Here is a 56,615-nt window from a genome sequence, read left to right as displayed (position 1 = left end):
GGTATAGGATTAACAGCAATTGCTTTTTATCGCTTTAGAGCAAACAGCATCACGTGCTTCTGGGTCGCCTATATTCTTACACGCCCATTCGGGGCTTCCTGTGGTGATTTACTTTCTCAATCGGAAGAGAATGGAGGTTTTGGATTGGGCACAACCGGCACCAGCGTTATCTTTTTATTGATCATTATAAGCTTGATCGGCTACCTGACCTTTCGTCACAAGATGGATGCGCTGGAAAAATAATCGTAGATTCCCCGGATTAAGCATCCGGGGTTTATGATTCTTTTAGCTCTTGAACGGGTTGCAGCTAATTTTCTCCCTACGTCTCTACTGCCGGAGCGCTAGCGATGAAGTTATTACTAATACTACAAATGGTGTTAGCACTGTTTGTTCTCTTTATTAATCCGGACCTTTGCTATGACATTGTGCATTATTTAAAACAAATAGTGGCTTAACTCTTTCATTTGAAATGTGCCCCAGAAGCGCCGAATTTCACTGCTACGTTTTGAAAACGCTCAAAACCCTAAAATTTAATAGGGAAAGTGACTATTCTTCGTCCGTGAACGTATCGGCTTCAGGAGAATAATGCTGGAAAACGCATGCCAGCTTATGCCCGTCAGGATCGCGCAGATAGGCAACATAAAAATCGGGGCCGTACGCGGTTCGTGTCCCTGGCGCGCCTTCATTCTTTCCTCCCGCAAGTAGGCCTGCGGCATGGAACCGTCTGACAAGGTCCGCGCTATCTGCACGGAATGCGAACATGGTTCCGTTTCCCGCCGTTGCGGGATGCCCGTCAAAAGGAGGGCAAATACAGAAGCTGAAGCCCTCATCCGGATTATTTTCATCTCCCCACATTGCCCAGTCCTCGGTCCAGGCAGGCAAACGTGAATAGCCAAGCACGCTAAAAATAGCGTCATAAAACGCCACGGCGCGCTGAAGGTCATTTGTACCTATAGTGATATAAGTCAGCATCTTGTCACATCCTCTTTGCCGTTTATCTGAAAAGCGATTATACCTCAGAGGCTATGATTCAAGGGGCCATAAAAAGGCTGCTTTTGACCATTGCAGAACCTGTTCTGTAAGGTCATCTCCCCCCCAACCCGTGACGTGAAGACCTCAAGTTTCCGTATGTATGCTAAAATTTATCCAGCTGAAGACCGAAGAACAGTCCTTATATTTTCAGTACGTTAGCCAAAGTGAGCGAATATGGATAATATTCCACATAAGCAGACAGTTCGGAAAAGATGCCCCACATGGCTGTGGTGCGGAAGTTTTTATCTTTTTACGTTGCATTGCTCTGCAGACGAAATAAATCTGTATTCAATAAACACTGGATCATACGTTTATCATCTGACGCATAATCACGGACAATACACGGAGAACTTTGAAAATAAGTTTGTTTCCGTGGAGAGAAAATTCTCGGATACGTCGAAATACAGTCTTGTGCTAGGCACAATGAAAAACAGCTTTAATGACAGATGCCTGGCTGCTGGGGTTAGAAGAGACTGGGCTGGATGGGATAACGGTTGGGTTTTTAAAGGAATCTATGGATATGTAGGTGAATTTTTCTTTGATACTTTCGATGATTGTGGCGACCATGGTTCATACCATGATTTTAAAAAAGTAACAGGGATAGGGTTCTCTCCTTACATATATCATGGATTCCAGTATAATTTTACGTCTTATTTTGGAATGGATGTGGGTATTATCATACCTTCCGTGTTTGTCATTACGGCACAATGGAGCTTTAGATAAATCCGTCAACCACCTGTGCAGTGCTGTAACTGTCTGCAAAGGGAACCGCCCCGCCATCTCAACCGGAGCGGCTTAAATTACCGCTGGTGCGCGCTCACAACGTTAAGCCACCGCAGCCAACGATCAGAAACTGTACGTCACCTTCAAACTTCCCGTGGGTGATGTTTTGCGTTGCACAATGGGGCTATCCCCCGCATCCCCCGTGAGCTGCGTAACGCCCGCTGAGGCAAGCACGCTCCAGCGCGAGGTGAGCTTGTGGGTCCAGTCCAGATTCATTGAATATGCATAAATCCCCGCCCCGGCGTCATGTCGGGCAAATCCCGATGCGCTCGACTGAGCGGCGCTGACCCCGTAGTAGGTCTGCATATACTTGTCGGATCCCCAACTGCCGGTCAGCGACAGCGCCACCTCATTTTTTGGTGAGGTATAGAACGGGCTGGAAATGCCGAAATGCACCGCTTCACCGTTGTCCCTCTCAGAAACCGATACCTCTGCCTGCAGCTGCAGATGAAGCCAGTCGGTCACCTTGTACTCCAGCCCGGGCACAACGATTGCCGAGCCTTTTATCTCGCCCATCCCCCGCAGCTCGTCGCTGCCGGAGCTGATCGAATCGCTGCTCACGTCTTTATCTTTACGGCCAATTCGATAGCTCAGCGCGGCGCTGTAGTCCAGGTTGCCGATGTTGTTGCCGTAACCGATACCCCGCGTGGTGCCGATAAAAAAACCATTGGCCATGGCGTAATCCACCACCTGAGCCGCGCTGACGCGGGTTTTATCTGAACCCGAGTAGCGTGGCGCGACGTCCACGCCGCCCCCCAGGGTTATGACGTTACCCTGGCTCTGTTCTGCCGCCAGTACGGGTGTGGCCAGTAACGCCAGAACGACGCCCGGCACGATGTTTTTCAGGCTGCGGCCCGAGAGTAAATGGGGGAACGTATGACGCAGTTCGATGTTTCTCATTACAGAAGCCCTTTTGGATTCAAATGATGACGATGCATGCGGTTAACCGCCAGAACGCCCATTCTGAATACCGACCCTAAGGTTCTGATGAGCCGAAAATGAAGAAATACTGAAGCGCGAGCAGGTGCTGTAAACCGGACAGGTTTCCTGATACCGTTTTTTTCTTAAGATGTTCTTCATTCACGGTTGATACAGTTACCAGTGTGAAAATACTACTAATCGAAGACGACCTGGATCTCGGCAATGGCGTACGTATTGCCCTCTCAGATCAAGGTTTTGACGTCATATGGGTTCGCCGTAAAGAGGATGCGCTGCATCAGCTGGACGTCTGCGTGCCGGAACTTATTTTGCTCGACCTGGGGCTGCCCGACGGCGACGGCATGAGCCTGATGACGCGTTTGCGTCAGCAGCTCAAGGGGATCCCGGTCATCATCCTGACGGCGCGAGGCACGCTGCAGGATCGGCTTTGCGGGCTGGATGCCGGTGCGGACGACTATCTCGTCAAACCTTTTATTCTCGCCGAGCTGCTTGCGCGAGTCAGAGCCCTGGCGCGGCGCAGCTACGGTTTCGAGAATGAGGCGATAGAAATTCGAGGCCTATCGCTTCATGTCCCGACGCGTCGCGTAACGGTGAGCGCGCGCCACGTAGACCTGACGGCGAGTGAATATGCGCTGCTAGAAACGCTGATGATGCGCGCGGACCGCGTAATTACGCGACGGTTTCTGGAAGAACGGATATTCGGCAACAAAGAGAATCTCAGCAACGCGCTCGACGTGCATATGGGAAATTTGCGGCGAAAGATCGGCGACGGCTATGTGCGAACGGTGCGGGGCGTCGGGTATGTCATTGATACCGTCTCAGTCCAGAAGGTGACCGGTTAATGCGAAACATCTGGTATCACCTGAGGCGACCAACGCTGGTACGGCGAATTATCATCGCCCAGATGCTGCTGCTTACCCTGCTGTGGTGTCTTTTTGTAACCTTCATTCTTTGGGAGGACCTGCGCAGTCCTCCCATCCTCACGGGCAGTAATACCTACGACACCCTTTTTACCCTGGTCGAGCGGATGGACGAACACCCGCAGGATCGCACCGCAGTGCTGGAATCCTTCAGCAAGGCGCTGCGTGAGGGCTATGGCGGCGGGGAAGATCCCGTGCTGTCGATTAACCTCATCGTTCGCAAGAATAATGCCGTTATATTTTCATCACAGGGAGCGCCCGCAGGGGTAACAAACACCCGGCTGGGGGAAATGGAACATGTGCAGAGTGAAGGCCGCGTCTGGACCAGCCGCACCCTCAAATCCCCTCACTCCGACGTGGAGGTTACCCTTTTCACCCCTGCCAGCGGCTGGAACTTCTTTATCTACCTGAACTCGCGCGGCTACTACATCCTGCCGCTGCTGGTCTGCTTCCCTTTTCTGCTGTTTCCCGCGTGGCTGTCAATCCGCATTGCGATGCGCCCCTGGAACAAGGTGGTCAATGAAATTACGTTACGCACGCCTGACGATCTCTCTCCCTTAAAAGCCGTTCCCAGGCACAGGGAGCTTCGCCAGATGGTGGACGCGATCAACGACTTCCTTGCCAGGGTGCGTGAAAGCGCGGAAAGGGAACGGGTTTTCATTGCGGATGCCGCACACGAGCTGCGTACTCCCCTCGCAGCGATGCGCATCAACGTGGAAGCGCTGCAGTCCTGGGTCATCAGCGAGAGCCAGCAGGAGCTGCTGGCGGGGGTGATTCGCAGCAACAGCCGCGCTGCGCGCCTCGTCAACCAGCTGCTGCTGATGATGCACAGTGAAGCGCGCCTTGATACGGACCTGGAGCCCGTGCCGCTAACGACGCTCATTCAGGAGCGAATGGCCGAGCTGGAGCCGCTGGCGTCTGCACGCAGGATTGAACTGGAATTTTTCGCCGAGGATGAAATCTGGGTCCCAGGCGTCAGGGAACGCCTGGTGTCGCTCATTGATAACCTCATTGAGAACGCCGTGAAGTACAGTCCCGAGGGCGGGCGGATTCAGGTTGATGTCCGCACGTTAGAGAACTTCGCGCGGCTTCGCGTTTCAGATGCAGGGCCCGGTATTCCGGCTGAGCTGCGGGAGCGCGTGTTCGACCGGTTTTTCCGCGATCCTAATCAGGTGCAAAGCGGCAGCGGGCTGGGGCTTGCCATCGTCAAAGCGGTGGCGCAGCAGCACAGCAGCAGCGTAAACCTGAGTACTTCTGCAGAAGGTGGCCTGATGGTGACGGTTGACTTCCCGGACCGCACGTTTAGCTAAACCAGAACGGGGTGTTTGATCGCAAATGCCGCAGATTGCTTCAAAATAATTACCGTATTTGTTATATTGTTGTTTATTGCTTATTCACCTCTGCGGTGCCAAAAAGAACAAGATTCACCGCAACCCAGGATACAAAAATGTTAGATTACCGCTTCCCGACAGCTTTGCAGATGGTTCTCAGCGTAGCGATGGCGGAGCAATTGGGTGAACGTTCGACGAGTGCGATTCTGGCCTACGGTCTGGAAGCGAACCCGAGCTTCATCCGCAAATTGATGGTTCCGCTGACGCGTGACGGCATTATCGTCTCAACGCTTGGCCGTAACGGCTCAATTCATCTTGGTCGCCCGCCGGAAGAGATCACCCTGCGCGACATCTACCTTTCGGTCATCGAAGATAAAAAGCTGTGGGCGTCGCGCCCTGACGTACCGGCCCGCTGCGTGGTCAGCGCTAACGCCTGCTGGTACTTCAAGTCTATCTCCGAAGAAGCTGAGCAGGCGTCGTTAGCGGTGCTGGCTCGCCATACCGTGGCAAGCGCCCTGGAGGCGGTTAAAAACGCCGACAGCAGCGGATGGGATCCGCTCCCCGACCTTATTGCCCAGTATCAAAAAACGTCGTAACGTTTTCCCTGATGCGAAAAAAAACCGCCTTCACTGTGAAGGCGGTTTTTTATTATCGGCAACGTCCCTATGCGGGCAGAACGTCCCTTTCCTCTTTTTTCCCGCGCGTCACGAACTTACGCAGCGTCACGTAAAACACCGGCGTCAGGAACAGACCAAACAGCGTTACGCCCAGCATCCCGGAAAAGACCGTGATCCCGGTAACGCCGCGCACTTCTGCGCCCGCGCCGTGGCCGAGGATCAGCGGAATGGTCCCGGCAATAAAGGCGATGGAGGTCATTACAATCGGGCGTAAACGCAGGCGGCACGCCTCCAGCGCGGCTTCCATAATGCCTTTGCCCTGAATTTCCAGCTCGCGGGCAAACTCCACGATAAGAATCGCGTTTTTACACGCCAGCCCCATCAGTACCACCAGCCCTACCTGCACGAACACGTTATTATCGCCACCGGTCAGCCAGACGCCAAACAGCGCGGAGAGCATGGTCATCGGCACGATGAGGATCACCGCCAGCGGCAGCGTCCAGCTTTCATACAGCGCCGCCAGCACCAGGAACGCCAGCAGCACCGCAACCGGGAAGACGATCAGCGCCGTGTTGCCCTGCGTGGCCTGCTGGAAGCTTAGGTCCGTCCATTCAATGTTCATCCCGTTCGGCAGGATCTGCTTCGACATTCCGTCCAGCTGCGCCATCGCCTGCGAGGACGAGAGCACGCGCGGGTCGGCATCGCCAATCAGATCCGCTGCCGGGTAGCCGTTGTAGCGAATCACCGGATCCGGCCCGTAGGTGGTCGTGATTTTCACCATGCTGCCAATCGGCACCATTTCGCCCTGGCTGTTACGGGTGCGCAGATTCGCAATGTCTTCCACGCTGTCGCGGAACTGACCGTCGGCCTGCGCCATCACGCGCCAGGTACGCCCGAACTGGTTGAAGTCGTTCACGTACGACGAGCCCAGATAGGTTTGCAGCGTACCGAAAAGATCGGTCAGCAATACGCCCTGCGCTTTCGCCTTATCACGGTCTACCTGCACGTCCAGCTGCGGAACGTTAGCCTGGTAGGTTGAGATCGGGAAGTGCATTCCCGGCGTCTGCATAATCGCCCCGGACATGGTGTTTACCGCATTTTGCAGCGCGCCATACCCCAGACCGCCGCGATCCTGAATGTACAGGGAATAGCCCGACCCCTGACCCAGCCCTAAAATCGGCGGCGGCAGAATGGAGAAGCCAAAACCTTCCTGAATTTGCGCGATCTTCGCGTTAATCTCAGCGTTTATTTCCGCCGCAGTATGTTTACGCTGGTCGAACGGCTTCAGGCCGAAGAACACCGTCCCGGTATTCGGCGTGTTGGTGAACTGCAGCGCGTTCAGCCCCGGGAACGCAACCGCGTAGTCCACGCCTTCGGTATTCATCCCGATTTCGCTCATTTTGCGGATCACCGCATCGGTGCGCGCCAGCGACGAACCTTCCGGCATTTTCACGCCGCCAATCAGGTACAGCTTATCCTGCGTCGGAATAAACCCGCCGGGCACCGCTTTAAACATGACGCCTGCGGCACAGAGCAGCAGCAGATACACCACAAATACCGAGCCGCGTCGTCCCAGCGTTTTGCCCACCAGCCCCTGATAACCGTTCGAGCTGCGGTGGAAAAAGCGGTTAAACGGACGGAAAATCCAGCCGAACAGACGATCGATAAGCCGGGTCGGGAAATCTTTCGGCGCGCCGTGCGGTTTTAACAGCAGTGCCGCCAGCGCCGGAGAGAGCGTCAGCGAGTTAATGGCGGAGATGACCGTGGAAATCGCGATCGTCACCGCAAACTGCTTGTAGAACTGCCCGGTAACGCCCGAGAGAAACGCCATCGGCACAAACACCGCGCACAGCACCAGCGCAATCGCGATGATCGGCCCGGACACTTCGCGCATCGCCTGATGCGCCGCCGCAAGCGGAGCAAGCCCCTCTTCTATGTTTCGCTCGACGTTTTCCACCACCACGATGGCGTCGTCCACCACGATACCGATGGCCAGCACCAGTCCGAACAAGCTCAGGGTATTCAGCGAGAAGCCCAGCAGGTAGAGAATGCTGAAGGTACCTACCACCGACACCGGCACCGCGATCAGCGGAATGATCGACGCGCGCCAGGTTTGCAGGAACAGGATCACCACCAGCACCACCAGCACCACCGCTTCCAGCAGCGTCTGCACCACCGCACGGATGGAGTCGCGCACGAAAACGGTCGGATCGTAAGGTGCCGCCCACTTCATGTCCGCCGGGAAGCGCGTGGACAGTTCGTCCATTTTCGCGCGCACCGCGTTAGACAAATCGATGGCGTTTGCCCCAGGAGACTGGAAGATACCAATCCCGACCGCGTCTTTATTGTTCAGCTGCGAACGCAGCGCATAGCTGCCGGACCCCATTTCGATGCGCGCCACGTCGCGCAGGCGGACGACCGTACCGTCCTGCGTCGTTTTCAGGACAATATTGCCAAACTCTTCTTCGGTATGCAGACGCCCCTGGGCGTTAATGGAGATCAGGAAATCGCTCTCTTTCGGCAGCGGCTCGGCGCCAAGCTGCCCGGCGGACACCTGTACGTTCTGCTCCTGCATCGCCGTGACCACATCCGACGCGGTCAGCCTGCGGGCCGCCACCTTGTTGGGATCCAGCCAGACGCGCATCGCGTATTCACCCGAGCCGAAAATCTGGATCTGGCCGACGCCGGGCAGGCGCGCCAGCTCGTCCTTCACCTTCAGCGTGGCGTAGTTACGCATATACAGGGAGTCGTACTTGCCGTTAGGCGAAAACAGATGCACCACTAGCGTCAGCGTCGGGGACTGCTTCTGGGTGGTAATGCCCAAACGCCGCACGTCTTCCGGCAGACGCGCTTCGGCCTGCGCGACGCGGTTTTGCACCTGAACCTGCGCCTGATCCGGGTCGGTTCCCGGACGGAAGGTGACGGTGGTCACCAGCACGCCATCGGAACCCGCGACGGACTTCATGTACATCATGTTCTCAACGCCGTTGATCGCCTCTTCCAGCGGCGTCGCCACGGTCTCGGCAATCACTTTCGGGTTGGCGCCCGGGTACTCCGCGCGCACCTGCACGCTTGGCGGCACGACGTCAGGGTATTCGCTCACCGGCAGCAGCGGGATGGCGATTAACCCTGTGATAAAAATCAGAATCGACAGGACCGCGGCAAAAATCGGCCTGTCGATGAAAAAGCGGGAAAAGTCCATGGGTTGGATTCTCAGGTCAAGGGATCAGTTGAGGGCGCTGGCGGCGGTCATGGCAACGGTTTTCGCGTTAACCGGCATACCCGGCATAAACACTTTTTGTAAACCCTCGACGATGACTTTATCGCCAGGGTTCAGCCCCTGCCGCACGATGCGTAAACCGTCTGCCAGACGGCCCGGCGTGATGTCGCGACGCTGCGCTTTCCCCTCTTTATCGACGATATAGACGTATTTACGATCCTGATCGGTCAGCACCGCTTTGTCGTCGATAAGCGTGGCTTTGAACTCCGCGCTTCCCGGCAGGCGCACGCGGGCAAAAAGTCCCGGCGTGAACTGACGCTGTGCGTTATCCAGCAGCGCGCGCATGCGGATGGTGCCGGTACCTGGCGACAGCTGGTTATCCAGGAAATCCACTTTGCCCTGATGGGGATAGCCCTCCTCGCCCGTCAGGCCAATCTCAACCGGAAGCGCCGTGTGATTGCTGGACGCCCCCTGCCCGCTGCGGGCCAGATTTTGGTAGTGAAGGTAGGTCGACTCGTCCACGTCAAAGTAGACGTAAACGGTTTTCTGCGAGACCAGCGTGGTGAGGACGCTGGCGGTGTCGCCCGCAGTCACCAGGTTCCCGCTGGTGATCAGCGCCCGGCTGGCACGACCGTCGATAGGCGCGGTGACTTTGGTGAAGTCCAGGTTGAGCTGCGCGGCGTCCACTGCCGCCTGCGCGGCGCGAATATCGGCCTGCGCCTGAGTGGCGGCCGAACGACGCTGCTCCCACTCTTCACGGGAGACAACGTTGGTATTGACCAGCTTATCGGTACGGTTAGCCTCACTTTGTGCCAGGCTGGCCTGCGTTTTGGCTCTCGCAAGGTTCGCCTGCGCCTGTTCCAGCGCCGCACGATAGGTTCGGTCATCAATCGTGAACAGCACCTCGCCCTTCTTCACTTCCTGGCCGTCGGTGTAATTCACTTTATCAATGTAGCCGGAAACGCGCGGACGGAGCTGAACGCTCTCCACGGCTTCAATCCGGCCGTTAAAGCTATCCCACTGGCTAATGGATTTCACCACCACGTCAGCAGCGCTGACGGCGGGCGCAGGCGGCGCGGCATTTTGCGCGACGCTGTTATCGCATCCGACGAGCAGCACGGAGAGCAACATGACCCCCAGCGCGTTCAGATGATAGTTACCCCAGGTTTTTTGCAGGCTCATTATTTTTATTCCGGTAATTGTCGCCGCCGGGCAAGACGCAGCAGGAGGCACCGCGCCACTTCCTTTGTCCGGTGGCTGTCTTAAGGCCATTTGTGTCGTTCATCGCCACAAAACTGTAACAGTTGCGAATACACTATCGCGGCGATTGTAGGAAGGTGCCTAACTAAGTGCAAGAATAATTGTTGCACTTTATGTGCTATTTGAGCAGATGTGAAAAGACTCGTTTCGGTCAAGGTTTAAAATGCAACAATAAAACTTGCAATTAATGCAAAAACGCGCCACCTTTTAATGCAACAGACAAAGATACTTTTAAACAGGTAGCGTGGGGGTAACCAGATGAACACTGGCGCATTTATGCATGATTTACTCGACTGGATCGACAACAACCTGGATAGCCGTCTGGACATTGAGTCCGTCGCCCGGCGATCCGGCTACTCAAAATGGCACCTCCAGCGCCTGTTCAAAGAGCATACGGGCTATCCCCTCGCCGGGTATATTCGCGCGCAAAAGCTGCAAAAATCGGTTGAGCGCTTAACCCGCAGCGATGAACCGATTCTGAACGTAGCGATCGCGCTGGGCTTTGACTCCCAGCAGTCCTTCAACCGCAGCTTTAAGCGTCAGTATGGTCAGGCGCCTGGGGCATGGCGGCGGAGCATGGCTGGCCCGGAAACGCAGCAGCTACGCTAGCAATGAAATTGTCACGGATGACATCCTCCCTGCCTGCGTCCCAGGCGATGCCCACCTTCCAGCTGATTGACTCCCCCGTTAGCGGAATCATCACCAGCTCCGGCGGCGCGATATGGGTCACGCTGGTGGGCAGAATAGCCACACCGATACCCGCAACCACCATCGCGACGATAGTTTGGATATCGTCAGTCAACTGAGTCGATGAGACGAAAAGACCGTTATCGTGCAGGAAGCGGTCAATCTGCGCGTTTAAACCCCGCCCTCGCTCATCATACAGCCGCAACAGAGGGCGTTTCGTGAGCCACTCTCCGACAGTCATCGTCGGCGACGCGGCGGGTGCAACCAGGACCAGCCGATCGGTAAATAACGGCAGGTATTCAAGCGCCACGGGGGGAGGAACCCTGACAAAACCGACCTGTAGCTCATCGTTTTGCAATCGCTCGTACTGCTGGAAGGAAGGCAGATCCGTCAATGACATTTCTACTTCCGGGTAGTCTCGACGAAAGTCAGCGATACAGCGTGGTGCCAGATAAAAGCTTGAAAGTCCGAACCCGACGGAAATATGCCCTTCAACCCCTTTCGATACCCGCTCAGCATGCTGCATAAATTGCTGGGTCTGCCTGACCACCTTCTCAGCCTCTGGCAGCAAACGCCTGCCGCTGGCCGTCAGTATTGCGCCGTGACGACCTCGTGAAAAAAGAGACATATTCACCAGGGATTCGAGGAGATTAATCTGTTTGGTCAATGCCGGCTGCGAGATAAACAGCGCCCGCGCCGCATCGGCATAATTTCCTTTTTCAGCCAGTATCAAAAAGGCCTTTAGCAACCGGGTGTTCATTTTTTCATTCCAGATGGTTATCGGATTCGGAAATCATTTGATTATACAGTTATCGGCAATCGTTATGTAATTCAGTCTCGATGATAACCGGAGACGCAACATGAACGAACTGACATCCTTAAAGGCGGCCACCGTACAGTTTCAGCATCAGGCCAGTAACAAAAAATACAATCTCCTGATAATGGAGAAATTTATTGAACGGGCGGCGCTTGAGCAGGTGAACATTCTCACTTTCCCTGAAATGTGCATCACCGGCTACTGGCATGTCCCTAAGCTCACCGCAGCGGAGGTGTCTGCGCTGGCAGAGCCGATTGCAGACAGCCCTTCTCTGACGCTCATTCGTTCCCTGGCGATAAAACATCAAATGCTGATCGGCGCCGGTCTTATTGAACGCGCCGACGACGGCCGACTCTACAATGCGTATGTTGCCTGCATGCCGGACGGCTCGATGCATACGCATCGTAAACTCCATGCTTTTGAACATCCGGCCATCAGCAGCGGGGACGGCTTTACCGTTTTTGATACGCCGTGGGGCGTGAAGGTCGGTATCCTGATTTGCTGGGACAATAATCTGGTCGAAAACGTGCGCGCGACGGCGCTGCTGGGTGCCGATATTCTTCTCGCGCCGCATCAAACAGGTGGTACCGATTCCCGCAGCCCTCACGGGATGAAGCCTGTTCCGCTGGCGCTCTGGGAGGAGCGGGAAACGCGCAAGGAAGAAATTACCGCGGCTTTCAAAGGGCCAAGCGGTCGGGAATGGCTCATGCGCTGGCTGCCTGCCCGCGCGCATGACAACGGGTTATTTCTTCTTTTCAGCAACGGTGTCGGTGCCGATGATGACGAAGTGCGCACGGGCAATGCGATGATCCTCGACCCGTATGGCAGGATCGTGAACGAAACCTGGGCGGCTGAAGATGCGATGGTAAGCGCTGAGCTCGATTTAAGCCTGCTTGCTATGAGCACCGGACGCCGCTGGATCCACGGTCGCCGTCCTGATTTATACCAGATCCTGACGCAGCCGCAGGGCTATGAACGTGATGCGATCAGCGCACGATTTTCGACTGTGCCCCCTGCTCGCTAAAATGTGAGCAATTTTTAGCTGCAAGATAAACCCGGAACTGTTATACTGTATATAATTACAGTATGAGGTGCGCATAATGGCTGTTGAAACAAAATTTGTTGTCGTAAGAAAAGGTGAAGAGAAAATGACATTTGCCAGTAAGAAAGAGGCTGACGCTCACGACAAGCTGCTCGATATGGCAGACGCGTTCACCGACTGGCTGTTGCAAAGCGGAATGCAGATGGATGAAACGCAGGCTGAAAATCTTGGCCTGTATCTCGCCGAGCAGAAAGAGACCGTGCAGCATATTCTTCGTACCAGCAAGCTTCCCGATTTCAATGCCCCAGCTGCAACGGATACAACTGAATCCGACGCGGCTGACACAAAAAAAATCAGGGCTGTGAAAGCGGCCTGATTGTCATAAAAATCATCACTGACCCTGGAGCCGTAAGCAGCCATCTGCTTGCGGCTTTTTTTAGCCCGAACATGAAAAGAGTAAAGGAGATGACGTGCGGCAAGGAATGAAGGAAAAAATCATCAGGATTTGTGATTCAAAAATTGCCTCTAAGGGAAGCGATGTTGGGCTTTCTTTTTATGCTTTTTTTGCTAATAAAAATGACGATCCTGAACTGCTTATGGAAGTGGCGCACTGGTGGATTATGGAGATGAAGCTGGACCATTTTGAAAAGGCTGAAAAGGTGAGAAACCTCGTCTCAGCCCTTTAATACGCTAAAGCGGGATGGCCGGTAACAGTGCGGGATTTCATCGCTCTGGCCATCGCATAACTCCTCAGAGACCAGTCTGCCAATCGTCGCTGCGCACGTAACGGCTGGGTGCATCGAGGCGACGTAAACCGTCCTGCTCTCATCAGCAAAACCAAGAACGGGATACCCATCCTGAATAACAGGACGCTCTCCTGTTGAGTACTGGATGAGAGCAGCCGACTCTGCGCCCGTGAGCCTGCTTCTTACCGCGCGTTGTGCAGCCTCCGCCGTTTCCCTGACGTTGCCGCTTGCCGGGTAATCTTCTGCGGCTAATAAATCCCCGTTGTGCGCTTGCCGAACCTCAATATCATCACCGGAGAGGATCGTGTTAACCACGTTCCGGGAGGCCGCAAAGCGCAACAATATGGCCGGTGATGACAGAACCGGAACATGGATACCCATCCGATCAGTCAGCGCTGGAATACCTGTACCACAGGCCAATACGACACAATCTGCATCCAGTTTCCCCCGAGAGGTCAGGACGCCTGTCACCTTCCCCTCCGTCATGCAAAGCCCCGTAACGGTTGTTTGGGTATTCAGCACGACGCCCTTCTCACAGGCTTTGTCGAGCAATAGCCGCGTTGCGCTGGCGGCGTCAATAGCACCATCTTTTGCAGCATAGCGGGCCTCTGAGGGAGGATTGTTCAAAGCCGGTTCAAGGCGGGCAATCTCCGCCTTGTGGAGGAGACGTTCGTCCTGCAGGCAGGCCCCGGATGCCGCGCCGTAGGTTAACGAACCGCTCCATTTAATGTGAAGTTCCGGTATGTGTTCTTCCAGCCTGTGCCAGTCCGCAAGTGCGATGCGCCGGATAAACACGTCGGCCGCATCATCCTTCACCACACCGGTCAGCCAGCCAAACGCGCTACCGGTTGCACCTGACGCAGGCATATTCTGTTCAACGAGGGTGACGTCAAATTCACGCTGGGCGAGATGCCATGCGATGGATACGCCAGTGATCCCAGCACCTACGACGACAATCCTTTTTTTATAGGTCACGGTGCCCTTCTCCTAAGTGGGGAACATGTTCATGCCAAGATGCGAAAGTAATCTCTTACAGGTTATTTTGTAGGATTGCAAAATTCGTGGGTACGGCAGTTCAGAACGTCTGATTCTCGCTTAAAGCAGACATTTTGTTCCTGCCGCTGTCCGCTTTGTGCCAGGAGCGGACGTTACTAAAGCGGCTTGCGATATTCGGGGTCAGAGTTAGTCAAAACATTACTGACATTACCGTGTATTGATCAACCGAGAGCAAAGTCAAGGCGTGGTTTATTAGGTCTGCAGAAGTAGGCTTGATGATGTACTTAGGTCGCCTGAAGGCTGTTCGGGATTGATTATGCAGGATATGGTATCCTACCTAATAATGGTTTATAACACTTATCATGCTAACAACACGTTGCTATACATTAACGGTTTGTATGATATACATCCAGCCAGCATGATAGATGGGCTTTAACACAGTTATAGGTTGAAGCATACAAGGAGTCAGATAATGTACTTACCATCAAAAAGTCTTCATGACATTTTAGCATCAGAACAAGTTGGAGTTTTTTGTGAGTCTAATTCTTCGGGCGATAAAGCGTTAGTAGCAAAATTACCTACATCAGTCATCAAGTCCATTTTGCTTGGTGCTAAGATAGAGTTTTATCTATTTGTTAAAATAAATCCCCCACATAATATCGCATTGGCCTTGAAAGTATTTGATAATAAATCATCACCTTTCCACGCGATACTTGCTCAACGTTGGAGTAATCGCAATAATATTTTTAATGATTCATTCTTAGACTCAGATATCAACCTATCTTTATTCGACGAGACTGACGCGAGCGTTGTATATGGAACAATAAATATAAAAACTAATTTTAGAAACAAAAGAGCTTATAACATAATTGCAAACTTTGATTTTTCTTCAGCAAACAATTATCAAGATAACATTAAATTCACAGATTCGATATGTGCCTCATTAGGTTCTGATGATGTTAAGCATGCGGGATTCAATGTGTTAAAATTTCACTTCCCCGTTAAGGTTAAAGAACTTGAGACTATCCTTACGCATCATGTAAATCATCAAGGCTCATCAAGTTATGAAGTGGCTACAGAGATTGATGGTGCGCGTCAGGAACGGCAGATTTATCAGGCGCTTTGCCTGATGAATAACTCCTCAACGACCTTATCTCCATTGGTAACGATTGGAAAAAAGGAAAGAGAACTAACAGATGTATTAACTTGCTCGCTAAATAATAAAGTTATTGCGATTGAGTCTAAATGTCTACAAGTAAACGTTTCGACCTTGGATAAATCTCGTGAACGAGCTTCATCGAGCATGATTAAGCACTGCAGGAAAGCAATTAATCAATTGGAAGGGGTTTATAAAGTAATAAGTAGAGGTGATAAAATATATAACTCTGCTGGAATAGAACTCTTGCATGGTGGCGATTATGATTTCTATGGAATAGTCTTAATCGATGAATATAGAGAGTCAAAAGAGTGGCCTGAAATAATTGAGTTAATAGAAGAGGTCAGCAGGCGACACAAGGTTTGTATAAATATTATCAGCGTGTCAGAAATCATTTACAATATGAAATTAAGCTCATCAAATACTAACACATTCATTAGCATGCTTCAAAAGCGGCATGAGCTATGCTTAAAAAATAATAGTATTAATATTAAGATCATTAACTCGTCATTACCAGCTATGCTTGACTGACAGTTACACTACTTATTGGACCCCAACCTGAAAAAAGCTACTTTAGGTTGGGGAATAAACCTAAGGATAGTAGGAATCATGCGCAACTAATAGAAACTTGGACCTGCTCTCATTGATTAGTTGAGGGTCATGTATGTAACGGATCTATAGATATAAATAATGAAATTCCGCTTCTCGCTCATAGCAGACCAATTCATCGCTCTGTCTTCTCACCAGACTTCATTCTGTCTTATTTGGCTTTCAGGAGCTCCGCTGGTGTTGGCCCCTTTGGTGATACTGGCGAGGCCATCGCCCGACGCTCAGGCCTTATTGTAATGTTAGTGTCAAATCAGGATGTACTAATCTGCGTGGAGTTTGTCATCAGCTAAGCAAAAGCCCCTAACGGGGCTGAGCTAATGGCAGTGTAGCTTTAAACCTTTACGACAAAGTAGTCTCTTGCTCCAGGAACTAGCCTATCAACCTTGATACCAACTTTACCATTTCTGACCTCTTCCTGATCAACTCGGTCTATTTGTAAGCTTTCAATAGATAACCGGTGCCAGTGATTTTCATTATCTTGAATAGCAATTTTGTCAGCTTTAGTGATAGCAAATGAATCGCCTTCGGGTATGACTAAAGAGTAGACTAATGCCCCTTTGTAGCAGTGATTGAACTCAAGCTTATGTAGGCTTTGTCTGAAGTTAATGAGTCCCTCTTGCCTAAAGGCATCACGAGCTGCTTCTTTACTGATAACACCGGCTTCTATCATGTAATAAATGTTATAAAACTCATAAGTAAACGTCATGCCGCGTTGAGCCATCTCAGCATCTTCAATCTGGTTTTCGTTGAAAGGGATAACCTCTCTTTCTTTGGGCGCTTTGTATCTACGGTGATTGACTATGTAGACGGCTTTATGTTTCTTTCCCGGATTTGCTTTCTTCCTACGTAAGGCAATCTTGGAGATTTGAGCACACTGAGCATCTGTTGAAGTGCCTCCAATCCCTTTCACCTCCAGTAAGAAGTGAACACCGTTATGCTCAAAGTTCAAATCTTCCTCAAACACTTCTCCAGCATCTACATCAACATCTTTATCTGGGTCTACCACATTAGTGAAGCCGATATACTCAAGAAACCACTTAACCGCAGACACAAGGTCATCCCCAGTTTCTTTTAGCATGGCCCTGAGCTTTACATTTTCATCTTTGGAATGAACTCTTTCATATTCTTCTTTTAAAGACGACAATGTTTCTTCGTGTCTTTTAATCTCATTTTCAATATCTATTATTTTATTTCTTTCATCCAAAGAGATATATGAGAAATCGTTAATCCACTTAAAGCTTCCATGATTAGGAAACATCCCACCAAAAACATTAATATCAGGTAAGACATTATTGAAAAGATCTAATAGAAAACCTGCCTTGTCATGTATTTCTGGAAAGAAGAAAACAATTTTAGACCCCATCTTTCTTAAAAAAGAAACACATTCCCCAGCTTCATTAACCAGTAAAGGGAGATCTTCAGACTTTGCACCTCGATACACTTGGAAAACAAAGTTGTAGTTCGATTGTGGAAGGTATTTTCCGAGACATTGCTTTATCTCTATTCCTTTTTCTCCGTCAGCCACCTTCATTCTGTTTCCAACTCTTCTTGAAAAGGAGAAATCATAATATTTTGGAAAACAATAAGTATCAGTTTGATACTGCTCGCATTTTCCTGATTCATTCTGAAGCGTATAAACTTCGTCATTATTGCTTTCACAAAAAATAAATAGCAGCTGAAGTTTTTCAGTAGAAAAAATGTTAGTTAGAGCAGTATTCATATCCAGAGGAAACAGGTCAACAACGCTAGGCGTATGCCTATAAATTACTTTTAACGATGATTGACCTCTTATAAACATCCCTCTTAGACCTGTATCAATAACTACTATTTCTGCTTCATGTAAGTTTGAGGGAAGTTCAGAAGAATAGGGTATTTCTAAAGAACGATGGATGGCTGCTTGATATATGTTATATCCATTCATCCACCAATGGCTTACATTGAATACTGGGCTAAGAGCCTTCTCGACGGACTTAGGCGTATTTAATAAATAAATCAGTGGCTTATCTTCAGGTGGCATCATGAACATCCATATTAGATTTTCATCAAATGTATCATTTTTCTTTGGAGATAACATCTGGCCTGCATTCAGTTTATTCACACAGAATGCTATTAGAAAGGTCTGCAAGACGCTCTTAGCAGATGTAACGTTCCCCCCGCCATAAAACCTGGTAGCTATACAAACACGCCAGACTGTTACGTTAATACGCGTTCCCCCCATCAACGAGGAATCTCGCATGCCCCCACATCCGCTACGCCAGATCATCGAATCATGTGACCACGCCATCACCACCAAAAACTATGACGCGCTGATGGATTACTACGCCGACGACGCGGCTCTGGTGGTCAAGCCCGGCATGACGGTTAAAGGCAAAGAGAACATTCGCAGCGCGTTTATTGCCATCTCTGATTATTTTCAGGACCAGCTGAGCGTCGAACAAGGGGAGATGCAGGTAATCGAAGGTGGTGGTAATGCCCTCGTTATCATGGAAACCGTTCTGCGTTTTCCTGATGGTCAGGGTGGAATAACGGAATTGTCGCGCCGCGCGACCTATGTTTTTCGGCAGGAAAGCGACGGTCGCTGGCTTTGTACCATCGACAACTCCTACGGTACGTCGCTTCTGGATTCGGTAAACGCATCACGTTAATCACAACTTCAAAGGGGCGCTACCGCCCCTCCACGCCAGCGCCCTTAGTGTGTAGTGATGCGCGGCTCCTTCACAAACTCAGCCAGTAGCCACACCATATCGTGCAGCAGGCCCGTCAGCTCTTTCGCTACATGAGCGGGCAGCGTTCCACCCATAACCGCCTGCGTCAGCGCCAGAACATAGTCCACCTGAGTCAGGGTGTCCTGCCAGCAGTCCGGCACGCAGGAGTTCAGTTTCTCACCCATGATCAATTGCGCGATCAGGTCTGGCGGCAGATCGACATCGCAGAGTTCTCTTAGCTTACGCAGGGCGTGCAGCAGACGCTCGCAGAGCGCAGTAAACATCTTCGCATCCTCGATTTCGACCAGCACGCTCACCAGCGCGGCGCAGTTGTCGGCGACGACAAACAGATCGGCATCAGCCGGAAGCGGCCGGGAGATAAGTTGCAGAATGACGTTTTCGTCAGATGGGACATAAGTCAGGGTTGGGATAGTAGCCATAGTAAGGCATCCTCAGTGTGTAAATTGGGTGAACCACCCGATGAGTTCCTACGCTCGAGGGGGTAGCGCTGACAGAGGTAGGAATACCGCCCACAGAGAAAACGGCCAGCCTTGCGGCTGCTCCGCCAGCGCCACCGCAATTTTAACGAGTTCGGCGCTGCCGCGACATATAAATATCGCTCTGTAGATGCGGGTTCCTACGCCCGATTGCGGATGTGCCGCAACGCAGGCACTTTACGACCCCGATCGGTTGAAGAAAAGACATAACCCTGAATTTCACGCGGTTAATTTGCGGTTTGCGAGGCGCCTTCCAGAATGACAACGCTGCCCTAAATTTTAAGCGTATCAATCACCGCGCCTGGGGCATGGCGGCGCAGTCTCGGCAGCACGAAAGCAGACAAAACAACGACCCGCATGGCTACTCATTAAAGAACAACGCTCCTGAAACAGCTTGAGTCGTCATAGGGTGGAAGCTTGCAAAATTGTGCGGATATTGGGTTATTGCCAGGCGCGGCAGCTAATAGGGTATTAAGGATATTATCAGCCGTTCAGCCATCCGGGTGTTTAAATGGTAAAAATAAAATAACATTTACATTGCGGTAATAAATATTCTATGTCTTAATAGCGCCATCGGTTTGGAAAACAGACCTTATGAAAGCAGTTTTAGTAAAGCAGTCCTCAGTTCAGGTGTTATCCTTAGATATCCCTTCTTCATGAGCCTTCTCCTAAGTGCCAAATAAGTAACTCTCTCAATACAGTCCATCATCGCCGCACTATGTGGCTCATAAATTAAGGAATTATCTATGTCTAATAAAATGACTGGTTTAGTAAAATGGTTCAACGCAGATAAAGGTTTTGGCTTTATCACTCCTGACGACGGCAGCAAAGATGTATTCGTGCATTTCTCTGCAATCCAGGGCGATAACTTCAAAACTCTGGATGAAGGTCAGAAAGTGTCCTTCACCATTGAAAATGGCGCTAAAGGCCCTGCGGCCGGTAACGTCACTGCACTGTAATAGGTGCTCATTATCAGTGGCGCTTACGATAGCGATGAAGGCGTTGGCCTGAGCAGTTATGTGCTACTGATAATAAAATGAACCCGCCCCGAGCGGTTTTTTTATTTATACTTCCTGACGTCTTAATCTCTTCAAATATTGTTAAAAAATAAGTAATCATCATTTTAAACGTGTTTTATTTTGTCCCCTTATAGCAGGAACTCCCTATGTCAGTACGTAAAAAAACACAAACTCATCGTAATTATTTAGTGAAATGCACATGTCCAGGCTGTGCAAAAGATTCAGAACACAGCTTTAGCCGCGTTCAGAAAGGCTCTCAACTTGTCTGTCCGTCTTGCAATACCCTCTTTAAATCTTCCAAATGAATGAAGGCGTGTTCCTGCCATTCTCTTTATCCCTGAAATAAAGCTATATTTTAAGCGTATCAATCACCGCTCTAAGCGCGGGCGACACGTTACGGTGGGGATAATAGAGGTACAACCCGTCCATGCGCAGGCTATAGCGCTGCAATACCCGGATCAGCGTTCCGCGCTCCAGATCGTCAGCCACCAGCTCCACCGGGACATAGGCCAGCCCAAGCCCCAGCCGGGCGGCTTCGGCTTCCATGTAGCTGTCAGACAGCGCCCATTGCCCCTCTGGCCGATGGGTGATTATTTTCCCGTCCTGCACCAGCTCCCACTGATAGTCACTACCGTCGGCAAGCTGGTAGGCAATGCACGGATGCGCCACTAAATCCGCAGGCGTCTGGGGAAAACCGTAGCGTCTGAAGTGTTCCGGGGCAGCCACTGCGGCCATTTCCATATCAGGCGTGATACGCACTGCAATCATTCCCTGCCCCACTTCCGGCCCCAGTCTGACACCCGCATCGAACCGCTCGGCGATAATGTCGACAAAGCGGCTTTCATTCATCAGTTCCAGCCTGATGTCCGGGTAACGCTGTTTAAAAATGGCGAGCTTTGGCAGCAGACATTTGTCGATAGCGTGCTGGCTGGCATTAATACGCACCGTGCCGGACGGCGTCTGACGATAGTGTGCCAGGGTCGCCAGGCCCGTATCGAGCGTATCGAACGCGGACTCGGCGGTCCGGTAAAGCTGTTCCCCCGCGTGGGTTAGCGACAGCTTGCGCGTGGTGCGGACCAGAAGCTGAACGCCCAATCGCTCCTCAAGCTCGCGAACCGAGCGGCTGATCCCGGATTGCGCCAGCCCGAGCCGTTGCGCAGCCGCCGTGAAGCTCCCCTCCCGCACCACCTGCATAAACAGGTACAGCTCATTGTAGTTTTCCCGCTTCGCCATCACGCCCCCAATTTATAACAATATGATATGAATCCTAGCAGCTTTTGGCCTCTAATCAGCACTATTTCTGCTAACTATAATGACCGCAACACAACACCACAGGGTCCATTTTCATGAAAACATTCACCCAAAAACTGTCCGTTGCGATGCTGCTATGCGCATCATTAAGTGGAGTGACAACAATGAGTTATGCAGAAACCACCAACCCAAACGCACCGATTTCGATGGTGGCCACATGGGATAAAACCTTCGCCGAAAGTGACAAAGTCGATCACCGTAAGGTGTCCTTCCAGAACCGGTACGGGATCACCCTGGTGGGCGATCTGTATCTTCCCAAAAACCGCGGTGACCGCAAGCTGGCGGCGATTGCGGTCAGCGGGCCGTTTGGCGCGGTCAAAGAGCAGTCCAGCGGCCTGTATGCGCAGACCCTGGCGGAGAATGGGTTTGTGACCCTGGCGTTCGATCCGTCCTATACGGGCGAAAGCGGTGGCCAGCCGCGCAACGTTGCGTCTCCGGATATCAACACCGAAGACTTTAGCGCGGCGGTGGATTTCCTGGGGTTGCAGAAAGAGGTTGATCGTAACCGCATCGGTATTCTCGGCATCTGCGGCTGGGGCGGTATGGCGCTGAATGCGGCCGCCATGGACACCCGCGTGAAAGCGGTCGCCACCAGCGTGATGTACGACATGAGCCGGGCGATGGGCCACGGCGTGGGCGACGGGAAAGATCGCTATTCAACGTCTGACCGCCGTGCCGTTCTGCAGTATCTCAACGCACAGCGCTGGAAAGATGCTGAGAACGGGACCTTCGCGCACGGCGGCCATGACATTTATATCGATGAGAACGGCAAGGTGACGGCGGCTGAACGTATTCTGCCAGAGACGCTGCCAGCAGACCCGCATCCGGTACTGAAGGAGTTCTATGATTACTACCGCATGCCGCGCGGCTTCCACGCGCGTTCCGTCAACTCCACCGGCGCGTGGACCGCGACCACGCCATTATCCTTTATGAATATGCCGCTGCTGAGCTACGCCGGGGAAATTACGATCCCGACGCTTATCGTCACCGGTGAAAAAGCGCACTCCCGCTACTTTGCAGAAGATGCGTTTAAAGCGGTCGGCAGCAAGCAGAAGGAACTGGTGATTGTTCCGGGCGCAAACCATGTCGATCTCTACGACAATGCTGCCGGGAAGATCCCGTTCGGCCAGTTTGAACAGTTCTTCAAAACCAGCCTGAAATAAACCTCTCCGCCGCCCGTGTTGAGCGGGCGGCCCTTCGTGAAAGATGACTATGTCTACTCTGAACCCTACCACCTCACAGAATGAGGAACGCGCGCACTGGGGCGGTATTTTTGCCATGACCCTGTGCGTATTCGTCCTGATTGCCTCGGAATTTATGCCCGTCAGCCTGCTCACGCCCCTTGCCAGAGATTTGGGCGTTACGGAGGGGCTCGCTGGCCAGGGGATCGCCATCTCCGGCGCGCTGGCGGTTCTGACCAGCCTCTTCCTTTCCCGGCTTGCCGGGAATATGAACCGCAAACACCTTCTGCTGGGCATGACGCTCCTGATGGCGCTCTCGGGGATGATTATCGCTTTCGCCTCAAACTATCTGGTTTACATGACCGGCCGCGCGCTGATCGGTATCGCTATAGGCGGGTTCTGGTCCATGTCTGCCGCAACGGCCATTCGCCTCGTTCCGCAGCATCAGGTCTCGCGCGCGCTGGCGATATTCAACGGGGGGAACGCGCTGGCGACGGTAGTCGCCGCCCCGCTCGGGAGCTATCTCGGCGCCACCATTGGCTGGCGCGGCGCCTTCCTGTGCCTGGTTCCCGTGGCGATAGTGGCGTTCCTCTGGCAATGCTTTAGCCTGCCCGATATGAACGGCAATAAAAATACGGCGTCACGCGCATCCGTCTTTGGGTTATTCCGCCAGCCGGTGGTTTCCATTGGTCTGCTGGCCTGCGGCCTGTTCTTTATGGGGCAGTTTGCGCTGTTTACCTATGTGCGTCCGTTTCTCGAAACCGTCACGCAGGTCAGCCCCTCCGGCTTATCGCTGATTTTACTCACCATCGGCGTCGCGGGTTTTGTTGGCACACTGCTCGTTGCTATTGTTCTGAACGCGGCGTTTTACCTGACGCTAATCGCCATACCCCTGCTGATGGCCGTCATAGCAGGCGTGTTAATACTGATCGGTCACAGCGTGTGGATCGTTGCCCTGCTGTTAGGCTTCTGGGGGATGCTGGCGACGGCGGCGCCAACGGGATGGTGGACATGGATTGCGCGAACGCTGCCGCAAGATGCCGAAGCCGGTGGCGGATTAATGGTCGCCGTGATCCAACTTTCTATTGCGCTGGGTTCAACGGCCGGTGGACTGGTATTCGACCATCTCGGCTGGCAGAGCACGTTTGCAATGAGCGGCATGGTGCTGCTGTGTGCGGTGGTGCTGACGCTTCTGCTTTCGCGTCTTCACAAACCACTCGCCGGATGATTTGTTGGCGCTTTTCTTCACCGCTGGTGTATTGTTTTTAAACGATTCATCACTCTAAAGAGAAGCGGCGACATGATTAACATCCTCGGCAAAACCACCTCCATCAACGTGCGTAAAGTGCTCTGGACCTGCGAAGAAGCAGGCCTCGCGTATCAACAGGAAGATTACGGCAGCGGTTTTGCCTCAACGGGTACGGATGCCTTCCGCGCCCTGAACCCCAACGCCATGGTGCCGGTGCTGATGGATGACGATTTCGTGCTGTGGGAGTCCAACGCCATCTGCCGCTATCTGGCGCGCAAGGCCGGACGTCACGATCTGCTGCCCGCAGAACCGCAGGCCTGCGCCAACGTCGAGCGCTGGATGGACTGGCAGGCAACCGAATTCAATAACGCCTGGCGCTATGTTTTCCCGGCGCTGGGGCGTAAAAACCCGGAATTTAACGACCCTGAGCGCATTGCGGCGGGAATAAAAGAGTGGAACCACTGCATCACCATTCTGGAAAACCAGCTGCAGCGCACCGGGGCCTTTGCGGCAGGCGAGACGTTTACCCTTGCGGACGTGGTGCTTGGGCTGTCGGTGAATCGCTGGAAAATGACGCCGTTTGATAAGCCCGACGTGCCTGCAATTGAGGCCTGGTTTGAACGTCTTAACCAGCGCCCGGCGTTTTTGCGTCACGGCAATAACGGCATGATATAAAGTCTTCACGCCCCTATCTTGAGCAAGGATATTTTATTTAATTACTTAACCCTGAAAGTCGTCAGAGGGAATAATAATTAAGTCATATCCTGGACAGCCCGTTGCACCGCTTTGCTAGCCTGACTATTCAGGCAAAGCTCAACCCGGAGGTATTCTTGCTGATTAGACTCAAGAAAGAACGAACGCATAAGGAGGATCGCCGGCTTGCTCTCTGGCTGGCGACCTCGGCAGGTTTGCTGAATGCCATCGCCCTCGGGGCATTTGGCTTTTTCCCCTCACACATGACCGGCAACACCTCACAGTTATCCAGCGAAGTCTCTTCCACCGACCTGAGCGATATTATTTTCTTCGGCTCGATTATTCTCTCCTTTGTGGCAGGCGCTATTGTTGCCCGCATGATTGTAATATGGGGCATTATCCATAACGTCAGGCTGGTTTTTTGCCAGATCCTGTTTGTCGAGGGGATATTGCTGACCGGCGTCTCCTTCTACGAGATGTATTTTCATGCCCTCACCAGCAACCGCGAGATTATTCTTTTTCTGTGCGGCCTGATGGGCATTCATAATTCCACCTCCACTCAGCTTTCCGGCGGACGGGTGAGATCGACGCACATTACCGGCACGCTGACGGACGCGGGGATATCCCTGGCCTCCGTACTGGTGGCGATGCTACGCAGGGATTACTCCAAAGATACGGCGGCACAAAAAAGTCAGCTGAAAACCCACTTAACCACCCTTTTCTCGTTTATTACGGGCGGTATCGCGGGGCTGCTGCTGTTCAGGTGGATCGGGTTTAACGCCATGCTGGCGCTCGGACTGATGCTTGCCGTGGTCGCTATCGTTTCAATTATCACCGTCTCGACGCGGGTTCGACGGGGTCGCGCTACCGTCTGAGCGTTGCAGCTGCCCCAGCAGGCGCTGCATGTTGTCGTCGCAGGAGATCCCATCCGGACGGTTGGTGATACTCGCGACCAGCGTCAGCAATTCCCTGCGGTTTTCCTCGAGCTGCTTCTGCATCGCTTCTATTTCGGCAATACGCGTCTTCAGGGACTGGATCAGTCCCTCATGATCCCAGTGCTGTTGCGGCTGCGGCAGGAAGCGGCGTATTTGCTCGAGTGAGAACCCGGTACGCTGCGCGTTGTCGATGATGTTCAGCAGCGCTGCCGCCTCTTTAGAATACGATCGGTAGCCGTTCCCCTGCCTGACGGGTCGCGGCAGTAAACCTTCCGCCTCATAGAACCGAATGCGCGACGGGGAAATACCCGTCATTTTCGACAGCTCGCCAATTCTCATTTGATCTGCTCTTACGTCTTGACCTTAAAGTTAACTTTAAGCTTAAACTTTTTATACGGTCAACCGGATCGCCATCTCATCAGGGAGCTCATATGCAAACTATTCTGGGTGCCAGCGGGCAAATCGCCCGTGAACTGACCCGCGAATTAAAACGCGCCTATACCGACGATATCAGGCTGGTCAGCCGCCATCCGCAGAAAGTCCACGCCAGCGATATCACGGCTGCGGCCAATCTTCTGGATGCGCAGCAGACGCAGGAGGCGGTTAACGGCAGCGATACGGTCTATTTTACCGCCGGTCTGCCGCCGGATTCCGCGCTGTGGGAGCGTCAGTTCCCAACCATGCTGGAAAATGCGCTGGAGGCCACGCGAAAGGCGGGCGCAAAATTCGTCTATTTTGACAATACCTACATGTATCCACAGAGCGACGAGCCGCAAACGGAAGAGACGCGCTTTGCGCCCCGGGGACGGAAAGGCAACGTGCGTGCGCTGATGGCCAACCGGGTGCTTGCCGAAATGCAGCGGGGCGACATTCCCGTCCTCATCGGCCGGGCCCCGGAGTTTTACGGGCCTGAGAGAACGCAGAGCTTCACGAATACGCTCATTATCGACAGGCTGAAGCAGCACAAACGCCCGCGCGTTCCGGTACGTGACGATACGCTTCGCACCCTCATCTGGACGCCGGATGCCAGTCGCGCGCTTGCCCTGCTGGGCAATACGCCTGAGGCCTACGGGCAGACGTGGCATTTGCCCTGCTGCGATGAAAGGCTGACGTATCAACAGTTTGTCACTCTCGCCTGCGATATCTTCGGCCAGAAGGCGGACTACGCCGTGCTGGGCAAGATGGCATTCGCCGCGACGGCGCTGTTTTCGCAGGGCGCGCGCGAAATGCGTGAGCTGTTGCCCAGATACGACGTTGATAACCTGTTTGATTCGACGAAGTTTAAGCGGCATTTTCCCGACTTCCCCGTCACCTCATACCGGCAGGGTCTTGAAAACATCTGGCAGGAATGTGAATCAAAAACCCACAAAACAGCGTAGCTGTGCTGCCGCACCGTCACATGTGCGGCCCCGATTAGTGACAACGTCACTTTCACTTCTCGTCTTTAGGACTATTCTGCCTGCCCCTCAATCAGCCCTTACGCCATAAGGCTTAACACCAGGTTGTCACTGTTTTCATAGGGTTACTGATTTTACCCCTTCGCTGGAACCCTTCCCAAACGCTTGCTATAGGTGAAATACCCCTGCCGAAACATGGCATAACAACAGGCAACCGGTGGTTGCTATAACGCATGCGCACAGGGAGACACACCGCAATGCACCCATTACTCAAACGTTCGCTGCTGTTTGTCGGCGCCATTATCGTGGTCCTCGCCCTTCTCGTCTGGGGCATTGGGCTGGAGACGATAAAGGCGCGCCAGGTTGACCTGGTCTATCTCGGGCAACAGCACATGATTCTGGTTTTCTCATCCATGTTTTTTGCCCTGCTGGTGGGTATTCCAGCCGGTATTCTGCTGAGCCGTCCGGCCGCGCGGGGTATCGCCGAATATGTGATGCAAATCTTCAACGTCGGCAACACGCTGCCGCCGCTGGCCGTTCTGGCGCTGGCGATGGTGGTGATTGGCATTGGCGATACGCCCGCCATCATCGCCCTGTTCCTCGCCTCGCTGCTGCCGATCGTGCGTAACACCTACGCCGGGCTGTGCTCGGTCCCGCCGTCGCTGCTGGAAGCAGCAAACGGCATCGGGATGACCAAATGGCAGCGCCTGCGTCAGGTTGAGCTGCCAGCCGCCTGGCCGGTCATGCTCTCGGGGATCCGCATCGCCACCGCCATTAACGTCGGTACCGCACCGCTGGCGTTCCTGATTGGCGCCAGCAGCTACGGCGAGCTGATTTTCCCCGGTATTTACCTGAACGATTTCCCGACCCTGATCCTCGGCGCGGCGGCCACCGCCCTGTTCGCCCTGATCCTCGATACTCTGCTGGCGGCGCTGGGTCGCGCGATGAGTCCCCATCTCGCTCGATAACAATAACAAGGAGCTTTTATGAGACTGTTTTCCGGCCTGACGGCGCTATTTGCCACGGCGCTGTTCACCAGCCAGGCGATGGCGGCCCCGCTGATTCTGGCGACCAAAAGCTTTACCGAGCAGCACATTCTCTCGGCGATGACCGTGCAGTACCTGCAAAAGAGAGGTTTTCAGGTCCAGCCGCAAACCAACATTGCCACGGTGATCTCCCGCAACGCGATGATCAACAAGCAGATTGATATGACCTGGGAGTACACCGGCACGTCGCTGATCATCTTTAACCACATCAACAAGCGCATGTCGCCGCAGGAGTCTTACGAGACGGTGAAACGCCTGGACGCGAAGCACGGTCTGGTCTGGCTCAAACCCGCCGACATGAACAACACCTACGCTTTCGCCATGCAGCGCAAGCGCGCCGAGGCGGAGCATATCAAAACCATGTCGGAGATGGTGGCGAAGATTGAGCAGGTCCGTAAAACCAACCCGGACAAAAACTGGCTGCTGGGCTTGGACCTGGAGTTTGCCGGGCGCAGCGACGGCATGAAGCCGCTTCAGGCGGCCTATAAGATGGATCTGGACCGCCCGCAAATCCGTCAGATGGACCCCGGTCTGGTCTATAACGCGGTGCGCGACGGCTTCGTTGACGCCGGTCTGATTTACACCACCGACGGGCGAGTGAAAGGCTTCGACCTCAAGGTGCTGGAAGATGATAAAGGCTTCTTCCCGAGCTACGCGGTAACGCCGGTGGTGCGTAAAGACACGCTGGAGGCCAACCCCGGTCTGGAAGAGGCGCTCAACACCCTCTCGGCCCAGCTCAACAACGACGTTATCACCGAGCTGAACAAGAAGGTGGATATCGACCATCAGTCACCGCAGCAGGTCGCCCGCGATTTCCTGCGTAGCAAACAGCTGCTGTAGGAGGCGCTATGGAGACGATTCACTACATTCTGGACAACTGGGATTACCTCTTAACCCTGACGCTGCAGCACCTGTGGCTGGTGGCGCTGGCCGTAGGCTTAGCCATCATCATCGGCGTACCGCTGGGCATTCTGATTGTCCGCCATAAGTGGCTGGCAACGCCGGTGCTGGGGATAGCCACCATCGTGCTGACCATTCCGTCCATCGCCCTGTTTGGCCTGATGATCCCGCTGTTTTCGCTGATCGGTCAGGGCATCGGTGCCCTGCCCGCGATCACGGCGGTGTTTCTCTACTCGCTGCTGCCGATTGTGCGTAATACCCATACCGCGCTCGACAGCCTGCCGCCGGGCCTGCGCGAAGCCGGGCGCGGCATCGGCATGACCTTCTGGCAGCGCCTGCGCTGGGTTGAAATCCCGATGGCGCTGCCGGTGATTTTCGGCGGGATCCGCACCGCCGTGGTGATGAACATCGGCGTGATGGCGATTGCCGCCGTGATCGGCGCGGGCGGTCTGGGCCTGCTGCTGCTCAACGGCATCGGCGGAAGCGATATTCGCATGTTGATTGCGGGCGCGCTGATGATTTGTCTTTTAGCAATTGTGCTTGACTGGCTGCTGCACCGTCTGCAGGTGGTTCTGACTCCAAAGGGGATTCGATAATGATAAAACTGGAAAACCTCACCAAACAATTTTCACAGAAGCACGGCCAGACCTTTAAGGCCGTCGATAACGTCAACCTGAACGTGCCCGAAGGGGAAATGTGCGTCCTGCTCGGCCCTTCCGGCTGCGGGAAGACCACCACCCTGAAGATGATTAACCGCCTCATTACCCCAAGCAGCGGGACGATCCTGATCAACGGTGAAGACACCAGCGGGATGGACACCGTCACCCTGCGTCGCAACATCGGCTACGTGATCCAGCAGATTGGCCTGTTCCCGAACATGACCATCGAAGAGAACATTACCGTCGTGCCGCGCATGCTGGGCTGGGATAAAGCGCGCTGCAAAACCCGCGCCGAAGAGCTGATGGATATGGTGGCGATGGATCCGCACAAGTTCCTCAACCGCTACCCGCGCGAGATGTCCGGCGGCCAGCAGCAGCGTATCGGCGTGATCCGCGCCCTGGCGGCAGATCCTCCGGTACTGCTGATGGATGAACCCTTCGGCGCGGTGGACCCGATCAACCGCGAGGTGATCCAGAACCAGTTCCTGGAGATGCAGCGCAAGCTGAAAAAAACCGTCATGCTGGTGAGCCACGATATCGATGAAGCCCTGAAGCTCGGCGACCGTATTGCGGTGTTCCGTCAGGGGAAAATCGTGCAGTGCGCCAGCCCGGATGAACTGCTGGCGAAACCGGCGAATGAGTTTGTCGGATCGTTCGTCGGCCAGGACCGGACGCTGAAGCGCCTGCTGCTGGTATCGGCGGGCGACGTCACCGACCAGCAGCCGACCATTACGGTGCGGGGCTCTACTCCGCTTCCCGACGCCTTTGCGACCATGGATGATAACGACATTCGTGCCGTGACGGTGGTCGACGAGCACGGCAAACCGCTGGGCTTTGTGAAGCGTCGCGAAGCGCGCAACGCCAGCGGTACCTGCGCCGACATCCTGCATCCGTTCCGCATGACCGGCAAGGCGGAAGACAACCTGCGCGTGGTGCTTTCACGTTTGTATGAGAGCAATACCAGCTGGATGCCGATCGTGGATGAGGACGGCCGCTACAACGGTGAGATTTCGCAGGACTATATCGCCGAGTACCTGAGTTCAGGGCGTACGCGCCGGGCGCTCAATATTCATAGTGAGAGCTGAGGATCATATTTTAATACAGACCAGAAAAGCCCCTTGCGGGCTGATGGTTCCCCATAAATAAAGACAGGAATCGATGGTTCCAGGTGAACAGCGAGAAATCACGCAGGTGCTGTCGTGTCTGACATTGAGTGAACATATCATCCGGCAATCGCAGGGGCTCCTGTCGGGGATGAACCCCGACAGGGTCTACGCCGATATGGCGATGGCCTATCAAAACATCTTCTGGTGTATTGATGATGTTTCTGGGGATCCCTCAGCCTTTCCGGGGCTTGATGCTCAAGATTCTTTAAAGCCTGGTTTAACATTGGCTTTACGCCACTCTTTGACCTCTTTGACAATTCCTTGAGGGCTATCCTCTTTCCCATCCTCTGGATAGAAGATCAAATCTGAGCTTGATGAATGCTCGGTAAGACGTCTGAATTCCCTTACCCTGCGATTGTCGTCTTCTTCTGTTGGACCTTCTGCGTTATAAATATTGCGAACTAACTCTAAAAATTCTTGTTCCGTATAATCACAAAGGCTTTTCTTCTCACTCATTTTTTTCCCACCTCCGGAAATTCGCTGCAAGAAATGCCCACAAAAAAAACCTTTCTGGGCTTATGTTGAGTTCACCAGCGAATTTCAGAAGTGAGAATAAAAGCGACTTCTTTCACCATCTCGTCAAGATCGTAATTAATCTGCATTGTGATAGGCGTATGAAAATCTTCAACGGTGTACTTTTCAACCCAACCGAATAAACGATTCATTATGGTTCTGGGGCCAACCGTGCCTTCAGGCTCACCAAACGCCTGATGAATCCAGATGCGAGACATATTTTGCTGCAACGGTGTAGGGAGTTCATTCGGGAAGACCCATCCCTTTACCTCATCACGCTGAATAGACAACGTAATTTCTTTCAGTATCCTCCCTTCTCGATTAAAGGCTAAAGAAACACCTTCGTTCGCCATTTGTAAAAGTAACACGGGGTCACCTGCTGCCCCTTTAGGGTCGCTTTTGTAAGTGATTATTTCATTATCAACTAACTCTTTATAGCTCCTGCCCAGATTACGGATCAGTGCTTCTACATTTACTGTCATTCGTATAACCCCATATTACGATTCAATTCGTGAATTTTAGCCCTTGCATCTTCAATCTGATTTTCCGTTGCACCATGCTTTTTTAATGCTGGCTTTATGGCATCCAGATTGCGATCCACTGCTGCCCGTAAGTTCTGCGAGTCTAAGTCAATTTGTGCAGGGGTATTACGCCCGCCATAAGTCTCACTGATTTTCTGATGCACATCTTTAGGAACGACGATAGCCGCTACCTGTAATGAAAGTTCCTGAATTTCCGTTTCTTTTAAATGCGGGTATTTCCTGCGTAGATTAGTTTTAACAGCCGCAGCAGACGGCATGTGATCAGCCTCATATACCCCCTGCCGCGAACGGCGTTTAAAGTCACTGTATAGCTCGACCTCCAAAAACTCCACCGGCGGTTTGCTCAGGTAAATATAAATCGGCGGCAGGTCTGGCAACGGCAGGATCAAAATGTAATCCGCAAAACTCTTCTCCTCCGGTGCCGGGCTGGTGGTCGCCGTTATGCCGGTGTTATCCGGCAGCGGGTCAACAATCACGGGGTTCGGCAGCACCGGCCGCGCCTTGTTGCCGGTATTCCACGGCGTTTTCTCGTCTGTACGGTCAGGCGTCCACACGATGGTGATGCGCGGTTCTTCCTCCGTGGTGAAGGTGTATGCCTGCGCCCTGCTGTCGTACTCCATTTTTCTGACGCGAACATTATCCCGGCCAGGCGGCGTGTGCCAGCCATGCGGCACCGGGTTCCCCCTGCTGTCGTTCTCCCACGTATAGCGAACACGGCTCGGGGCTTCACGCATCTGCGCCAGGCGCATACGGTCAATAAAATCCTGTTCGCCGTCGTTCAGCCTGCCGGGCATCATACCTACCAGCAGTCCGGCCACGGGAGCACCTGCTCCGGCGGCAGCAATCTCACCCAGCCCGGCGGCACTTCGTACCGCCCAGGTGCCGTATGTCAGCGCCCTGCCGCTTATCAGCTCCAGCAGGCTTGCGCCTGCCGTGGCCGTCTGTGCGCGTGAAGCGACCGCCGCGGCAGCAACGGCGGCCTGATAATCCATCTCCTCATGGTTGCCGTTCCACCAGCGATAAAGGGCGCTGCGCTTCTTCGGTTTGGGGATATCATCTGGCTTTTTCTTTCTGGCGGTCTGAGCATGCTGCGGGGCGACTGAATCGGTTGTCGGATCGCCGGCGGGCATGGCCTGAAAAAATGCCATATCAGCAAAATTGGTGTGGGGTTCGCGCTGGTCACCGGCATCATTGCAGCCCTCACCGCGCAGGCAGGATTTTGCGAATACCCGGTTGCGCTCCCTTTCCTCCTCTCTGCGTTTTTCTTCGGCTTCCTTTTCTGCTGCCAGCTTTGCGGCGTGTTCCTCTCTGGCAATATCTAAGGGATCTCGCCCACGCCCCAGCCACTGGCCTGCAGGTGCAATCACCCAGTTCGAACCAGGAGGGCAATCACAATGTACTATTGAACCGTGAACGGCGGCGGGTACCCCGTGAAATGTCACTCGTTCTTCACCAGATACAATGACGCCCTGTATCCCGCATTTGGGACATGGAGTGGTTTTATCGCCTACCCGAAGTATCCTGCGGCCAAATTCAGAGCTGTCAGTGATGGAGGCTATGCACCTGGCTCCGGAGGTTGTTTTATCATTCTCAAGCGCCTGCCCCCGGCCATAATTATCGGTACGGTAACCCATTCGTTACGCTCCGGTAATTAGTAAATTGATTACTCATAAAGAATTCCCTTTATCTTCCCGTTAATAAAAAAAGAAATTCTACTATGAATACGAGTTAACCAGATTTATTCAGCACTTTTGGTTAATATTTAACAGCTAAATAAACCTTCAATAAAAATAAATAAGATAAATATTTAGAACACCCTATAAAAGCTCATTTGCATACTGGTTGAGTTCCTATCACAATAGAACATCGACCCCGTTGACTCGCGACTCATGCAACGTCTTCATACGTACCCCGACATCCGCGCGATGTTTCGCCGACTGCTGATTGCCACCGTCACCGGCGTGCTGGCCGCGCTGGCCGTGGCGGTATTCCGCCACAGCATGTACCTGCTGGAGTGGCTACTTCTCAGCAACGACAGCGGCAGCCTGGTGAATGCCGCCGCGTCGCTCTCGCCCTGGCGGCGCGCGCTGACGCCAGCGCTGGGTGGGCTGGCCGCCGGGCTGCTGCTCTGGGGATGGCAGCGTCTGACGGCGCAGCGTCCTCATGCCCCCACCGATTATATGGAAGCGCTGGAGACCGGTGACGGCCAGTTTGACTACGGCGCAAGCCTTGTGAAATCCCTTGCGTCGCTGCTGGTCGTTGCCAGCGGTAGCGCCATCGGGCGTGAAGGGGCGATGATCCTGCTTGCCGCCCTCGCTGCCTCCCTTTTCGCCCGGCGCTTTACGCCCAAATCCGAATGGAAATTATGGATAGCCTGCGGTGCCGCCGCCGGGATGGCCAGCGCCTACCATGCTCCGTTAGCAGGAAGCCTGTTCATCGCTGAGATTCTGTTTGGTACGCTGATGCTGGCCTCGCTCGGCCCCGTGGTTATCTCGGCGGTGGTGGCGCTGCTCACCACGCAGCTTCTGGCACCGGGCGCCGGTACGCTCTACGCGGTCCATCTGAGCGGCATGCTCACCGCGGCCGATTATGCCCTGCTGGTCGCGATGGGGCTGGTGGCCGGTCTCTGCGGACCGCTGCTGATGTGGCTGATGGCGTTCAGCCACGGTCTTTTCCTGCGCCTCAAGCTTTCGCCGCCGTGGCAATTAGCGCTGGGCGGCGCGATCGTCGGGCTGCTGTCTCTCCTGACGCCGAAGGTATGGGGGAATGGCTACAGCGTGGTTCAGTCTTTTCTGCTCGCGCCGCCGCTGCTGTCGGTAATTGCCGGGGTGTTTATCTGCAAACTGCTGGCGGTACTGGCGAGCAGCGGCTCGGGCGCGCCGGGCGGGGTATTTACGCCCACGCTGTTTGTCGGTATGGCAACGGGAATGCTGTTTGCGCAGCTGTTCGCGCTATGGCTGCCAGGCTCTGAAACGGCGATTCTGCTGGGGCTGGCAGGGATGGCAACGCTACTTGCCGCGACCACGCATGCGCCCATTATGTCGGCGCTGATGGTCTGTGAAATGACCGGGCAGTATTTTTTACTGCCCGGCCTGCTGGTCGCCTGCGTGGTGGCGTCCGTATTGTCGCGGACGTTACGCCACGACTCGATCTACGGTCAGCACGCCACCGAGGGCAGAGAGATCGATGTACTGCGCTAGCTCGCGCTGCTCGGCGCGTGGCAGATAAGGCAGCTCGCCCACCAGCGGCCCGGGCAGCTTGGTGCTCAGCACGTCGATGATCTCCGCATAGTGCGCCAGGCCCGGGTTGATGCGGTTTGCCACCCAGCCAACCAGCGGCAGGCCGTCATTGGCGATCGCCTGCGCCGTCAGCAGCGCGTGGTTGATGCACCCTTCCTGGATACCCACTACCATCACCACCGGAAGCTGCTCCTGCACGACCCATTCAGACAGCGGGCGCAGGTCATTCATCAGGCTGCGCCAGCCGCCCGTCCCTTCAACCACCACGTGGTCAACCTTCTCGCTCAGGTTCGCCAGGCCGTCGGACAGCAGGGGATAATTAATCAGGCCGCTGTGCGCTACGCTGCTCTCCTCTTCGCTTAACGAAATGGGATTGACCGCGTGATAAGGCAGTTCCAGTGACGAGACGCTTTGCAGCACCAGGGCGTCTTTATTACGCAATCCCTCTGGCGTCTCTTTACTGCCTTTTGCGACCGGTTTGTACCCTGCCACGCGTTTACCGCTTGCTGCCAGCGCCTGCAGCAATGCGCGGGATACGACGGTCTTGCCGACAGAGGTATCTGTACCAGTAACAAAGAAACGCTTAAGCATGACTCACTCCACCTCTTGGGTATGCTTCGAAAATATAAACCAGGTAAATAATTCAGTGGAGGAAGTCTACGGGATACGTGCGCTACCCGGCTTGAGATAGCGCAATTTTTCTTACATCTGCGGAAAAGAGTTAACCCTGTAACAGGCGGATCAACAGCGAGCCGTTATACATGGCGTCTTTGACCAGCGCCGCGCCTGCCATCGTACCCTTATTGGAAAACTGGGTGCTTTCTACCGCAATATTTTTGCTGTAGGCGGGAAGCGACTGCTGATGAATGCAGGCCGAGATCGCCGGGAAGAGGATCTCCGCCGCCTGGCTCAGCGGTGAGCCAATGAGGATTTTTTGCGGGTTGAAGAGGTTCACCATAATGGCCAGGATGCGGCCAACGTTATTCCCCACCCCGGTAATAATGTCCTTCGCCAGCAGATCGCCCTGGCGCGCGGCGGCGCAGAGGGAGTCCACCGTTAGGGGTTGTCCGTGCAGCGAGGAGCTCATGGACTGGCCGAGTCGAACCTGCGCCAGTTCCAGCACGCTTTCCACGCTGGCAATGGTCTCCAGACAGCCGTGGTTCCCGCAGTAGCAGCGCTTGCCGTACGGGTCGACCTGGGTGTGGCCAATTTCCACCAGGCTGCTGCTTCCGGCGTGGAGAAGACGTCCGTCGGTGATCACGCCCGCCCCGACGTTATGGTCGATGACCACCTGAATCACATCCCGCGCGCCGCGCGACGCGCCAAACAGCGCCTCCGCCATCGTCCAGGCGCTAATGTCATGCTGAATATAGACCGGCACGCCGGTATGGTTTTTCAGCACCTCGCCCAGCGGCATCTCTTTGACGTCGTCGTAAAACGGCATGCGGTGAACAATACCGTTTTCGGTATCAATAATCCCCGGCATGGTGATGGCAATCGCCGTTAAGCGTTCAAGCCGCTGCTGATGGCGGATAAAGAAGTGATCGATGTGCGAGACAATCGCGTCGAGGAGCGGTTCCTCCGCGTTGAGCGGCAGTTCAAGGCGGTCTTCCACCACCAGCTTGCTGCTCAGGTCGCGCAGCGCAAGGAAGATCTCCCCCCGGCTGATGCGCAGTGACAGGTAGTGCCAAGCTTCCGTTTCAACCACCAGCCCGACTGCCGGACGGCCACGGCTGCCCGGCTCCTGAATTTCCGTCTCCTGAACCAGGTGCGCTTCCAGCATCTCGCGGACAATCTTGGTGATACTGGCAGGTGCCAGTTGTGCCAGGCGCGAAAGATCGATACGCGAAACCGGACCAAGCTGATCAATCAGGCGATACACCGCGCCAGCGTTGGTCTGCTTAATCTGATCGATATGCCCTGGCTGACTATCAGCAACCACCTCGTACTCCCTTATTTTCGAGCTTCGAAATAAACTGTTTGCTATGGTGAAGCACTTCCATGTCCGTCGTCAAATATTTACTTAGCCATGTGATTTACCGCACATTTTTACCCCCTTTTCCCTGGAAATGCCGCCCGGCAGAGGCGCTAATTAACTGCTGTTTGAAGCGCTGCGCGGCGTGGCTCTGCTCGCGGTGCTTCGACCAGACCAGCCACATCTCTGAAACGGCATCCTCTTCGGCGATGGTCACCCAGCGCATTTCGCGCAATTGTACCCGCTTAAAGGAGGCCGGAAGAATAGACACGCCCAGCCCGGCCGCCACCAGGCCAATAATGGTCATCGCTTCCCCCACCTCCTGGGTGATGACCGGGGCGAGATCGTAGCGGCGCATCAGTCCCAGGATATCGTCATACAGACCTGTCCCGACCTGCGGGTCAAAAAAGACAAACGGCTCTTTTGCCAGCTCTGCCAGCGAGACCGCCGGACGCGACGCCAGCGGGTGATCGTGTGGGATCATCGCCATCAGCGGCTCGCGCAGGATCACCTCCCACGCCAGCGTGTCCGGCAGTTGGGTGTTACGCATCAGCCCCAGATCCAGCGAACCTTCATTCAGCGGCGCAATCTGCTCGCGGGTGTTGATTTCGCGCGTCTGAATATGAACATCCGGAAAGTGACGACGGAATGACGAAAGGGTCTCCGAAACGGCGCTGATAAACGGCGCGGACGAGGTAAACCCGATTCGCAGTTCTCCGGCTTCCCCGAGATAGAGCCGTTCTGCCCGAGCGGCGGCGTCATCGACCATGCTCAGAATTTGTCGGCTGTCGTTCAGGAACTGCTTACCCGCCGCCGTCAGGCTCACGCTGCGGTTGGTGCGGGCCAGAAGGCGCGCTCCGACCTGCTGTTCCAGGATCTGAATCTGCTGGCTTAACGGTGGCTGAGAGATATTCAGCCGTGCCGCCGCGCGGCCAAAATGCAGCTCTTCAGCAACGGCGACAAAGTAGCGAAGATGACGCAGCTCAATATTCATATTTTTAAAGTATCATTTGAGATTATTAATATATTAGACAGAATATTTACATTTTCCTACCCTGAACATGTGGTCATACCCGTCACCAGAAATCACGGGGATGTTTAAGCAAGGAAACTGTGTGAGTCGTACAACTACTATTGATATCGATCCGGCAAGAGATATCAATGATTTACCCGCAGCACCGCAGCCGGTCCAGTTCATTAAACGTGGTACCCCCCAATTTATGCGCGTCACGCTGGCGCTCTTTTCCGCCGGTCTGGCGACCTTCGCCCTGCTCTATTGCGTTCAGCCGATCCTGCCCGTTCTCTCTCATGAGTTTGGCGTATCGCCTGCCAGCAGCAGTATTTCACTCTCTATTTCTACCGGCATGCTGGCGATTGGCCTGCTCTTTACCGGGCCGCTGTCCGACGCCATTGGCCGTAAACAGGTGATGGTGACCGCGCTGATGCTGGCGTCGGTCTGCACGTTGCTCTCGACGATGATGACCAGCTGGCACGGTATTCTGGTGATGCGCGCGCTGATCGGGCTCTCGCTCAGCGGCGTGGCGGCGGTTGGGATGACCTATCTCAGCGAGGAGATCCACCCGAGCTTTGTTGCCTTCTCGATGGGGCTTTACATCAGCGGGAACTCGATTGGCGGAATGAGCGGACGCCTGCTGAGCGGGGTGTTTACGGACTTCTTTAACTGGCGTATTGCGCTGGCTGTCATCGGGTGTTTTGCGCTGGCATCAGCCCTGATGTTCTGGAAAATTCTGCCAGAATCGCGCCATTTCCGCCCGACCTCGTTGCGCCCCAAAACGCTGTTTATCAACTTCCGCCTGCACTGGCGCGACAAAGGGCTGCCGCGCCTGTTTCTGGTCGGCTTTCTGCTGATGGGGTCGTTTGTCACGCTTTTTAACTACATTGGCTATCGCCTGATGCTTTCCCCGTGGCATCTCAGCCAGGCCATTGTCGGTTTACTCTCGGTTGCTTATTTGACCGGTACCTGGAGTTCGCCAAAAGCCGGAGCAATGACCGCACGCTATGGGCGCGGCCCGGTGATGTTGTTCTTCACGGCGGTGATGCTGGTCGGCCTGCTGCTGACGCTCTTTTCCTCCCTGTGGCTGATTTTTGCCGGAATGCTGCTCTTCTCCGCGGGGTTCTTCGCCGCTCACTCGGTCGCCAGCAGCTGGATTGGCCCGCGCGCGCGTCGCGCCAAAGGTCAGGCATCGTCGCTGTATCTGTTTAGCTATTACCTGGGTTCCAGCATCGCCGGGACCCTCGGCGGCGTGTTCTGGCATAACTACGGCTGGAACGGCGTGGGCGGGTTTATCGCGCTGATGCTGTGCGCGGCGCTGCTGGTGGGAGCAAGTCTTCATAAACGTCTGAGATAATAAGCCTGCGGGCTGATTCCCGATCCAGATAAACGGCACCAGCGTACTGGTGCCGTTTATCGTTCAGGAATCCCAGGCCTGCTCGATCTTAGCGGCTTCAAACTGCGGAGGCGGTTTTCGGAAACGGCGCGTTAGCCATGTCAGGTAAAGGATCCCCAGTGCCGCCCAGATGAGGCCAAGCGTCAGGGACGTCGCTTCAAGGTTTATCCACAGCACGCCGACCGTTACGGCACCAATGAGCGGCAGCAGAAGATAGTGGAACCGATCTTTCCACGTTTTGTTCATCCCCTTACGCCGCCAGAAATGGTTGTACACCGAGAGATTAACAAACGTAAACGCCACCAGCGCGCCAAAATTGATCAGCGCCGTCGCGGTCACAAGATCAAAGTACAGGGCCGACAGCGCCACAATCCCTACCATAATGACGTTCAGAGCCGGAGTCCGCCATTTCGGATGCACGTAGCCAAACACCCGCTCTGGAAAGACGTTGTCACGCCCCATCACATACAGCAAGCGTGAGACGCTGGCGTGCGAGGCCAGGCCTGAAGCGAGCGTATTCACAAACGTGGTACACAGAAACACCGACTGGAAAAGCTTGCCGCCCACGTACAGCGCAATTTCCGGCAGCGCGGCGTCCGGGTTCTTGAAGCGCGCGATCGACGGGAAAAAGAGCTGCATGAAAAACGAGGCAACAATGAATATCAGCCCGCCATACAGCGCGGTCAGGAAAATGGCTTTGGGAATCACCCGCGCCGCGTTTGGCGTCTCTTCCGACAGCGTGGTGACCGCGTCAAAGCCGAGGAAAGAGAAGCAGACGATAGTCGCGCCGGTAATAATAGGGATCAGGTGTGCATTCTCGCTGATAAACGGCTGGAGCGACCAGACGGTGCCGACGCCCTCACCCTTGTGGAGACCATGCACCACGAGAATGATAAACACCACCATGATAGCGACCTGCACCAGCACAAACAGGGTATTAAAGTTGGCGACCAGATTAACGCTCTTCAGGTTCGCCAGCGTCAGGATCGTCACAAACCCCACCACCCAGACCCACGGCGGGACTTCAGGGAACAGCGCGGAAAGGTAGATCTTCGCCAGCAGCACGTTGATCATCGGCAGGAAGAGATAGTCCAGCAGCGATGACCAGCCGACCATAAAACCCAGGTGGGGTCCGATCGATTTCTGCGTGTAGGTGTACGCAGAGCCCGCTTCCGGGAACTGTCGTACCAGTTTGCCGTAGCTGATGGCGGTAAACATGACGCCCGCCAGCGCCAGAAGATACGAGGCGGGCACGTGACCATTGCTGATACCGGACACAATGCCGAAGGTATCAAACACGGTCATGGGGGTGAGGTAAGCCAGCCCCATCATGACCACCTGCCAGAGCTTGAGGGAACTGCGCAGCCGGGTTCTTCCGGCCATGCCCGGCGAGTCAAGAGACGTGTTAGTCGCCATAAACCGTCCCCCCCATGCTTACCGTGGTTTGCAATCGCGTTGACCTTAACGCAAACCTGCTTAGCAAAGGGGGAAGTTGTAAAGAACAAACGCGATCGTACCAGCGCGCCGTCTCTGGCTCGCACTCACAGCAGGAGCCTGACTGGCCCCCTTCGCCCTGCGGATAGTTGAACATCTGCATCATTTCCTACCTCGTCACACAGTGTCGTTAAGAAAATCCCTGTGCCGCCTGCGCTCCATAACGCGACTCCCGGGAGATAGCTGGCGTGCCAGCGAACAGTTAGGCCAGGCTCCGCGCAGGCCGTTGGGTGATACGTATGCGATGAAACAAAGCGGCCCCTTACCGGGGCACGTTATCAGGCGTTTTTCAGCATCCACTCAATTTCAGTTTCGGTGATCAGACGTTCAAACTGCAGCAATTCATCATTTTTGCAGGCGTGATAAACGTGGCAGAAACGCTCGCCCAGCCGCTCGCGAAGATGATCGTTTTGCATAAATTCCCACAGCGCATCGCTCTGACGGATCGGGAACGGCAGCCCGTCCTGCTCCAGACCATTGCCTTCAACTTCTTCCTGCAGGGGTAAATCGTTATCCAGCCCATGTAAAATGCCGGCAAAAATCGCCGCCATCACCAGATACGGATTCGCGTCTGCTCCCGCCACCCGGTACTCGACCCGATGGTTATGGCGATCGCCGCAGGGGATACGCAGGGCAACCGTGCGATTGTTGTGTCCCCATGACGCCTGCGTCGGTACGTACATTCCCGGCTGGAAACGGCGGTAGGAGTTGACGTTCGGTGCCAGCAGCGCCATGGACGCCGGCATCAGATCGATCATCCCGGCCAGCGCGCGTTTCAGCAGCGCGGAATCCTCGCCGCTGGCGTCTGCGAGCACGTTTTCGCCTCTGTTGTTTTGCATGCTGATGTGGATATGCATCCCGCTGCCCGCATGCTCTTCATAAGGCTTTGCCATAAACGTGGCGTGCATCTTATGTTTTTCCGCCATCTGCCTGACGAGACGTTTTAGCGCCAGCGCATCATCGCAGGCATCAAGCACGTTTTCCGTATGGTGCAGGTTAATCTCGAACTGGCCCGGGGAGGCCTCGGCCACTGCCCCGTCGGCGGGGATCAGCTGCAGCTGCGCCAGCTCGTCAATGTCATTCAGCACGTCAGCAAAGTGGTTCAGGTTATCAACCGAGTAGACCTGACTCTGCGTATTTCGCACGTCGGTGCCCGGCGCGCAGGGTGGCTGCAGATAGCCTTCGGCATCGCGTTTACGGTCAAGTAAATAGAACTCCAGCTCTACCGCTACCACGGGGAACAGACCGCGCTGGCGCAGCTGCTGCCAGAGTCGATTGAGTACGTTCCGCGGCTCAACGTCAAAGGGAGCGCCATCTTCATCAACCATGGTGAGCTGCACCTGACCAATGTATTCCGGGTCGGCGGCAGACGGCGTCAGGGTGCCCAGCACCGGCACGCAGATACAGTCCGGCTCGCCGAGCTCCTGCCCCAGGCCCGCCTCTTCCACGACGTTACCCAAAATGTCCATGGCGAAAACCGATGCCGGGAAATAGCAGCCTTTTTCAAGTTTGCTCAGTCCGGCAACCGGGATACGTTTGCCGCGAAAACAGCCGTTCAGGTCGGTCAGGAGGACGTCAATAAACTGGGTGTCAGGATACTTTTCTAAATAGCGCTTCACTTCCTGCGTAAAGGCGCTGCCCCGCCTCTCATCCGTGTGCTGCACAAAGTTCTCAACTTCTACGATATTGGTTTCCATGATTTACCACCGTTTTTGGGTTTTGCGTTTGCTGCTCAGGACTGTCAAATATAATGTCCACCCTATCGAATCTGTATGCAAACAAATTGTTTGTCAAATGTTAAATTAAGTTTGCAAAAGGCAGATCCCGTTGCTAGATTGAGAAAATATTGAACGAAAAGGCCGTTTCTGAGGTGAGAATGGCCTAAATTTAGTCCACTTTGTGAGGGCGATCATGGAAAATATAATGAACAAGCCAGTTATTGGCGTGGTGATGTGTAGAAACAGGCTTAAGGGTCATGAGACCCAAACCCTGCAAGAAAAGTACCTGAATGCCGTTATTAACGCGGGGGGCTTACCTATTGCCTTACCGCATGCGCTGGCAGAGCCAGAGCTAATGACCGCTCTGCTGCCAACCCTGGACGGAATTTACCTGCCGGGCAGCCCAAGTAACGTACAGCCGCACCTGTATGGTGAAAACGGCGATGAGCCTAACGCCGATCCCGGGCGAGATCTTCTGAGTATGGCGCTGATTGCCGCCGCGCTCGAAAGGCGCATCCCCATTTTCGCCATCTGCCGGGGGCTGCAGGAACTGGTTGTTGCGACGGGAGGAACGCTGTATCGCCGCCTGTTCGAGCAGAACGATCTGCTTGAACACCGGGAGGATGCTGAACTGCCGGTTGAGCTACAATACGCCCCGTCTCATGAAGTTCAGGTTCAGGAGGGAGGACTGCTGTCTCAATTAATACCAGGCTGCAACAAATTTTGGGTAAACTCGTTACACGGGCAAGGTGCACGAACGTTAGGACCACGGCTCCGCGTGGAGGCCCGCTCGACGGACGGGCTGGTCGAAGCGGTTAGCGTTCATGACCACCCTTTTGCCCTCGGCGTGCAATGGCACCCCGAATGGAACAGCAGCGAGTACGCCCTGTCACGCATGTTGTTTGAAGGTTTTATCACCGCCTGTCAAAGCCACGTTGCCGAGAAGCAACGGCTTTGACCACTATCGTAAAGGAAATGCAACTATGAGCGATGACGGACTGGCGCCAGGGAAACGTCTGTCAGAGATCCGCCAGCAGCTGGGTCTCTCGCAGCGGCGTGCCGCCGAACTGTCTGGGTTAACACACAGTGCCATCAGCACCATTGAGCAGGATAAAGTCAGTCCTGCCATCAGTACGCTGCAAAAGCTGCTGAAAGTTTATGGGCTGTCGCTCTCGGAATTCTTTTCGGAACCGGAAAAACCTGATGAACCGCAGGTGGTTATTAATCAGGAAGACCTTATCGAAATAGGCAGTCAGGGTGTTTCGATGAAGCTGGTTCATAACGGAAATCCGAACCGTACGCTGGCGATGATTTTTGAAACTTACCAGCCTGGAACCACGACCGGAGAGAGGATCAAACATCAGGGTGAGGAGATCGGTACGATACTGGAAGGTGAAATAGTGCTGACCATTAATGGCCAGCCTTATCACCTGGTTGCGGGGCAGAGCTATGCCATCAACACCGGCATACCGCACAGCTTCAGCAACACCTCGGCAGGCATCTGCCGCATTATCAGTGCCCACACCCCCACCACGTTCTAATTACCACTCAGTCCCGGCGTAAGCGCGCTTACGCCGGGACAAATAAAAAACGCTCGATGTCGGCATTCAACGGGTTAATTCCCGGGATGCCCCACGGCTTCGTATTGCCTGAAACGGCCATGCCATTATTTATCTGATTGCGAAAGAAAGGAGTGAATATGCATTTTCAGCACCTGACTTACTGGCAGGATAAAGCAAAAAACAGCGCCATTGAGACCCGGCTATTTATTAACGGTGCCTATTGTAACGCCGCCGATAATGCCACGTTTGAAACCGTCAATCCCGCTACCCGGCAGACGCTGGCGAACGTGGCGCGGGGCAAGCAGGCGGACGTGGACCTCGCGGTTCAGGCCGCGCGTGAGGTATTTGAGCGCGGTGACTGGTCGCAGGCGTCTCCGGCGCAGCGAAAGGCCGTGCTGCATAAGCTCGCCGATTTGATGGAACGCCACGGCGAAGAGCTGGCCTTACTGGAAACGCTGGACACCGGTAAACCCATTCGCCACAGCCTGCGCGACGATATTCCCGGCGCGGCGCGCGCCATTCGCTGGTACGCCGAAGCGGCGGATAAAGTCTACGGCGAAGTGGCACCTACGGGTCCGGGCGAGCTGGCGATGATCGTGCGCGAGCCGATCGGGGTTGTCGCGGCCATCGTCCCCTGGAACTTTCCGCTGCTGCTGGCCTGCTGGAAGCTGGGCCCGGCACTGATCGCGGGCAACAGCGTGGTACTGAAACCGTCGGAGAAATCGCCGCTCACCGCCCTGCGGCTGGCCGGGCTGGCGAAAGAGGCGGGCCTGCCGGACGGCGTGCTAAATGTAATAAGCGGTTACGGCCACGAAGCGGGCCAGGCGCTGGCGCTGCATCCGGAGGTCGAGGTGCTGACGTTTACCGGTTCAACCCGTACCGGCAAGCAGCTGCTGAAGGACGCGGGTGAAAGCAACATGAAGCGCGTCTGGCTGGAGGCAGGCGGCAAGAGCGCCAACATTATCTTTGCCGACTGTCCGGACCTGGACAAGGCCGTGAGCGCGACCGCCGCCGGGATTTTTTATAACCAGGGGCAAGTCTGTATCGCCGGTACCCGCCTGCTGCTCGAGGACAGCATCGCCGATGACTTCCTGGCGAAGCTGAAAGCGCAGGCCCGTCACTGGCAGCCGGGCGATCCGCTCGATCCCGACAGCACGATGGGAATGCTCATCGACGTTGCGCACGCCGATACCGTCCACACGTTTATTCGAGAGGGAACCCAAAAAGGCACGCTGCTGCTGGACGGGCGGGAACAATCATGGCCTTCCGCAGTCGGTCCAACCATTTTTGTCGACATCGATCCTGCCTCCCCGCTGTGCCGGGAAGAGATTTTCGGGCCGGTGCTGGTCGTCACCCGTTTTAAAACCGAAGAGGAAGCCTTAACGCTGGCCAACGACAGTGAATATGGGCTTGGCGCGGCGGTATGGACCCGCGATCTCTCCCGCGCGCACCGCATGAGCCGCCGCCTGAAAGCAGGCTCGGTCTTCGTCAATAACTATAACGACGGTGATATGACCGTACCCTTTGGCGGCTATAAGCAGAGCGGCAACGGCCGCGATAAGTCCCTGCACGCGCTGGAAAAATTCACCGAACTGAAAACCATCTGGATTGCCCTGGAGCCTCAATCATGACCGAACATACCACCAGCTACTACGCGGCCAGCGCGAACGCTTACGAACCTTTCCCGACGCTTAACGAGTCGATCAGCTGTGACGTGTGCGTGGTGGGCGGCGGCTATACCGGCCTCTCCTCCGCGCTGCATCTCGCCGAAATGGGCTACGACGTGGTGCTCCTTGAAGGGGCGCGCATCGGCTTCGGCGCCAGCGGGCGCAACGGCGGCCAGCTGGTTAACTCCTACAGCCGCGATATCGACGTGATTGAGAAAAACTACGGACCCGACGCCGCCAGAGTCCTCGGGAGCATGATGTTTGAAGGCGGGGAAATCATCCGGGAGCGTATCCAGCGCTATCAGATCCAGTGCGACTATCGTCCCGGCGGGCTGTTTGTGGCGTTAAACCATAAGCAGATGGAGACGCTGGAGGAGCAAAAAGCCAACTGGGAACGCTACGGCAACACGCAGCTGGAGCTGCTGGACGCCAGCGCCATCCGCCGGGAAGTCGACAGCGACCGCTATACCGGCGCGCTGCTGGACCGCAGCGGAGGGCACATTCATCCGCTTAACCTGGCGATCGGCGAAGCGGACGCCTTTCGCCTGAACGGCGGGCGGGTGTATGAACAGTCCCCGGTGACCGCCATTCAGCACACCAGCCCGGCAGTGGTGAGCACGCAGCATGGCCAGGTGACTGCCCGATACGTGATCGTCGCCGGGAATGCCTATCTGGGCGATAAGATAGAACCGGAACTGGCAAAACGCAGCATGCCCTGCGGCACCCAGGTGGTGACCACCGCCCCGCTGCCGGAGGAGGTAGCCCGCACGCTGATCCCCAACAACTACTGCGTGGAAGATTGCAACTACCTGCTGGATTACTACCGCCTCACCGCCGACAACCGCCTGCTGTACGGCGGTGGCGTAGTCTATGGCGCGCGCGATCCGGACGATGTCGAGCGCCTCGTGATGCCAAAGCTGCTGCAAACCTTCCCTCAGCTGGCAGGCGTCAAAATCGACTACCGCTGGACGGGCAACTTCCTGCTGACCCTGTCGCGTATGCCGCAGTTTGGTCGTCTGGATAAAAATATCTATTACATGCAGGGCTATAGCGGCCACGGCGTGACCTGCACCCACCTGGCCGGACGGCTGATCTCTGAACTGTTGCGCGGTGACGCTGAACGCTTTGATGCGTTTGCCAAACTCCCGCACTACCCCTTCCCGGGCGGTCGCAGCCTGCGGATCCCATTCACGGCGATGGGCGCGGCGTATTACAGCCTGCGCGATCGTCTTGGCGTATGATCGTTTCGACAAAAGGGTATCTGACATGAGTAACCAGGAATTTCATCAGCGCAGACTTTCTGCCACCCCGCGCGGCGTAGGCGTAATGTGTGATTTCTTTGCCCGCACGGCGGAGAATGCCACGCTTACCGACGTGGAAGGCAACGACTATATTGATTTCGCCGCCGGGATCGCGGTACTGAATACCGGCCATCGTCACCCTGAACTGGTGGCCGCAGTGGAAAAACAGCTTCACCAGTTCACCCATACGGCCTATCAGATTGTGCCGTACGAAAGCTACGTTTCATTAGCCGAAAAGCTTAACGAGCTGGCCCCGGTGCAGAGCCCGGCCAAGACGGCGTTCTTCACAACGGGCGCGGAAGCGGTGGAAAATGCGATTAAAATCGCCCGGGCCCACACCGGCAGACCGGGTGTGATTGCCTTCGGGGGAGGCTTTCACGGACGAACCTATATGACCATGGCGTTAACCGGCAAGGTCGCGCCCTATAAGCTGGGATTTGGCCCCTTCCCGGGGTCGGTTTATCACGTGCCGTATCCCTCCGAGCTGCACGGCATCACGACGCAGGATGCCATCACGGCGATTGAGCGCCTGTTCAAAGCGGATATTGAGGCGAAACAGGTGGCGGCGATTATTTTTGAACCCATTCAGGGTGAAGGCGGATTCAATGTCGCCCCGCCTGAGCTGGTGGCCGCCATCCGCCGTATCTGCGATGAGCATGGGATCGTGATGATTGCAGACGAAGTGCAGAGCGGCTTCGCCCGTACGGGTAAACTGTTTGCCATGGAACACTACGCGGACAAGCCCGACCTGATGACGATGGCTAAAAGCCTGGCAGGCGGAATGCCGCTGTCAGGCGTGGTGGGCCGCGCCGGGATCATGGACGCGCCGGCGCCCGGCGGTCTGGGGGGAACCTATGCAGGCAACCCGCTTGCGGTGGCCGCCGCGCACGCGGTGCTGAATATTATCGACAGCGAGTCGCTGTGCGCGCGCGCCCGTCATCTGGGCGATCGACTGAAAGCCACGCTGGAGGAAATTCAGGGCAGCTTTCCTGCGCTCGTGGCGATTAGGGGAAGAGGATCGATGATTGCGGCGGAGTTTTTTGATCCCGAGAGCCGTGAACCGTCGGCCGCCATCGCGCAGGCGATCCAGCAAAAGGCGCTCGCCCAGGGCCTGCTGCTGTTGATCTGCGGCCAGTACGGCAACGTGATCCGCTTCCTTTATCCGCTGACCATTCCGGATGCCCAGTTCAACCAGGCGCTGGCGATCCTGCAGCAGGTTATGCGTGATAAAGCCTAAGTGCCCACCGAAAACCGTCTCCCGGAATTGCGGCGACGGTTTCAACGGAGGAGATCGGCATTGATTTCCTCCGTGTGGGAAATGTTGGGGAATTTGGTCTGTTTCATTGTATGCTCCCTGAAACACATCCTGGCAAGAGGAAATAAGAATTGCAAAAAACATCAGCCTATCAGTCACTTGCGAAAACCTTCCAGCGTCTCTCCCGCTTCTCTCACCTCTCCTCCATCGCCAGCTGGGACATGTTCACCATTAGTAATTAATCATTAAATTCATGAGATTACATTACATGAGTAATGAATCGAGCATGAACAGTGAACGAAATGCTCATAGATTTTGTAGCTTTTATAAGAAGAAATCCAGCATCAAAGCAGGTCAATAAAACGTTTACGTTTTTGGAGTAAGTAGTATGTGATTCAACTATCCATTCATCACCACAGATATCAGAGAAAGCCATTGAAAACCATATGAATACCGTGGCATAAGATGAGGTAAAACTAGTAATGGAGAGTTACGATGTCTTGGATATGTCCGCACTGCAACTTTGCAGCAGTAATTAGAGATGAAGATAAGAAAACTACTGAATTTGACCTTGATTCAAGCCTTGGTATATGGAAATACAAAACAACTGGAACGGTTTGCCCAAATCCTGAGTGCACTAAGCCAACGATAACCGTTGAAATGGCTGAGTATGATAATTACGGTACTCATAAGTTGTTAAGACATGCCCGTCAAATCGTCCCCGTACTGCCTCAGTTACAGAAGCAACGTGCAAAAAATTATTCTGATTGCATACCCAAAGCTGTACTTGCTGACTACCGTGAAGCCTGTGCTATTGCTGAACTATCACCTAAAGCTTCTGCGACTCTTGCAAGACGATGTCTACAGGGCATGATTCGTGATTTCTGGGGAGTAAGTGGCAGAACTCTTCACGACGAAATAAAAGCCATTGAAGATAAGGTTGACCCTTTCGTATGGGAGGCAATTCTGGACGTCAAAAGTATAGGTAATATTGGTGCCCACATGGAAAAAGACATCAATCTTATTGTTGATGTGAGCACTGAAGAAGCAGACCTTTTGATAGAAATGATTGAGATGTTACTTGATGACTGGTACGTAGCTCGTCACAAAAAACAGCAGAAACTCCAGCGTATAAAGGAAGTTGCGGCTGAAAAGGCTGTTGCTCGTAAAGGATAACCAAATGGACAAATTGATTCTGATGGTTTGCCCCTGCCGCAACGGTATGGCGCAATTGCTACCATTATTATCGGTATTTCAATGGCAGTCCTTGACGGTGCCATTGCAAACGTGGCGCTTCCGCCGCCAGCTCCATTTGGATTGATGCGCTGTAAAATAGCAAATACGGTTATTTATCGCACAGAGACTAATACCACTATTCATTTTCTAATCGGATTGGAGAAGCGCTTAAGGCTATAGTGGGGGTATTTGATATTTCACCCTTTTCGGCTTTTACCTTTTCCAGAAGTTCAGCCACGGTGAGGTGCTTCTTGCGAGTGACTTTTGAGCCGTTTCTCTCCTCGGACTCCTCAAATTCAGCGACAGTAAACAAATCGGAAATTGCGCTCGCTAACTGAGCAACCGAATTCCTGTTATCGAGCCTAAGTGATTGTTCTAACAAGGTTGAAACCTGAACGGCGAGGTCTTGAAACTTTTGCTTTTCCTTTATCATCTCTTCGAATTCCAGTTGATCTTCCTCGAATTTTTTCGAAAGAAGTTCGATTTTCTCCTCAAGCACTTTTTGCTGGGCTTCAAGTTCTTCTGAGATTATCTGTTCACGCTTCCCGCGCTCAGTGTCAGCCTGAATGTCTGCGCTGATTCTGGCGGTTTCGGCTTGTTCTGCCAGGAGTGACTGAACTTTCAGCTTAGAGAGCTTGATGTTATCTTGATAAACACGCTCTTTACCCTGGAAAATGTTATCGCTGTAACGGTCATCAGCCCATTTGTGAGCCTTGGAAAGTAACCACTGTACATACGGGGAGACAATAGCCAAAAGCCCACCTATCACAAATGGTCGAACAATGTAGGCAAGGTAAAAATGCTCCTGGTTCAGAATGTTATCAATTCTTAGTTTTACAGGTTCATCACTCATGAACAGCATCGCCATGTTAGGCCAGTTGAACCATACCCACGCCAGGATGATGAAGCCCCACAAGGGATTTTTGAGCCTGTCTTCCAGCACCTGCTTTAACGACTCTCCTGCACTTTCGCCCATGTCTATGTCTCTGATGTTGAGATAATTCTGTATCATAAACCAACAGTTCATCTTTATAAACCGTCCACCGATTTGTTAATTTTTTATTTTTTCCGCAGCAGGTCAAGCCATTATCACAATGGTTGCTGGTGGCTGTGGAAAGCATCTATCAGACTGTCGACGTGCTTAGTAGGGCTGGCAGAGTCAGTTACTCTTCCTGGCAAAATCCTAAAGTATTGGGTGAGATACGAAAAAGACCGCCATAAGGCAGTCTGCAATAGGGAGTTATGACCTGGTCTTATTGGGTCTGTAGCGCTTTAACCTTTGACACCATACCAAGTGAACAATCACAGAGTTTTGCTATCTCTGCGTAGGTATCCCCACCTTTCCCAAGATAGGTTGAAATCTTGTCACGTAGCACTGTATTTGCTGGTCTTCCCTGATACTTCCCCTGCTCCTTTGCCTTGCTGATACCTTCTGCCTGACGCTTACGGCGCTTTGTATAATCTTCGTGTGCGTAATGTGCTGCGATACGGGTTTTCTTATTTATGGTTATCACTGTGACGATACAGATTTCTCACCTTTCACATCAGCAGGTAAACTCACTCCACCTAACATCTGAAAGGATTAGCCAGAATGGGACATCTTAGCAGCTACACCAAAGCACAATTACGTCTTCAACCGTCAGGGTGCGGAGTTCCCGTGCCAGTCTCTACGGCTAAATGTGGAACACTCCAGCCCGACATGGAGCAATGGCTATGTAATAAATGCCATGCTGAATGGATGAAGCGTATGCAGGATGAGGAGGTAGATGAAAAATGAAAATGAAAGAAACCGTCTATAACATCTTTTTCTTTTCTCACGATGGGTTGTTCATCACTCATGCAGGAATCGTCCCTCACGAACTGGAAGGAAATGACCATGAGAAGCTGGAGTTCTTAAAACGCAGATTAGAAACTGACCTGGCTTCTTGTCGTTCATTTCATGAAATACATCCGTCCGTTCTGGATGGTGATAACAAGTTATCCCTTGCTAGGTATAACTCCAATTTAAGGGTTGGCAATCCTTTCGCACCGTTTGAGTTAGCACTTGAGTCTGTGAATGCCCCTGCTTCACCCTTAGTTATTGTTACGCCAGTTGTTCAGGGAAAACTACAACCCCAGATTCAGGTCTCTTTAGCAGAACAACTTAGAAACAAGCATATGCCCAACCATCACATTGAAGGTGTTAAGACCCTTCCTGATTACCTTGACAGCTATATGAACGAAGAAGGTTTTCAAATCGCTAAGCTACTTAACGATGACCATATGGAACCAATAAAGCTGCTATTTAATAGCAAGCATTATCTTGCAAGCTTTAAGCTATTGATGTCCTTCATTGATACAATCGCCTACATCGAATTTGGTAACACTAAGAGGGTGTTTCAGAATTGGCTTGATACATATTCAGCAATACAAGCACTTGGGATTACCTCTGATGAACTATATGAGTTAAGAAACTCACTTCTTCATATGACTAACCTCAATTCTCACAAGGTCACACAAGGTAAAGAGCGTCGCCTGAGCATTGCCATTTGTAAGCGAGGCCATCCAACTCAACATCATGATGGCATCGTGTACCTGAATTATACCGATTTTCTGTTCCTGTTCGATGAAGCAGTAAAAAAATGGGTTGATAGCTACAACGGAAGTAATAAGCAATTAACATTCATTGAGCGGTATGATGAAGTAGTAAGGGATAATTACTAATCTCAATATAGGGGCTTAATTGCCCCCTCACTGCATCACTGTGGCCTTATTTAACGCCAGAAGCATCTGTTTCAACGGCTGTCTGGTCTTATACACACGGTCTGACGTGGTGGTGTGCGCATGACCGAGTATGTGATATCGAACTGAATCCGGTACATCACAATCACGTAACCTGTCCGACAGGCTGTACCTGAAATCATGTGAACTGTGTTTCAAGCCAATTTGTTCAAAAGCAAACACAATTCGACTCCCAGCGGCATTGTTCTTTGACCAACCCAATGCTGGTTTAGCCTCCCATATCCCCATTCTCAGAAGTTCGTCGCTTATCGGTATGTCTCTGATAGAGGAATCATTTTTGACTTGCTTACCGCCCTCAGCATTGATGCTTATGCACTTGATTCCATCAACCTCACGGTAATCACACGGACGTAACTGTATTGCCTCCCCTATTCTCATACCTGTGTTCCAAAGAATCGCCAGAAGCCATTTCAGACCAGTGTAGTTTTGGACATACTCAGTCCTCATCACCTGGCTGTATTGTTCTGTGGTGACTTCGGTCTTATTGTTCACAGTTGTCACCTTCGCGTATGTCATTCCTTTCACAGGATTTACAGTCAAGTAGTCCCTTTTGCTTACACAAAAGTTGAACAGAGCCTGTAGCTTGATGAGCGCATCCTGCCTGCTTCGGGGTGCCTTATAGTGTTTCTCAAGAAAACCCTTGAACTCAGAAATGTGCTTTTTGCTGATTTCTTCGAGATGTCGTAAAGATTTTTTCTCAGCCCAATTAATGAACAGCTCTACGCTTCGTCTGTTAAGTTTCTCTGTACGAGGTTTCCAGTCGGAACGATTATCCCTACACCATTCTTCAAGTGCATCGGAGAGGCTATGTTGAGGCTTCTCAGTCACAGTTACCCTTGGTTCTTCCTCAACGTCTCCCAGACTGCCTAAAGCGATTAGAATCGCTTCATCAACTAATCTGTCACGGTATTTTTTAAGACTCTCCCTCATTACCTCGAAAGATAGGCAAAGCTCTTTGCATTTCACAAACTGAATCGTGAGATTTCTGGCTCTCAGCTTTGCTGTCTCTGGATGTCGTGTCTTCAAGCTTACGGAAAGCGTCTTGTTGTTAAGTTTCTTTCTCCACAGATAACCATCCTTTGCAGAGTGGGTAAGATGAGTGCATGAATCGTGTAGGAATCACGTTAAACTCCCTTAACACTCCCAAAACGATAAGGAAGAACAAGAATGGAAAAAACATCGGCTTATCAGGCTCTCACCCGCACCTTCCAGCGCCTCTCCCGCTTCTCTCACCTCTCCTCCATCGCCAGCTGGGACATGTTCACCATGATGCCGCCAGGCGGCAGCGCCGCGCGCGGTGAAGCGCTGGCGGAGATGAGCGTCCTGCAGCACCAACTCCTGACCGATAAAAAGGTGGGCGAATGGCTGACCGCAGCGGCAGGTGAAGATTTGAATGACGTCGAACAGGCCAACCTGCGCGAAATGACGCGCCACTACCAGCAGGCCACCCTGCTGCCGGAATCGCTGGTGGAAGCCAAATCCCTCGCGGGCAGCAGGTGTGAACACGCCTGGCGCACGCAGCGCCCAGCCAACGACTGGCAGGGTTTCTCCGCCAATCTGAAAGAGGTGGTCAAACTCAGCCGCGAAGAGGCTCGCCTGCGGGCTGAAGCCAAAGGCTGTACGCCGTACGACGCGCTGCTGGATATTTTTGAACCCGACATGACCAGCGCGCGTCTGGACCTTCTGTTCGGCGATATGAAGTCCTGGCTACCGGACCTGCTGGCAAACGTGGTGGAAAAACAGGCTCAACGGTCGTTTATCCCCCCGCAGGGTCCCTTCCCGACGGCAACCCAGCGTGAACTGGGCCTGGAAGCCATGAAGGTGCTCGGCTTCGATTTTAACGGCGGCCGCCTGGACGTCAGTGCGCACCCGTTCTGCGGCGGCGTCCCGGAGGACGTGCGCATCACCACGCGCTATGACGAGGATGAACTGCTCAGCGCGCTGTTTGGCGTGATCCACGAAACCGGACACGCCCGCTACGAACAAAACTTGCCGCGCGCGTGGGCAGGACAGCCGATTGCCCTTGCGCGCTCAACCGCGATCCATGAGTCACAGAGCCTGTTCTTTGAAATGCAGCTGGGACGCAGTGAAGCCTTCCTCAAGCATCTTCTCCCTGCCGTGCACGCCCGCTTTGGCAGCCAGGCGGCGTTCAGCGAAGAGAACTTTATTGCCTGGAACCAGCGCGTGAAGCCTGGCTATATCCGCGTCGATGCGGACGAAGTGAGCTACCCGGCACACGTGGTGCTGCGCTATGAGATTGAGCGCGCGCTGATCAACGGTGAGATCGAGGTGGACGATATTCCCGCCCTGTGGGATGAGAAAATGCAGGCCTGGCTCGGGTTATCCACCAAAGACAACTACCGCAACGGCTGTATGCAGGATATCCACTGGACCGACGGCGGTTTTGGCTACTTCCCGTCCTATACGCTTGGCGCCATGTACGCCGCCCAGCTGTTCCATGCGGCCAAAACGGCGCTTCCGGGTCTGCAGGCCTCCATCGCTGAGGGCGATTTTTCCGCACTCTTTGAGTGGCTGCGTCAGAACGTCTGGCAGCACGGCAGCCGCTTCAGCACGTCGCAGTTAATCACCCAGGCGACGGGCGAGGATCTGAATATCCGTTACTTCCGCGAACATCTGACCTCGCGCTATTTGTAATCTGTTTGGCCGGGGGTGAGGGACCTTCAGTGAATTTTTTAAGCAGAAGCGATACAGATTTTCGAAGCGTAATGATTGACTCGCAGCGATGCCCTGGTCCGGCTGTAAATCGCTGAGGCGTTTCCTGCAGGCCGGGGCGAGGCGCATGGATGCGCCGAGAGGGCGGGCTTTACAGGGACGTTACCTCCGCCCGTCCCCGATAAGCCGGAAGGAATAAGCCGAAGGCACCGCGAAGCGGCGATTTACCGCCGGGAGCCCGGGTCGCCAGGGCGGTGGCGATTGCACTGAACCCCGTTTCCTGGACACCTTTATTCTTTTGTTTTTTCTGCCTGAGTCCGGTACGCCACCGGGCTCAGGCCGCCAGTTTTCAGGCTGATTCGTTCAGTGTTGAAGTAACGAATATAAGCCTTAATATCCCGCTCCAGCTCTTTCACGCAACCATACCTCTTGCGGTAGTACATCTCCACTTTCAGATGGCTGAAGAAGTTTTCCATCACTGCATTATCCAGGCAGTTTCCCTTTCGCGACATACTCTGGACTATACCGGCTTTTTCCAGCATTAACCGCCATGCCGGTGTCCTGTAAGCCCAGCCCTGATCGCTGTGTAAGACCAGACCTTCACTATGTCTGTGTGCTTTCAGGGCCTTATGCAGCATCCTGCAGACCAGAGGCTGTGAAGCACTGGTCGACATATTCCAGGCCACGATTTCGTTATTGAACAGATCCTGCAGGGCTGACAGGTAAAGTTTCTGTCCCCCGGCCCGGAACTCCGTCACATCCGTACACCACTTGATCCCGCTTCGTTCAGCGCTAAAGTCCCGGGCCAGCAGATTGGCGGATGACAGACCCGCATCAGGCATATATGAGCGATATCTTTTCCGGCGTAGCTGACAGGTGAGTCCATGCTCCTTCATCAGCCTGCGCACGGTTTTGTGATTAAGCACGAAGCCCTTATCCCGTAGTGCTCTCGTCATTCTCCGGTAGCCATAGCGCTGCGCATGCCGCTGGCTGATGGCCTTCATTGCACCGACTGCATCCGCATAACGCTCAGTCCCGTGCTCAGGGTGCGAGACATGATAATAATATGTGCTGCGTGACAACCGCGCGGCATACAGCAGGCAGGGTAGCCTGTGTGCCGTCAGCAACGACTGCACTAATCTGGTTTTTTCTGCTGCTCCCTGAGTGCATTTTCTTCTCTCAGGGCTTTCAGCTTTTTTAAGTAAGCATTTTCCGCGCGCAGATATTCCAGCTCCCTCTGCAGTTCTTTGGGTGTCATTTCACTGAAGGGCTTGGCGCCGGGAACATATTTTTTCTGTGACATAGCGGGTCCGGGTCTGGCAGTGTGAAGCGCTTTTT

At 53.8% G+C, this 56,615-nt stretch carries 55 protein-coding genes and 1 pseudogene (2 of these 56 running past the window's edge); 34 read left to right on the top strand and 22 right to left on the bottom strand.

The annotated features are described in order from the left end of the window. On the top strand, positions 1-243 hold the 3' portion of the coding sequence (locus AC2TE5_RS10390; protein WP_484613181.1) for a COG4705 family protein. It extends 525 nt beyond the left edge of the window; 243 of the gene's 768 nt are visible here — the last part of the coding sequence; its start codon lies off the left edge, out of view; the stop codon is at positions 241-243. Between the two features lie 303 nt (positions 244-546). On the opposite strand, the gene AC2TE5_RS10385 is transcribed toward AC2TE5_RS10390, so the two are convergent. Beyond that, a complete protein-coding gene (locus AC2TE5_RS10385; protein WP_484613180.1) occupies positions 547-972 on the bottom strand; it encodes a VOC family protein in 426 nt (141 codons plus the stop codon). 234 nt (positions 973-1,206) lie between these two features. Between AC2TE5_RS10385 and AC2TE5_RS10380 the strand changes: the two genes are divergently transcribed. Continuing rightward, positions 1,207-1,755: a hypothetical protein gene (locus tag AC2TE5_RS10380; RefSeq protein WP_484613179.1), complete on the top strand. Its 549-nt coding sequence runs from the start codon at positions 1,207-1,209 to the stop codon at positions 1,753-1,755. A 123-nt stretch (positions 1,756-1,878) separates the two neighbouring features. Here AC2TE5_RS10380 and AC2TE5_RS10375 read toward each other — a convergent pair whose 3' ends face one another. Beyond that, positions 1,879-2,715, bottom strand: a complete 837-nt coding sequence (locus AC2TE5_RS10375) for a MipA/OmpV family protein (protein WP_484613178.1) — start codon at positions 2,713-2,715, stop codon at positions 1,879-1,881. Between the two features lie 203 nt (positions 2,716-2,918). On the opposite strand from AC2TE5_RS10375, the gene AC2TE5_RS10370 reads away from it, so the two are divergent. From AC2TE5_RS10370 to oqxR, 3 genes are all read left to right on the top strand, one after another. Further along, positions 2,919-3,596 (top strand): response regulator, encoded by a 678-nt coding sequence (locus AC2TE5_RS10370; protein WP_484613177.1) that lies wholly within the window; start codon positions 2,919-2,921, stop codon positions 3,594-3,596. Next, a complete protein-coding gene (locus AC2TE5_RS10365) occupies positions 3,596-4,984 on the top strand; it encodes a sensor histidine kinase (protein WP_484613176.1) in 1,389 nt (462 codons plus the stop codon). Before AC2TE5_RS10370 ends, AC2TE5_RS10365 begins: the two co-directional genes overlap by 1 nt. Before the next feature lie 137 nt (positions 4,985-5,121). Next, a complete protein-coding gene (oqxR, locus tag AC2TE5_RS10360; protein WP_025760257.1) occupies positions 5,122-5,601 on the top strand; it encodes an efflux pump transcriptional repressor OqxR in 480 nt (159 codons plus the stop codon). A 67-nt stretch (positions 5,602-5,668) separates the two neighbouring features. On the opposite strand, the gene oqxB is transcribed toward oqxR, so the two are convergent. Then, positions 5,669-8,824 (bottom strand): multidrug efflux RND transporter permease subunit OqxB, encoded by a 3,156-nt coding sequence (gene oqxB, locus AC2TE5_RS10355; protein ID WP_484613175.1) that lies wholly within the window; start codon positions 8,822-8,824, stop codon positions 5,669-5,671. A 24-nt stretch (positions 8,825-8,848) separates the two neighbouring features. After that, complete coding sequence (oqxA, locus tag AC2TE5_RS10350) at positions 8,849-10,024, bottom strand: multidrug efflux RND transporter periplasmic adaptor subunit OqxA (protein ID WP_484613174.1); 1,176 nt, start codon at positions 10,022-10,024, stop codon at positions 8,849-8,851. Positions 10,025-10,360: 336 nt separating this feature from the next. On the opposite strand from oqxA, the gene AC2TE5_RS10345 reads away from it, so the two are divergent. Then, positions 10,361-10,711, top strand: a complete 351-nt coding sequence (locus AC2TE5_RS10345) for a helix-turn-helix domain-containing protein (protein ID WP_029739383.1) — start codon at positions 10,361-10,363, stop codon at positions 10,709-10,711. Here AC2TE5_RS10345 and AC2TE5_RS10340 read toward each other — a convergent pair. Continuing rightward, positions 10,635-11,549 carry a LysR family transcriptional regulator gene (locus AC2TE5_RS10340; protein ID WP_484613173.1) on the bottom strand — a complete coding sequence of 305 codons (915 nt, stop codon included), beginning with the start codon at positions 11,547-11,549 and terminating at the stop codon, positions 10,635-10,637. The two genes, AC2TE5_RS10345 and AC2TE5_RS10340, sit on opposite strands and share 77 nt — an antisense overlap. A gap of 100 nt (positions 11,550-11,649) precedes the next feature. On the opposite strand from AC2TE5_RS10340, the gene AC2TE5_RS10335 reads away from it, so the two are divergent. The 3 genes from AC2TE5_RS10335 (at position 11,650) to AC2TE5_RS10325 (ending at position 13,334) form a co-directional block, all read left to right on the top strand. Then, complete coding sequence (locus AC2TE5_RS10335) at positions 11,650-12,630, top strand: nitrilase family protein (protein ID WP_484613172.1); 981 nt, start codon at positions 11,650-11,652, stop codon at positions 12,628-12,630. Positions 12,631-12,706: 76 nt separating this feature from the next. Continuing rightward, a complete protein-coding gene (locus AC2TE5_RS10330; RefSeq protein ID WP_484613171.1) occupies positions 12,707-13,024 on the top strand; it encodes a YebG family protein in 318 nt (105 codons plus the stop codon). Between the two features lie 94 nt (positions 13,025-13,118). Further along, positions 13,119-13,334, top strand: a complete 216-nt coding sequence (locus tag AC2TE5_RS10325) for a DUF6500 family protein (RefSeq protein ID WP_213329490.1) — start codon at positions 13,119-13,121, stop codon at positions 13,332-13,334. Here the strand turns inward: AC2TE5_RS10325 and AC2TE5_RS10320 are convergent. Further along, entirely contained in the window at positions 13,323-14,369 is a 1,047-nt protein-coding gene (locus tag AC2TE5_RS10320; protein WP_484613170.1) for an NAD(P)/FAD-dependent oxidoreductase, read from the bottom strand. The genes AC2TE5_RS10325 and AC2TE5_RS10320 overlap by 12 nt on opposite strands. A gap of 493 nt (positions 14,370-14,862) precedes the next feature. On the opposite strand from AC2TE5_RS10320, the gene AC2TE5_RS10315 reads away from it, so the two are divergent. After that, complete coding sequence (locus tag AC2TE5_RS10315; RefSeq protein WP_484613169.1) at positions 14,863-16,077, top strand: hypothetical protein; 1,215 nt, start codon at positions 14,863-14,865, stop codon at positions 16,075-16,077. Positions 16,078-16,486: 409 nt separating this feature from the next. Here the strand turns inward: AC2TE5_RS10315 and AC2TE5_RS10310 are convergent, their stop codons facing one another. Further along, positions 16,487-18,253 (bottom strand): hypothetical protein, encoded by a 1,767-nt coding sequence (locus AC2TE5_RS10310; protein ID WP_484613168.1) that lies wholly within the window; start codon positions 18,251-18,253, stop codon positions 16,487-16,489. Between the two features lie 136 nt (positions 18,254-18,389). Here AC2TE5_RS10310 and AC2TE5_RS10305 point away from each other — a divergent pair, with 136 nt between their 5' ends. Continuing rightward, positions 18,390-18,800, top strand: a complete 411-nt coding sequence (locus tag AC2TE5_RS10305; protein WP_484613167.1) for a YybH family protein — start codon at positions 18,390-18,392, stop codon at positions 18,798-18,800. Between the two features lie 44 nt (positions 18,801-18,844). On the opposite strand, the gene AC2TE5_RS10300 is transcribed toward AC2TE5_RS10305, so the two are convergent. Further along, entirely contained in the window at positions 18,845-19,300 is a 456-nt protein-coding gene (locus tag AC2TE5_RS10300) for a hypothetical protein (RefSeq protein WP_484613166.1), read from the bottom strand. Positions 19,301-20,103: 803 nt separating this feature from the next. On the opposite strand from AC2TE5_RS10300, the gene cspE reads away from it, so the two are divergent. Together cspE and AC2TE5_RS10290 are read left to right on the top strand one after the other, a co-directional pair. After that, a complete protein-coding gene (cspE, locus tag AC2TE5_RS10295) occupies positions 20,104-20,316 on the top strand; it encodes a transcription antiterminator/RNA stability regulator CspE (RefSeq protein ID WP_010430585.1) in 213 nt (70 codons plus the stop codon). A 206-nt stretch (positions 20,317-20,522) separates the two neighbouring features. Then, positions 20,523-20,681: a YnfU family zinc-binding protein gene (locus AC2TE5_RS10290; RefSeq protein ID WP_213329513.1), complete on the top strand. Its 159-nt coding sequence runs from the start codon at positions 20,523-20,525 to the stop codon at positions 20,679-20,681. 43 nt (positions 20,682-20,724) lie between these two features. Here the strand turns inward: AC2TE5_RS10290 and AC2TE5_RS10285 are convergent, their stop codons facing one another. After that, positions 20,725-21,609 carry a LysR family transcriptional regulator gene (locus AC2TE5_RS10285; RefSeq protein ID WP_484613165.1) on the bottom strand — a complete coding sequence of 295 codons (885 nt, stop codon included), beginning with the start codon at positions 21,607-21,609 and terminating at the stop codon, positions 20,725-20,727. Between the two features lie 113 nt (positions 21,610-21,722). On the opposite strand from AC2TE5_RS10285, the gene AC2TE5_RS10280 reads away from it, so the two are divergent. The 4 genes from AC2TE5_RS10280 to AC2TE5_RS10265 all read left to right on the top strand — a co-directional run bounded on the left by AC2TE5_RS10280 (position 21,723) and on the right by AC2TE5_RS10265 (position 25,685). Beyond that, the gene (locus AC2TE5_RS10280) at positions 21,723-22,850 is read left to right on the top strand and encodes an alpha/beta hydrolase (protein ID WP_484613164.1); all 1,128 of its coding nucleotides are present in this window, start codon (positions 21,723-21,725) and stop codon (positions 22,848-22,850) included. Positions 22,851-22,899: 49 nt separating this feature from the next. Further along, positions 22,900-24,096, top strand: coding sequence for an MFS transporter (locus AC2TE5_RS10275; RefSeq protein ID WP_484613163.1), 1,197 nt, complete (start codon positions 22,900-22,902; stop codon positions 24,094-24,096). A 72-nt stretch (positions 24,097-24,168) separates the two neighbouring features. After that, positions 24,169-24,792, top strand: coding sequence for a glutathione S-transferase family protein (locus AC2TE5_RS10270; RefSeq protein WP_484613162.1), 624 nt, complete (start codon positions 24,169-24,171; stop codon positions 24,790-24,792). A 155-nt stretch (positions 24,793-24,947) separates the two neighbouring features. After that, on the top strand, positions 24,948-25,685 hold the full coding sequence (locus AC2TE5_RS10265) for a YoaK family protein (protein ID WP_484613161.1): 738 nt from the start codon (positions 24,948-24,950) through the stop codon (positions 25,683-25,685). On the opposite strand, the gene AC2TE5_RS10260 is transcribed toward AC2TE5_RS10265, so the two are convergent. After that, positions 25,635-26,084 (bottom strand): MerR family transcriptional regulator, encoded by a 450-nt coding sequence (locus AC2TE5_RS10260; RefSeq protein WP_484613160.1) that lies wholly within the window; start codon positions 26,082-26,084, stop codon positions 25,635-25,637. The two genes, AC2TE5_RS10265 and AC2TE5_RS10260, sit on opposite strands and share 51 nt — an antisense overlap. A gap of 92 nt (positions 26,085-26,176) precedes the next feature. On the opposite strand from AC2TE5_RS10260, the gene AC2TE5_RS10255 reads away from it, so the two are divergent. The 6 genes and pseudogenes from AC2TE5_RS10255 to AC2TE5_RS10230 form a co-directional block, all read left to right on the top strand. After that, positions 26,177-27,124 (top strand): NAD-dependent epimerase/dehydratase family protein, encoded by a 948-nt coding sequence (locus AC2TE5_RS10255; RefSeq protein ID WP_484613159.1) that lies wholly within the window; start codon positions 26,177-26,179, stop codon positions 27,122-27,124. 275 nt (positions 27,125-27,399) lie between these two features. Further along, a complete protein-coding gene (gene osmY / locus AC2TE5_RS10250; protein WP_166770083.1) occupies positions 27,400-28,110 on the top strand; it encodes an osmoprotectant ABC transporter permease OsmY in 711 nt (236 codons plus the stop codon). Positions 28,111-28,128: 18 nt separating this feature from the next. Beyond that, a complete protein-coding gene (gene osmX / locus AC2TE5_RS10245) occupies positions 28,129-29,028 on the top strand; it encodes an osmoprotectant ABC transporter substrate-binding protein OsmX (protein WP_484613158.1) in 900 nt (299 codons plus the stop codon). Positions 29,029-29,036: 8 nt separating this feature from the next. Beyond that, complete coding sequence (gene osmW, locus AC2TE5_RS10240; protein ID WP_006808875.1) at positions 29,037-29,684, top strand: osmoprotectant ABC transporter permease OsmW; 648 nt, start codon at positions 29,037-29,039, stop codon at positions 29,682-29,684. After that, the gene (osmV, locus tag AC2TE5_RS10235; protein ID WP_221549872.1) at positions 29,684-30,832 is read left to right on the top strand and encodes an osmoprotectant ABC transporter ATP-binding protein OsmV; all 1,149 of its coding nucleotides are present in this window, start codon (positions 29,684-29,686) and stop codon (positions 30,830-30,832) included. The genes osmW and osmV overlap by 1 nt, the downstream gene beginning before the upstream one ends. 56 nt (positions 30,833-30,888) lie before the next feature. After that, positions 30,889-31,052, top strand: a pseudogene (locus tag AC2TE5_RS10230) (IS4 family transposase); the annotation flags it as partial. A 56-nt stretch (positions 31,053-31,108) separates the two neighbouring features. On the opposite strand, the gene AC2TE5_RS10225 reads toward AC2TE5_RS10230, so the two are convergent. From AC2TE5_RS10225 to AC2TE5_RS10215, 3 genes are all read right to left on the bottom strand, one after another. After that, complete coding sequence (locus AC2TE5_RS10225; protein WP_484613157.1) at positions 31,109-31,369, bottom strand: bacteriocin immunity protein; 261 nt, start codon at positions 31,367-31,369, stop codon at positions 31,109-31,111. A 71-nt stretch (positions 31,370-31,440) separates the two neighbouring features. Beyond that, positions 31,441-31,908 (bottom strand): DUF6392 family protein, encoded by a 468-nt coding sequence (locus AC2TE5_RS10220; RefSeq protein ID WP_484613156.1) that lies wholly within the window; start codon positions 31,906-31,908, stop codon positions 31,441-31,443. After that, the gene (locus AC2TE5_RS10215; RefSeq protein WP_484613155.1) at positions 31,905-33,602 is read right to left on the bottom strand and encodes an S-type pyocin domain-containing protein; all 1,698 of its coding nucleotides are present in this window, start codon (positions 33,600-33,602) and stop codon (positions 31,905-31,907) included. The genes AC2TE5_RS10220 and AC2TE5_RS10215 overlap by 4 nt, the downstream gene beginning before the upstream one ends. Positions 33,603-33,857: 255 nt before the next feature. On the opposite strand from AC2TE5_RS10215, the gene clcB reads away from it, so the two are divergent. After that, the gene (gene clcB / locus AC2TE5_RS10210) at positions 33,858-35,168 is read left to right on the top strand and encodes a voltage-gated ClC-type chloride channel ClcB (protein ID WP_484613154.1); all 1,311 of its coding nucleotides are present in this window, start codon (positions 33,858-33,860) and stop codon (positions 35,166-35,168) included. Here the strand turns inward: clcB and bioD are convergent. The 3 genes from bioD to AC2TE5_RS10195 form a co-directional block, all read right to left on the bottom strand. Then, complete coding sequence (gene bioD, locus AC2TE5_RS10205) at positions 35,103-35,798, bottom strand: dethiobiotin synthase (RefSeq protein WP_484613153.1); 696 nt, start codon at positions 35,796-35,798, stop codon at positions 35,103-35,105. The genes clcB and bioD overlap by 66 nt on opposite strands. Before the next feature lie 130 nt (positions 35,799-35,928). Continuing rightward, entirely contained in the window at positions 35,929-37,149 is a 1,221-nt protein-coding gene (gene mlc / locus AC2TE5_RS10200; protein ID WP_193939767.1) for a sugar metabolism global transcriptional regulator Mlc, read from the bottom strand. A 94-nt stretch (positions 37,150-37,243) separates the two neighbouring features. Next, the gene (locus tag AC2TE5_RS10195; protein ID WP_448637733.1) at positions 37,244-38,176 is read right to left on the bottom strand and encodes a LysR family transcriptional regulator; all 933 of its coding nucleotides are present in this window, start codon (positions 38,174-38,176) and stop codon (positions 37,244-37,246) included. 121 nt (positions 38,177-38,297) lie between these two features. Here AC2TE5_RS10195 and AC2TE5_RS10190 point away from each other — a divergent pair, with 121 nt between their 5' ends. Continuing rightward, the gene (locus AC2TE5_RS10190; RefSeq protein ID WP_484613152.1) at positions 38,298-39,551 is read left to right on the top strand and encodes an MFS transporter; all 1,254 of its coding nucleotides are present in this window, start codon (positions 38,298-38,300) and stop codon (positions 39,549-39,551) included. Between the two features lie 63 nt (positions 39,552-39,614). Here the strand turns inward: AC2TE5_RS10190 and AC2TE5_RS10185 are convergent, their stop codons facing one another. The 3 genes from AC2TE5_RS10185 to AC2TE5_RS10175 all read right to left on the bottom strand — a co-directional run bounded on the left by AC2TE5_RS10185 (position 39,615) and on the right by AC2TE5_RS10175 (position 42,781). Next, complete coding sequence (locus tag AC2TE5_RS10185; RefSeq protein ID WP_484613151.1) at positions 39,615-41,006, bottom strand: APC family permease; 1,392 nt, start codon at positions 41,004-41,006, stop codon at positions 39,615-39,617. Continuing rightward, positions 40,996-41,181 (bottom strand): YmjE family protein, encoded by a 186-nt coding sequence (locus AC2TE5_RS10180; RefSeq protein ID WP_484613328.1) that lies wholly within the window; start codon positions 41,179-41,181, stop codon positions 40,996-40,998. The genes AC2TE5_RS10185 and AC2TE5_RS10180 overlap by 11 nt, the downstream gene beginning before the upstream one ends. A gap of 181 nt (positions 41,182-41,362) precedes the next feature. Then, positions 41,363-42,781 carry a glutamine synthetase family protein gene (locus AC2TE5_RS10175; RefSeq protein ID WP_484613150.1) on the bottom strand — a complete coding sequence of 473 codons (1,419 nt, stop codon included), beginning with the start codon at positions 42,779-42,781 and terminating at the stop codon, positions 41,363-41,365. A gap of 214 nt (positions 42,782-42,995) precedes the next feature. Between AC2TE5_RS10175 and puuD the strand changes: the two genes are divergently transcribed. The 7 genes from puuD to AC2TE5_RS10140 all read left to right on the top strand — a co-directional run bounded on the left by puuD (position 42,996) and on the right by AC2TE5_RS10140 (position 49,908). Next, entirely contained in the window at positions 42,996-43,760 is a 765-nt protein-coding gene (gene puuD, locus AC2TE5_RS10170; protein ID WP_063143032.1) for a gamma-glutamyl-gamma-aminobutyrate hydrolase, read from the top strand. Positions 43,761-43,785: 25 nt separating this feature from the next. Then, positions 43,786-44,343, top strand: a complete 558-nt coding sequence (gene puuR, locus AC2TE5_RS10165) for an HTH-type transcriptional regulator PuuR (RefSeq protein ID WP_013096835.1) — start codon at positions 43,786-43,788, stop codon at positions 44,341-44,343. 158 nt (positions 44,344-44,501) lie between these two features. Further along, a complete protein-coding gene (puuC, locus tag AC2TE5_RS10160) occupies positions 44,502-45,995 on the top strand; it encodes an aldehyde dehydrogenase PuuC (protein WP_484613149.1) in 1,494 nt (497 codons plus the stop codon). After that, entirely contained in the window at positions 45,992-47,272 is a 1,281-nt protein-coding gene (locus AC2TE5_RS10155) for an NAD(P)/FAD-dependent oxidoreductase (RefSeq protein ID WP_484613148.1), read from the top strand. Before puuC ends, AC2TE5_RS10155 begins: the two co-directional genes overlap by 4 nt. Positions 47,273-47,297: 25 nt before the next feature. Next, on the top strand, positions 47,298-48,569 hold the full coding sequence (gene puuE, locus AC2TE5_RS10150; protein WP_484613147.1) for a 4-aminobutyrate transaminase: 1,272 nt from the start codon (positions 47,298-47,300) through the stop codon (positions 48,567-48,569). Between the two features lie 513 nt (positions 48,570-49,082). Continuing rightward, positions 49,083-49,763 (top strand): DUF4145 domain-containing protein, encoded by a 681-nt coding sequence (locus tag AC2TE5_RS10145; RefSeq protein ID WP_257257897.1) that lies wholly within the window; start codon positions 49,083-49,085, stop codon positions 49,761-49,763. A 4-nt stretch (positions 49,764-49,767) separates the two neighbouring features. Beyond that, complete coding sequence (locus AC2TE5_RS10140) at positions 49,768-49,908, top strand: hypothetical protein (protein ID WP_252089916.1); 141 nt, start codon at positions 49,768-49,770, stop codon at positions 49,906-49,908. Positions 49,909-49,959: 51 nt separating this feature from the next. Here AC2TE5_RS10140 and AC2TE5_RS10135 read toward each other — a convergent pair whose 3' ends face one another. Continuing rightward, complete coding sequence (locus tag AC2TE5_RS10135) at positions 49,960-50,799, bottom strand: hypothetical protein (protein ID WP_484613146.1); 840 nt, start codon at positions 50,797-50,799, stop codon at positions 49,960-49,962. Positions 50,800-51,596: 797 nt separating this feature from the next. Between AC2TE5_RS10135 and AC2TE5_RS10130 the strand changes: the two genes are divergently transcribed. Further along, a complete protein-coding gene (locus tag AC2TE5_RS10130; RefSeq protein WP_257257902.1) occupies positions 51,597-52,526 on the top strand; it encodes a hypothetical protein in 930 nt (309 codons plus the stop codon). 27 nt (positions 52,527-52,553) lie between these two features. On the opposite strand, the gene AC2TE5_RS10125 is transcribed toward AC2TE5_RS10130, so the two are convergent. Next, positions 52,554-53,570 carry a hypothetical protein gene (locus AC2TE5_RS10125; protein ID WP_484613145.1) on the bottom strand — a complete coding sequence of 339 codons (1,017 nt, stop codon included), beginning with the start codon at positions 53,568-53,570 and terminating at the stop codon, positions 52,554-52,556. Positions 53,571-53,771: 201 nt separating this feature from the next. Between AC2TE5_RS10125 and AC2TE5_RS10120 the strand changes: the two genes are divergently transcribed. Next, on the top strand, positions 53,772-55,259 hold the full coding sequence (locus AC2TE5_RS10120) for a carboxypeptidase M32 (protein ID WP_484613144.1): 1,488 nt from the start codon (positions 53,772-53,774) through the stop codon (positions 55,257-55,259). A 308-nt stretch (positions 55,260-55,567) separates the two neighbouring features. On the opposite strand, the gene AC2TE5_RS10115 is transcribed toward AC2TE5_RS10120, so the two are convergent. Beyond that, positions 55,568-56,615, bottom strand: a protein-coding gene (locus tag AC2TE5_RS10115; RefSeq protein ID WP_484611838.1) for an IS3 family transposase whose coding sequence is annotated in 2 segments (ribosomal slippage) — positions 55,568-56,478 and positions 56,478-56,615 — 1,362 coding nt in all; it runs 313 nt beyond the window's last position. Because the reading frame shifts where the segments join, the coding sequence is not laid out codon by codon here.

Source organism: Enterobacter sp. N5-15 (assembly GCF_057221635.1).
The sequence above is the reverse complement of the archived record's forward strand: the minus strand, read 5'-3'. Positions and strand labels throughout refer to the sequence as shown.

What these genes read in the sequence shown, in the direction of transcription:
- AC2TE5_RS10385 (WP_484613180.1), bottom strand. Translation starts at nt 972, where the DNA reads ATGCTGACTTATATCACTATAGGTACAAATGACCTTCAGCGCGCCGTG.
- AC2TE5_RS10380 (WP_484613179.1), top strand. Translation starts at nt 1,207, where the DNA reads ATGGATAATATTCCACATAAGCAGACAGTTCGGAAAAGATGCCCCACA.
- AC2TE5_RS10375 (WP_484613178.1), bottom strand. Translation starts at nt 2,715, where the DNA reads ATGAGAAACATCGAACTGCGTCATACGTTCCCCCATTTACTCTCGGGC.
- AC2TE5_RS10365 (WP_484613176.1), top strand. Translation starts at nt 3,596, where the DNA reads ATGCGAAACATCTGGTATCACCTGAGGCGACCAACGCTGGTACGGCGA.
- oqxR (WP_025760257.1), top strand. Translation starts at nt 5,122, where the DNA reads ATGTTAGATTACCGCTTCCCGACAGCTTTGCAGATGGTTCTCAGCGTA.
- oqxB (WP_484613175.1), bottom strand. Translation starts at nt 8,824, where the DNA reads ATGGACTTTTCCCGCTTTTTCATCGACAGGCCGATTTTTGCCGCGGTC.
- oqxA (WP_484613174.1), bottom strand. Translation starts at nt 10,024, where the DNA reads ATGAGCCTGCAAAAAACCTGGGGTAACTATCATCTGAACGCGCTGGGG.
- AC2TE5_RS10345 (WP_029739383.1), top strand. Translation starts at nt 10,361, where the DNA reads ATGAACACTGGCGCATTTATGCATGATTTACTCGACTGGATCGACAAC.
- AC2TE5_RS10340 (WP_484613173.1), bottom strand. Translation starts at nt 11,549, where the DNA reads ATGAACACCCGGTTGCTAAAGGCCTTTTTGATACTGGCTGAAAAAGGA.
- AC2TE5_RS10335 (WP_484613172.1), top strand. Translation starts at nt 11,650, where the DNA reads ATGAACGAACTGACATCCTTAAAGGCGGCCACCGTACAGTTTCAGCAT.
- AC2TE5_RS10330 (WP_484613171.1), top strand. Translation starts at nt 12,707, where the DNA reads ATGGCTGTTGAAACAAAATTTGTTGTCGTAAGAAAAGGTGAAGAGAAA.
- AC2TE5_RS10315 (WP_484613169.1), top strand. Translation starts at nt 14,863, where the DNA reads ATGTACTTACCATCAAAAAGTCTTCATGACATTTTAGCATCAGAACAA.
- AC2TE5_RS10305 (WP_484613167.1), top strand. Translation starts at nt 18,390, where the DNA reads ATGCCCCCACATCCGCTACGCCAGATCATCGAATCATGTGACCACGCC.
- AC2TE5_RS10300 (WP_484613166.1), bottom strand. Translation starts at nt 19,300, where the DNA reads ATGGCTACTATCCCAACCCTGACTTATGTCCCATCTGACGAAAACGTC.
- cspE (WP_010430585.1), top strand. Translation starts at nt 20,104, where the DNA reads ATGTCTAATAAAATGACTGGTTTAGTAAAATGGTTCAACGCAGATAAA.
- AC2TE5_RS10290 (WP_213329513.1), top strand. Translation starts at nt 20,523, where the DNA reads ATGTCAGTACGTAAAAAAACACAAACTCATCGTAATTATTTAGTGAAA.
- AC2TE5_RS10285 (WP_484613165.1), bottom strand. Translation starts at nt 21,609, where the DNA reads ATGGCGAAGCGGGAAAACTACAATGAGCTGTACCTGTTTATGCAGGTG.
- AC2TE5_RS10280 (WP_484613164.1), top strand. Translation starts at nt 21,723, where the DNA reads ATGAAAACATTCACCCAAAAACTGTCCGTTGCGATGCTGCTATGCGCA.
- AC2TE5_RS10275 (WP_484613163.1), top strand. Translation starts at nt 22,900, where the DNA reads ATGTCTACTCTGAACCCTACCACCTCACAGAATGAGGAACGCGCGCAC.
- AC2TE5_RS10270 (WP_484613162.1), top strand. Translation starts at nt 24,169, where the DNA reads ATGATTAACATCCTCGGCAAAACCACCTCCATCAACGTGCGTAAAGTG.
- AC2TE5_RS10260 (WP_484613160.1), bottom strand. Translation starts at nt 26,084, where the DNA reads ATGAGAATTGGCGAGCTGTCGAAAATGACGGGTATTTCCCCGTCGCGC.
- AC2TE5_RS10255 (WP_484613159.1), top strand. Translation starts at nt 26,177, where the DNA reads ATGCAAACTATTCTGGGTGCCAGCGGGCAAATCGCCCGTGAACTGACC.
- osmY (WP_166770083.1), top strand. Translation starts at nt 27,400, where the DNA reads ATGCACCCATTACTCAAACGTTCGCTGCTGTTTGTCGGCGCCATTATC.
- osmX (WP_484613158.1), top strand. Translation starts at nt 28,129, where the DNA reads ATGAGACTGTTTTCCGGCCTGACGGCGCTATTTGCCACGGCGCTGTTC.
- osmW (WP_006808875.1), top strand. Translation starts at nt 29,037, where the DNA reads ATGGAGACGATTCACTACATTCTGGACAACTGGGATTACCTCTTAACC.
- osmV (WP_221549872.1), top strand. Translation starts at nt 29,684, where the DNA reads ATGATAAAACTGGAAAACCTCACCAAACAATTTTCACAGAAGCACGGC.
- AC2TE5_RS10225 (WP_484613157.1), bottom strand. Translation starts at nt 31,369, where the DNA reads ATGAGTGAGAAGAAAAGCCTTTGTGATTATACGGAACAAGAATTTTTA.
- AC2TE5_RS10220 (WP_484613156.1), bottom strand. Translation starts at nt 31,908, where the DNA reads ATGACAGTAAATGTAGAAGCACTGATCCGTAATCTGGGCAGGAGCTAT.
- AC2TE5_RS10215 (WP_484613155.1), bottom strand. Translation starts at nt 33,602, where the DNA reads ATGGGTTACCGTACCGATAATTATGGCCGGGGGCAGGCGCTTGAGAAT.
- clcB (WP_484613154.1), top strand. Translation starts at nt 33,858, where the DNA reads ATGCAACGTCTTCATACGTACCCCGACATCCGCGCGATGTTTCGCCGA.
- bioD (WP_484613153.1), bottom strand. Translation starts at nt 35,798, where the DNA reads ATGCTTAAGCGTTTCTTTGTTACTGGTACAGATACCTCTGTCGGCAAG.
- AC2TE5_RS10195 (WP_448637733.1), bottom strand. Translation starts at nt 38,176, where the DNA reads ATGAATATTGAGCTGCGTCATCTTCGCTACTTTGTCGCCGTTGCTGAA.
- AC2TE5_RS10185 (WP_484613151.1), bottom strand. Translation starts at nt 41,006, where the DNA reads ATGGCGACTAACACGTCTCTTGACTCGCCGGGCATGGCCGGAAGAACC.
- AC2TE5_RS10180 (WP_484613328.1), bottom strand. Translation starts at nt 41,181, where the DNA reads ATGTTCAACTATCCGCAGGGCGAAGGGGGCCAGTCAGGCTCCTGCTGT.
- AC2TE5_RS10175 (WP_484613150.1), bottom strand. Translation starts at nt 42,781, where the DNA reads ATGGAAACCAATATCGTAGAAGTTGAGAACTTTGTGCAGCACACGGAT.
- puuD (WP_063143032.1), top strand. Translation starts at nt 42,996, where the DNA reads ATGGAAAATATAATGAACAAGCCAGTTATTGGCGTGGTGATGTGTAGA.
- puuR (WP_013096835.1), top strand. Translation starts at nt 43,786, where the DNA reads ATGAGCGATGACGGACTGGCGCCAGGGAAACGTCTGTCAGAGATCCGC.
- puuC (WP_484613149.1), top strand. Translation starts at nt 44,502, where the DNA reads ATGCATTTTCAGCACCTGACTTACTGGCAGGATAAAGCAAAAAACAGC.
- AC2TE5_RS10155 (WP_484613148.1), top strand. Translation starts at nt 45,992, where the DNA reads ATGACCGAACATACCACCAGCTACTACGCGGCCAGCGCGAACGCTTAC.
- puuE (WP_484613147.1), top strand. Translation starts at nt 47,298, where the DNA reads ATGAGTAACCAGGAATTTCATCAGCGCAGACTTTCTGCCACCCCGCGC.
- AC2TE5_RS10145 (WP_257257897.1), top strand. Translation starts at nt 49,083, where the DNA reads ATGTCTTGGATATGTCCGCACTGCAACTTTGCAGCAGTAATTAGAGAT.
- AC2TE5_RS10140 (WP_252089916.1), top strand. Translation starts at nt 49,768, where the DNA reads ATGGACAAATTGATTCTGATGGTTTGCCCCTGCCGCAACGGTATGGCG.
- AC2TE5_RS10135 (WP_484613146.1), bottom strand. Translation starts at nt 50,799, where the DNA reads ATGGGCGAAAGTGCAGGAGAGTCGTTAAAGCAGGTGCTGGAAGACAGG.
- AC2TE5_RS10130 (WP_257257902.1), top strand. Translation starts at nt 51,597, where the DNA reads ATGAAAATGAAAGAAACCGTCTATAACATCTTTTTCTTTTCTCACGAT.
- AC2TE5_RS10120 (WP_484613144.1), top strand. Translation starts at nt 53,772, where the DNA reads ATGGAAAAAACATCGGCTTATCAGGCTCTCACCCGCACCTTCCAGCGC.